This is a genomic window from Polaromonas sp. P4_F9 (assembly GCF_056401235.1).
In genome coordinates, this window is the sequence record NZ_JBFUJT010000012.1 from 110,909 (window position 1) to 157,185 (window position 46,277).

Sequence of the window (46,277 nt, forward strand, 5' to 3'; positions counted from 1 at the left end):
ATTTCTCGGCGCGCCTGAAGCCGCCCAGCTCAACCTATTGGTTCGGCACCGACGAGTTCGGCCGCGACGAGCTCTCGCGCCTGATGGCCGGCGCGTCCAACAGCGTGTGGATCAGCTTCCTCACGGTACTGTTTTCCATCACCATAGGCACGGCCATAGGCGTGCTGACCGGCTTTGTGCGCGGCTGGACCGACCGCATCGTCATGGCCTTCATCAATGCCCTGCTGGCCTTCCCAGGCCTGCTGCTGGCGCTGGCGCTGCTGGCGGTCTTCGGCGCCAACAAGTACGGCATCATCCTGGCGCTGGGCCTGGCCTACACGCCGTCGGTCACGCGCATCGTGCGCGGCACGGTGATGTCGCTGCGCGAAAAGGAGTTCATCGAATCCTCGCGCGTGCTCGGCAATTCGGAGCTCTACACCATGTTCCGCCACGTGCTGCCCAACTGCGTGGCGCCGCTCACGGTGCTCGCAACCTCGATGTTCGGTTGGGTCATCCTCGCGGAAAGCTCGCTGTCCTTCCTGGGCCTGGGCGTGCCCCCGCCGGCGCCGACCTGGGGCAATATGCTGGCCGCGGCCCGGCCCTTCATGGCGCAGGCGACTTACCTTTCCATCTTTCCGGGCCTGTGCATCGCGCTCACGCTGCTGGGCATCAACTTCCTGGGCGACGCGGTGCGCGACCTGCTGGACCCGCGCATGAGGGGTATCGAATGACGCATCTGGTGGATGTCTCCGGCCTGAGCCTATCAATCGGCAAGGGCGGCCGCGAAATCGTTCGCAATGTCTCCTTCACCGTCGCGCCCGGCGAAATCGTCGGCATCGTCGGCGAATCCGGCAGCGGCAAGACCCAGGCGGCCCGGGCCATCATGGGCCTCACGCCGCCGCCGCTGGTGCGCAGCGCGGGCCGCATCCTGTTCGAAGGCGAAGACATGGCGGCGGCCGGCGATGCGCGTTTGCGCGCGCTGCGCGGCGCGCGCATCGGCATGGTGTTCCAGGAGCCCATGACCTCGCTCAACCCGTCGATGACGATTGGCCGCCAGCTCGACGAAGGCCTGGCCCTGCACCGACCCCAACTCACACCGGCCGCGCGCCGCGAGATGGCGCTGGCGATGCTGGCGCGCGTCGGCATCACCGACCCGCAGGCCGCGCTGGCCGCCTGGCCGCATGAATTCTCGGGCGGCATGCGGCAGCGCATGATGCTGGCCTCAGTCATGCTGCTCGAGCCCGCGCTGCTGATCGCCGACGAGCCGACCACGGCGCTGGACGCGCTGGTGCAGCGCGACGTGCTCGAACTCATGGTCGGGCTCACGCGCGAACACAACACGGCCGTGTTGCTGATCAGCCACGACCTGCCCATGGTCGCGCGCTACACCCAGCGCATGATCGTCATGCAGCAGGGCGAAGTCGTCGAGGCCGGCGACACCGCCGCCCTGCTGGCCGGCCCGTCGCAAGCCTACACCCGCAAGCTGCTGGAGGCCATCCCGCGCCGGCAGGCGGCGCGCACGATTGCCGACGGGCAGCCCGTCGTCGAAGTACGCAACCTGGTGTTCGACTATCCGGCCAAGCGCCGGCTGTTTGCCAAGGCCACGACCAAGCGCGTGCTGTACGGCATAGACCTGGTGGTGCGCCCGCGCGAAATCGTCGCGGTGGTGGGCGGCTCCGGTTCGGGCAAGACCACGCTGGGCCGCGCGATTGCCGGCCTGATCAAGCCGACCGAGGGCGATATCCGTTTTCGCGGGCGTTCGATTGCGCGCAGCGACGCGGGCTGGCTGGACTACCGGCTCAATTGCCAGATGGTGTTCCAGGACCCGTATTCCTCGCTGAACCCGCGCATGAGCATAGGCCAGCTGGTCGGCGAAGGGCTGCGGCTGGTGCCTGGCCTTTCCTCGGCCGAACGGCAGTCACGTGTTGCCAAGATGCTCGACGAAGTCGGGCTGGAGCCGAGGCACGCAGCGCGCTATGCGCATGAACTCTCGGGCGGCCAGCGCCAGCGCGTGGCGATTGCCCGGGCGCTGATACGCGAGCCGGCCTTTGTGATCGCCGACGAGCCGGTGTCCGCGCTGGACGTCACCGTGCGCGCCCAGGTGCTGGCGCTGCTGGCCGAGCTGCAGGAGCGGCACGGCTTTGCCTGCCTCTTCATCAGCCACGACCTCGGCGTGGTCGAGCAGGTGGCCGACCGCGTGATCGTGATGCAGGCCGGCCGCATCATCGAGCAAGGCAGCCGCGACGAGGTCTTCGACCGTCCGCAGCATGCCTACACGCGCAAGCTGCTCTCGGCGATTCCCGCGCTGACGCCCACCGGCCAGGGCGGCATGCAGCTCAAGTGGCGTTTTGACGAAGCCGATGCGCCAGCGGGCGCCCTGCAACCTGCCCTGCAACCTGCCTTGTAACCCCCTGTTCAACCTCTTTCCGTTCGATTTCCGATTCTTAAGGAGCTTCCCATGCTTTCGATGCGATTGAAATTTCTGAGCACCGCCGTGCTGGCGGCCTGCACCGCGGCCCAGGCCCAGACGGCGCAAATCGTGGTCGCGCAGCCGGCCGACATCCGCTCGACCAATCCCGGCGTGAACCGCGACAACACCACCGACGGCGTGGTGCTCAACATCGTCGAAGGCCTGGTCGGCTACCACGAGAACGGCACCGTCGGCCCGCTGCTGGCGCGCTCGATTGTCACCAGCCCCGACGGCCTGACCTACATTTTCAAGCTGCGCACCAACGTCAAGTTCCACAATGGCGAGCCCATGACCTCGGCCGACGTGCTGTGGAGCTGGAAGCGCTACACCGACCCCAAAACCGACTGGCGCTGCCTCAGCGAATTCGATGGCCGCTCCGGCATCAAGGTGACGTCGGTGACGGCGCCCGACGCGCAGACAGTGGTGATGCAGCTGGACCGCCCCTCGGCGGTCTTCCTCGACAACCTGGCGCGTACCGATTGCGGCATGACGGCCATTTTGAACAAAAAATCCGTCAAGGAAGACGGCAGCTGGGACAAACCCATAGGCACCGGCCCCTTCAAGTTCGAAGAATGGAAGCGCGGCGAGTATGTGACCCTCAGCGCGTTTGCCGACTACCAGTCGCCACCCGGCACCAAGCCCGACGGCTACCTCGGCCTCAAGAAGCCCCTAGTCGAGCAGGTCAAGTTCCTGACCGTTCCCGACATGTCGACCTCCAAGGCCGGCCTGCAGTCCGGCGCCATCGACGCGGGCCAGATCACCTCGTCCGATGTGCAGGAGCTCAAGGGCAACAAAAATCTCAGCGTGGTGGCGGCCGTTGACGCCGGCAAAAACACATTGCTGATGCAGACCAACGACCCGCTGCTGAAAGACGAAAAAATCCGCCAGGCGATCGCGCTGTCGCTGGACATGAACCAGATCGTCGCGGCCTCGTCCGAAGGCCTGGCCCGCGTCAACAACTCGGCCATCCAGGACACCTCGGCTTACTACACCGCGGCCCAGAAAAAAGGCTACCGCTACGACCCCGCCAAGGCCAGGCAGCTGCTGCGCGAAGCCGGCTACAAGGGCCAGCCCATCGTGATCCAGGCCAACAAGCGCGCCCATGTGCCGAGCTTTTCGGTCGCTGTGATGAGCCAGGCCATGATGCAGGCCGTCGGCATCAACGCACAGATAGAAGTCCTGGAATGGGCGACCCAGCTGGACCGCTACAACAGCGGAAACTACCAGATGAGCTCCTTCACCTATTCCTCGCGCCTGGACCCGGCCCTGAGCTACGAGCAGTTCTCCGGCAAGAAGGAAAAGCAGCCGCGCAAGGTATGGGATGACCCGGCCGCGCAAAAACTGATCGACCAGAGCTTCACCGAAGCCGATCCGAAAAAACGCCAGGTCCTGTTCGACCAGTTGCACACCCTGATGATGGCCAAAACGCCGCTCGTTGTTCTGTACAACGTTACCGATTCATGGGCGGTGCGTAAACGTGTCACCGGATTTTCAGTATGGGAAGGCAAGCCGCTCCTCTGGAATACCCGGATCAGTAAATAGCAAAGAGCAGAGAGAGCAGAGAGCAGCGTCCCGGCCGGGGCCCAGTTTGCCAAAACAGCGGCAGCGGCGCCTTCGGGTCGCGGCGCTGTCGAAATCGGTGACCGCGCCCTTCCGGACGGTTTTCTCCAGCTTCCCCTGCTTCTCCTGCCTCCCCTGCTTTCCTGTATAGCCAGACTGCCTGCCGTTCGCGTGGCACAAACGGACTGGCAGGTCTCCAACCTCACAAGCTTTGCACATGACTACCCTACAGCAATTTCCTTTTGTGTCAGTTTCGGGTGCGCCCCATGCACGCGGGCTGCAATACGGGCAGCAGGCCGCTGACCGCGTGCGCGCCAGTGCGCGTCTTTATGGCCAGACCCTGATAGACCTTGGCTACAGCGATAGTGCCCGCTCGCAGTTGATTGCGTATTTTGCAAAGGAAATAGAAGGCTTCGCCCCTCATTACCTGGACGAGATGCGCGGTATTGCGAAAGGGGCCGGCGTCGACTTCCAGGACATTGTGATGATCAATGCCCGCACCGAAGTACTCGCCAAGGCACGGGCCGAAAAGGTCAAGCAGGCCGACCTGGAGCCCGGCGACGGCTGCACCGGTGCATTGATACTGCCTGAGCGCTCAGCAAGCGGGAACCTGCTTCACGGGCAAAACTGGGATTGGCGCGCCGAGTGCGTGGAAACGTCCGTCGTGCTGCGCGTGCGTAACGACAACGGGCCTGATTTTTTGACCTTTGTGGAGGCCGGCGGCCTTGCCCGCAGCGGCTTCAACAGCGCAGGCGTTTCCATCACGGCCAACTACCTGGAGTCGGATCGCGACTTCCAGCAACTGGGCGTTCCGCTTTCACTGATTCGCCGGAAAGTGCTGGAGCAGGAAATTTTTTCACTGGCGATGAAAGCGGTGGCCACCACGCCGAAATCCTGCTCGAACAACATCATGCTGGGCATGGCAGAGGGCTTCGGCATCGATTTTGAATGCACCACCAATGAGGCGTTTCCTATTTATCCCGGCCCCGACAACCTGATCGTCCATGCCAATCACTGGATGAGCCCGGTCGCCTTAAGCAAACTGGTCGACAAGGGCTTGTCGAATTCGCCGGACAGCCACTACCGGGACTGGCGTGTGCGCAAGTTGCTGAATAAAAAAGAGAAGCTTGGCCGCCAGGATTTGAAAGACGCATTTTTCGACAATTTTGGCGCTCCCTACGCTGTTTGCCGCCCACCGCGGCCTGGCAGCAATGAAAACCTCTCGGCAACGGTTGCCATGGTCATCATGGAACCGGCCGCCAGGGAAATGGATGTGGTCCCCCTGCCGGCCCTTAACCGTGTTTTCACGCGCTACAGCCTGACCGAAGAGCCCAAGGTCTTCGAGTCATAGAACTGAAACGAGAAAGAACGGTGGGCGCGACAGGTAGTAGCCGGATTCCGGATTCACGGCGTTTCAGCTTCGCACAGCTTGAACAAAGGCCCCCCGCAAACCAGACGCCGCATCCGGCTGGGTTCTGATAACTGATAACCGCGGGACCTCAGCCTTCGGAAAACAGCGCCACAATCGTCTGCCGCATCCACCGGTTACCGGGATCAGACTCAAACCGCTTGCTCCAGTGCCGCGACACTGTGAAGCCGCCATGCAGGGCATTCGTGAGCCACAGCCCGTCACTCAGCAGGTAGCTGTTTGAGCACCGGCGCAAAAGTCACAAACACCGATGTGCCTTCGCCCGGCGTCGATTCCACCCAAATCCTCCCGTGATGCCGGGCGATGATGCGCTGGCAGGTTGTCAGCCCAATGCCGGTTCCGCTGAACTCGCTCAGAGTGTGGAAACGTTGAAATGGCTTGAAGAGCAGTTCGGTGTTCCGCGCATCAAAGCCAACACCGTTGTCCTGAACCCGAACAATCACGTCAGCCCCCTCTGCATCCACCAGCAGCCGAATGTGCGCATCGTCGCGCTTGCCGGTGAATTTCCAGGCGTTGCCCAGCAGGTTGGCCAGCAGTGGTAGCACCAGGCCGGCGTCTGCGCGCACATGCAACGATGCGGGCGCTTCAAAGCGCACCTTGCGATGGGGCTCCTGGTGCTGAAGCTCCTCCATGATGTCTTGGGCGATGGGAACGAGGTCCACGTCTACGATGTTCAGCATCGTCGTGGAAACCCGTGACAGGGACAACAGGTCATTGACCAGGCTGGCCATCTGCTTGGCCGAACGTTCGATGCGGGCGGTTAATTTGGCACCGTCCTCGTTCAGCACAGCGGCATACCGCTTCTGAAGAATCTGCGTGAACCCGACCACGGAGACCAGCGGTGACTTCAGGTCGTGCGCGACAGTTCTTGCAAACGCGTCGAGCTCGGCATTGACGCGCACCAGTTCGGCCGTTCGTTCCGCCACCAGCCGCTCCAGCTCAAGCTGGTTCGCCGCACGCTGCGCCTCGTGTTGCTTTGCTGCCGTGACGTCGATGGCCATCACCATGGCGGCCTTGCGCTGCAGGAACTGCACCGTATGCAAGGTGAGGTGAACAAAGACGACCTCGCCGGACTTCTTGCGGTGCCGTACCACACCCATGTCGTGCGGTCCCTCCAAGACGTCCTGCTTGGTTGCGAGCAGGAGCGGCAAGTCTTCTGCCGAGCGTATGTCCCTCAGGTTCATATGCAGGAACTCATCATGCGAATAACCGTAATACCGCGTGGCAGCCTCATTCACGGCCAGGAAACCGAGCGTCTCCTGGTCATACACCCACATCGGCTTTGGGTGTTGCACGAACAGATCGCGCGCATGCAGCTCCATGGCTTCAGCCCGGTTGCGTGCATCGAAGAGCCGCCTGTAGCCCGCGTTGACCAGGAAAATCAGGCCAAGGGAGGTGCTCAGAACATAGAAGATGCCCTTATAGCGCTGGGCCGTCGCCAGCCAGACAGGGCCGACAGAAATGGACGTGACAAAAGTGTCTGAAGCGAAAATCCAGAGAACCCCAAGCGCGGCGTAAAGTACGCCGATTCCCAAGGAAAACCTTGAAACGTTCGGCCTCAGGACTGCTTTGAAGTTTTGACTCATGGCAAACTCTATTGGGTCCTCCTGGCACCTCGCCACAACGGCGAGCTCTTCCTCTTCGTGCTTCGCCTCCGCGGCACGGCACGACGATAGCACGGGACGAAGAGCGCCAACACCGCGACCACCTCAGGAAAGCGATGATTTTCCACCTTTTTGCACCCTACTTTCTCGCCGGGTTTCGCTACGGCGCATGAGCAGCGCTCATGGGCTCTCCCGGGCAGCAGCGCGACTGCAGTTTTACCGCTGGATGGTGTTCAACATTCTGACTGGCAAGGCGACAACCTCCTGCGGGCATTAACGTCGCACCGACCTATGACTTGCGATGCACGGCGGTATACGAGACCAGAGCCCTGGCTAACGAAAAGGGCCACTGGCCCGGCACGCCCTTGGCATTCTTCCAGGGCAACGCGACCACCTTTGCAGTGACTCTCGCTAACGTGCTCGAAGGCGAAGCAGGCTATGGGTCTGGCCGAGGCGACTGCGAAACGGGACTTGACCGCTCGACCATACCTCGATCGCCGAGTGGCACGGCAGGAGCCTTGTGCAGCGCTACCTGATGACGCGAGGCGAGACTCCGATCATGGAGGAGTACGACGAGGTGCGCATCTTCGCTGGCCGCAACGCACGAACGATGCGTCGCATGTTCGCCTGGGAGATTCCGGCGCAGATCCAGCAGTTGCGCGAATAAGAGAGAGGCTGCGCCGGAGCCCTGCCGCAACGCTGAGTCCTTAGATGGCGCGGTTCAGGTCCACGTCCAGGCCTGCCCGCTTCATCTCGCGCGCCAGCAGCAGCCGCCACAAGCCCGTGTCGTCGACCGTGATACGTGTCGCGCCCTTCAAGGCGGCCGGCAATGCACCCTGTTCGGACAGCAGGCAGACGATGCGGCTGCGGCCGAGCACGGCGAGCATGAATCCGATGGCCAGCATGGCTGCCGGTGCGTCGGGGTCGTCGCCCGGCAGAAGCAGCAGGAACGCCACGTTGCGCAGCGCCTCGAGTTGATCGACAGAGACGGCGTCGAGTACCGCCGCCTCCAGTCCCAGTTGCTCCAGGAGTTCGCACGCCTGGCCCGCAGCGTCGTCGCCGCCCCAGCCCAGGACGGCCACGCGTCCGCCGGGCACGGCTTGCTGCGCTGTGATGGAAGAGGAAGCGGAATCGGGATCGGCTTTGGACATGGGCATCATGGTAACAGCGGGAGATGAAGGCGTCTGCGCGGTCGTCGGTACAGGTGACGGTGCCGGAGTGGGCGCAGACACCGGCGCCTGTGCAGGTGGCGGTGATGGTTCCGCCTCCGCAGCCGGAGCCGCCGCCGGCGCACTCGTCGGTACAGGCGACGGTGCCGGGCTGGGCGCAACCACTGGCGCCTGTGCGGGTGGCGGCGGCGGTGGTGGCGGTTCCACCTCTGCAGCCGGAGCCGCCGCCGGCGCGCTCGTCGGTACAGGCGACGGTGCCAGGGTGGGCGCAGACACCGGCGCCTGTGCGGGTGGTGGTGGTGGCGGCGACGGCGGTGGGGGTGGCTCCGCCTCTGCAGCCGGAGCCGCCGCCGGCGCGGCAGCGGCCCGGCCCTCAAGACGCTCCGTCAGGAGCTTCTTGGCCGCATTCAGATGGGCGATGGCCCGATCGATCCCATGCTTGACTTTTTGCTGGCGCTCCTCGACCGAGTAGCGGTCGCCGAAGGTCTTGTCCAGGAAGAAGTCCTGTGTCGCCACGGCGTACTGCCTGTACTCAGGTGTGCCCACGCCGAAGCTGTCGGCAAGGGTAGCGTTGATTTTCTTTTGCAAGGCCTCCATGCCCGAGTCCCAGCCATCCCGTGCGACCGAGACATCGAAGGTCCGCAGCATCTTGACCTGCCGGTTGACCTTCTCGATCGTGTTCTTGATCGAGGCCTTGTCATGGGTGCCTGCGGGTGGCGGTGTGTGTTTGTCGATGGACATGCAGCTTCCTTATGCGGCCAGCCTGCACTTTAACGCGTCCGTGACGCGAACCCGAAGAAGCTCGTGGCGCAGCCTACAAAATCAGCATCGCCCGGAAGTCATTGACATTGGTATTCGTCGGCCCGGTGATGACCAGGTCACCCAGCGGCTCAAAGTAGCCATAGGCATCGTTGCGGTCCAGGTACTGGTTCAGCTTCATGCCCTGTGCCAGCGCCCGTTCCAGGGTGTCGGGTGCGACGAACGCGCCGGCGTTGTCTTCCACACCGTCAATGCCATCGGTGTCGGCGGCCAGCGCATACACGCCCGGTTGCCCCTGCAGCCCCAGCGCCAGCCCCATGCAGAATTCGCCGGCCCGCCCGCCCCTGCCTTTGGGGGTGCCGTCAGGCTGCTTTTTGATGGTGACGGTGGTTTCGCCGCCGCTCAAAATCACGCAAGGTTTCTGGAAAGGCTGGCCCTTGAGCGCCACCGCGCGGGCCAGTGCCGCATGCACCTTGCCGACTTCGCGCGACTCGCCTTCCATTTCATCGCTGAGGATGTAGGCCGTCAGCCCCGCATCCCTGGCAACGGCGGCGGCGGCTTCCAGGCTTTGCTGCGGCGTGGCAATCATGTGGACCTCATGGCCGTTGAAGGCCGCATCGCCGGGCTTGGGCGTTTCGAGCGCGCCCTGCTCCAGCAGACTCATGAGCCCGCCCGGAATCGCGATGCCGTAGCGCGCGAGGATGGCCACAGCCTCGGCGCAGGTGCTGGCATCGGGCACGGTCGGGCCGCTGGCAATGATCGAGGGGTCGTCGCCCGGCACGTCGCTGATGGTGAGCGTGACCACGCGCGCCGGCGCGCAGGCCGCGGCCAGCCGCCCGCCCTTGATGCGCGACAGGTGCTTGCGCACGCAGTTCATCTCGCCAATGTTGGCGCCGCTGTTCAGCAGGTCCTTGTTGATGCGCTGCTTTTCTTCCAGCGTGAGGCCCTCGGCGGGCAAGGTCAAGAGAGACGAGCCGCCACCGGAGATCAGGCACAGCACCAGGTCGTCCGCAGTCAGGCCCTGCGTCATGGCCAGGATGCGCTGCGCAGCCGCCAGGCCCGCCGCATCGGGCACCGGGTGCGCCGCCTCGACCAGTTCGATGCGCTGCTTCAGGCCCGCAGGTCGCGGTGGAATATGGTGGTAGCGCGTGACCACCAGCCCCTCCAGCGGTGCATCAGCAGGCCAGAGGGCCTCGACGGCCTGCACCATGGAGCCCCCGGCCTTGCCGGCGCCCAGGACGATCGTCCGACCCTTGGGCGGCTTGGGCAGCCACGCGGCCGTGTTGTGCAAAGGCAGCGCACGTTGCACTGCCGCGTGGTAGAGATGCTCCAGAAACTGGCGCGGCTGGGAGGCGGGGTTGGGTGCGGTCATTCGGATGTCTCTTGCGGGTTATTGGAAGGCAGTTGATTGAACAGCGCTGCTTTCCGGCACTGCTCGCTGTCCCGCCCAGACCGTCATTGTGCCGCCGTAACTCGCCTGTAACACCGCACCACGGTTAAAAGTGAATTACCCCGCGCCGAGCCATCCCTCCAGCAAAAAGCGCCTTCCGGGGGGGGCCGACGCCAGCGGCCGGCCCGGCCTACTTCTTGCCCAGACCCAGCCGCTGCGCGCCCTCGGTGTACAGGCGCACCTTGTCTTTCATGAAAGCGTCCATCTGATCGGCGCCGACATTGACCAGCTCGAACCCGCTCCTGGCCGCGAGCTCCTTCATTTCAGGGTCGTTGTTCATGGCGGCCCAGAGGTCCGAGAGGCGCTTGCGCGCTTCGGGCGGGGTTGACTTGGGCACACCGATGCCGCGGTAGGCGCCATCGACCCAGTCCACACCGAGCTCCTTGAAGGTGGGCACTTCGGGCATCAGCGGGTGGCGTTTTTCCATGGCCACGGCCAGCGGCCGCAGGCGGGTCTTGTTGCTGATGGCAAACGGCGTGTAGGTCATGGCACCGTCGACCTGGGAACCGATCACCGCCGTGGCCATGTCACCCGTGCCTTTGTAGGGGATGTAGTTGGTCTTGACGCCGAAAGCCGCATTCAGGCGTTCGTGCGCCGCGTGGTTGGCCGAGTTCAGGCCCGAGCCACCCAGGCTGAGCTGGCCGGGCTTGGCCTTGGCCGCACTGAGGAAATCGGCAAAAGTCTTGATCGGGCTGGACTCGGGCACCACGAGGATGTCGGGCGTGTAGTGGAACCAGAACACCGGCGTGATGTCCTGCGTCTTGTACTGCACCTGTCCCTCCAGCGGCTGGAACACGATATGCGGCAGGTTGATGCCAACCACGTTCAGCCCGTCGCCCGGCAACTGGTTCATCTGGCCCCACATCAGCCCGCCCCCCGCACCGGCCTTGTACTGGATGATGGTGTCGATGGCAGGGCATTTTTTCTTCAGCACAACCTGTTGATGCCGTGCCGACAGGTCGGACTCGCCGCCAGGCGGAAAGGCCTGCCAGTACAGCACGTTCTTGTCGAGGCAACCGGGCCCGGCGGTTGCCGGAGCGCCTTGCGCCAGGGCCAGCGGGGCCAGCAAGGCCAGGCCGATTGCACTTAAAAGCTGTTTCATGGTTTGTCTCCTGTTGATTGTTGCCATCTCGTCATCCATCAGGCCAGACTGGCCAGTCAGGTCCTTACCGTCTGGCCTGCCAGGCCAGGCCTGTCACGCCGCCTGGCGCACCGGGGCCGCGGCAAAACGCGCGCAGACGGCGTCGGTGACCTGTGCCATCGTGGCCTTGCCGCCAAGGTCGCCGGTATGCAGCGCCGGGTTGGCGGTGATGGCTTCCACCGCCTCCATCAGCACCCTGGCGGCCTCGGGCTCCCCAAGGTGCTCGAGCATCATCACGCAGGACCAGAAGGTGCCCACCGGGTTGGCAAGGCCCTTGCCCATGATGTCGAAGGCAGAGCCGTGAATCGGCTCGAACATCGACGGATAGCGGCGCTCGGGGTCAATGTTGCCGGTGGGCGCAATGCCCAGGCTGCCGGCCAGTGCGGCGGCCAGGTCGCTCAGGATGTCGGCATGCAGGTTGGTCGCAACAATCGTGTCGAGCGAGGCCGGGCGGTTGATCATGCGCGCCGTCGAGGCATCCACCAGTTCCTTGTCCCATTTGACATCCGGAAACTCTTTGGAGATCTGCAGGGCAATCTCGTCCCACATCACCATGGCATGGCGCTGGGCGTTGGACTTGGTGATCACCGTCAGCAGCTTGCGGGGGCGCGACTGCGCCAGCTTGAAGGCAAAACGCATGATGCGCTCCACACCGGCACGCGTCATCATGGAGACGTCGGTCGCCACTTCGATGGGATGGCCCTGGTGGGCGCGGCCACCAACGCCCGAATACTCGCCCTCGGAATTTTCGCGCACGATGACCCAGTTCAGGTCTTCGGCCTTGCAGCGCTTCAGGGGGCCGTCGATGCCGGGCAGGATGCGCGTGGGGCGCACGTTGGCGTACTGGTCAAAGCCCTGGCAGATCTTCAGGCGCAGGCCCCAGAGCGTGATGTGGTCGGGGATGTGCGGGTCGCCGGCGGAGCCGAACAAAATCGCGTCCATGCCGCGCAGCGCATCCAGGCCGTTGTCCGGCATCATCACGCCGTGTTGGCGGAAATAGTCGCCGCCCCAGTCGAACGAGGTGAAATCGAATTTGAATTTGCTCTGCGTGGCGGCCAGCGCTTGCAGCACGGTCTGGCCGGCCGGCACCACTTCCTTGCCGATGCCGTCACCGGGAATACACGCGATCTTGTAGGTTTTCATGAAATGTCCTGGGCTGTTGTGAGTTGTCCTGCCGACAACTTTAACGATTGCCCAGTGCGTTTAAAACATTTCAGGTTATGTCATTATTTACTTCAAGCTAACAATTGTTGAGCCCTCATGCGCCCTGTTCCAGGCATCAGGGAACAGGTACTCAGGTACTTTCAGTCAGGGTGGCCGCCGAGACGGCAGTTGGCCGTTGTTCGACCCTCTCCTCCGGAGCGCGGCCTCACAACGCCGCCATCATCAGACGGCGGTGATGCCGGCAGATCACTGCCGAATACGACCGGCCTCGGTGACGATGGTCAGTTCCACAAACCTTGAGCCGGACCGCATGCCCGGCTTGAAGCCGACCTTGTAGCCGCCCAGGTCGAGGTCCAGGCCGTCGAGCGCTTTCACCAGCCCGTCGCGGGAGACACGGGTGCCCATGCGCCGCACGGCTTCCACAATCACCGTGCCGGCAATGTAGCCCTCCATCATCGCGTAGCTCACCGGCACTTCCAGGTCAGGGGTGCTGCCCGCCAGGTCGCTGAATTCCTTGTTCAACCGGCCTGAAATCTTGTACGGGTTGGGCGTTACCTGGGTGATAGCCAGGCCCTTGAGCTGGGCCTCGCCCAGGCGCTTGGAGATTTGCTCGATGTCTGCGCCCGAGTGTGCGAACAGGCGCGCCGTGCCGCCGCCTCCCTGGTATTTTTCAATGAAGGCTGCTGCAGCAGAGCCGCTGGCGACGATGATGATCGCCTGCGGCGCCGCGGCAATGAAGGTGTCAATCACCGCATTGGGAACCTTGGCCGTACCGGCCGCGTAAGCGCCCTTGGCCGTGATGTGGGCGCCCTTGCTCTTCATCACGTCTTCCGTCGCGGCAATCAACGGGGCAGCACCGGGGCCATCCTGGTAAAAGAGGCCAATGCGGGTGATACCGACCGTGACGAGATGTTCGGTGATCTTGTTGATCTCATCGCGCAGATTCGCACGGACGCTGTAAAGCAAGGGCGCCTCGGCCCTGATCTCGTTCACGCGGTAGCCCACCAGCGGGATATTTTCCTTTTCGAGCAGGCCGGAACTGACCAGCTCGCCAATCACGTGGTCGCCGAAGTAACCCGCCAGCACGAGCGGGCGGCTCTCGCCGAGCAGCTGCCGGGTGGCGGTCATATTTTCGGCAGGGCTGCCGGAATCGTTCTTGCGGACCAGGCTGAACGTATGGCCGTTCACCCCACCCGCCTTGTTGGCCTTGTTCAGGGCCAGCTGGATGCCGGTTGAATAGGCGCGGGCCTGCGAGCCCTCCAGCCCGGACAAGGGGGCCACCTGCCCGACAACAATCTGGACGGCATGGACTGCCAGCGGCGCGGCCAGGGCAGCGGCAACCGCCAGGTGACGAATCAGGAACTGCAAACGCATCATCATGGGTTTCTCCTCCTCATAGGGTGTGGCACGCCAGGCGGACTGGAGAGGCCGCGGCGACCATCTGTTTCTTGGTTATCAGGCTAATTAGGCTATTGGGCCTAACGGATATCGGCACAGGGCAGTGCCCGGCTACAGCCGTCAGGCAGCAACCGCCACGAATTGAAGCACGGGATCCGGCGATACGGGTACGTGGAATTACGCAGACGCGCCCGCGCAGTGCTGCGCCGACGGTTGCGGATGCGGTGACCGGTCAGCGGATCAAGGCGTCCGGGCACCCGCCTCAAACCACCTCCGGAGCAGCTCGCGCTCCGCGTCGGTCATGCCGGTGGCATTGTTCATGGGCATGGCCTTGCTCACCACAGCCTGCTGGTACACGGCTTGCGCATGCCGGCTGAGCTGCTCCGGCGAATCCAGCCGCACGTTTTTCATCTGCACCTGCTCGCCATGGCACTGGTAGCAGCGCTGGGCCAGCACCTTCTGCACCGCGGCATAACTGCCGGCGCCGTCAGCCCCCGTACCACGTTGGCCAGTCGCTATCGATTCGGTAGCAACCGGATTCATCCAGACGATCGCGCCGATGATCACCGCGACCCCGGTCAGCGCATAAGGCAGCGGGTGGCGGTTGCGGCCCAGCTTGTAGCCATGGCGCAGCACAAAGAACTGCCGGATGGCGGCGCCGGCCAGCATCATCAGGATGAGCACCAGCCAGTTACGCGGATGACTCCAGGTAAAACTGTAGTGGTTGCTCAGCATGGCAAACAGCACCGGCAGCGTGAAGTAGGTGTTGTGCACGCTGCGCTGCTTGCCGCGCAGGCCGTGCACCGGGTCCACCGGCTCACCGGCCTTGATGGCAGCAATCACCTTGCGCTGGCCCGGGATGATCCAGAAAAAGACATTGGCGCTCATGGCCGTGGCCATCATGGCTCCCACCAGCAAGAAAGCCGCGCGCCCGGCAAACCAGTGGCAGGCCAGCCAGGACGCGATGCACACCAGCAGCGCAACCAGCGCCCCGACGATGGCATCCCCATTTTTGCGCTGCCCCCACAGCTGGCAGATGCCGTCGTACAGCATCCAGAACACCACCAGGAAAGACAGCGCCACACCGACAGCCGCACCCGTCGACCAGTTCATCAGGGACTTGTCGATCAGGTAGGTGCCGGCGTTCCAGAGATAGGAGATGGTGAAGAGCGCAAAACCCGACAGCCAGGTGCTGTAGCTTTCCCAGTAAAACCAGTGCAGGTGCGCCGGCAACTGCGGCGGTTGGACCGCGAACTTGACCGGGTGGTAAAAGCCGCCGCCGTGTACCGCCCAGAGCTCGCCGCTGACACCCTGCCGCTTCAGGTCCTCGTCTTCCGGCGGCGTCAGGCTGGAATCGAGAAAGACAAAGTAAAACGAGGAACCGACCCAGGCGATGGCGGTAATGACATGGACCCAGCGCAGCAGCAGGTTGGCCCAGTCGAGAAGGTAGTTTTCCATATCTCTCAACCTATGCAAACCTGCTCACCACTGCGGGCGCTGTAAGCAGAAATTAGGCCGCGAACAAAAGAAACAGACGTTTCCCGGCTCCGCTGCGGCCTGATGGCGCTAGTTTATCGAGTTTGACGGCCGCCGCAAAATTCGTGCGGCACCGCCTCAAGCCGCGTTGACGGTTTGCAACAGCTGGGCCGCCACGGCGACCGCAATCACTTCCGGTTCCTTGCCGCTGATACCGGGCACGCCGATCGGGCAGGTCACCTGCGCCAACTCGGCCGGCGTGAAACCCCTGGCCTCCAGCCGATGGCGAAACACCGCCCATTTGCTTTTGCTGCCGATCAGGCCGATGTAAGGCAGGTCGGCCTTCTCGCGCTGGCGCTTCAGGCAGGCGGCCACTATATCCAGGTCCTCCGCATGGCTGAAACTCATGATGAGCACGCGCGACTGCGGCGCCAGGCCGGGCACGGCCGCCTGCACCGGCCCGGAATACTCGCACACGACGCGTTCCGGCACCTCGTCGGGGAAGACCTCGTCGCGGCTGTCGATCCAGGTGAGCAGAAATGGCAACGGCGCCAGCACCTGCACCAGCGCATGGCCCACATGGCCACCGCCAAACAAGGCCACCGGCACCAGCCTGCCGGCCAGTTCATCGGCCAGGCTTTGCGCCAGCGCGGGCGCATCATGCGCGCCAACCCTCTCGAAACGAAGATGCACCACGCCACCGCAGCATTGGCCCAGCGCCGGCCCCAGCGCAAAACGCACCGGCGCCTCGGCGGCCTCCTTCGCCTCTTCCGCCTCTTTCCCTTGCACGCCCTCGGCCAGCAGTTGCGCACGCGCCCTGGCAATGGCTTCGTATTCCAGGTGACCGCCGCCTATGGTGCCCACCAGGGCGTCGGCGAAAACGGCCATCCAGGTACCGGCCTCGCGCGGAACGGAGCCCTGGGTCGAAACCACCCGCACCAGCACCGCCGGCTCATGGGCCAGCCGTGCCAGAAAAGCGTCGACGGGCCGACTGGTGTTGCTGGAAACCATTGGTGACGAGTTGGCCATGTCAGCTGATTGAATTGTGGGCAAAATAGTTACATCAACAACATGAATTCAACAAGGGGCACAAGGAGCGCTGCAGGCACACGAGGCGACAAGGCACGCCGTACGCGAATACAGGCTGAACCCTTACCTTAGCACCACCTCGCCCGATTCGGGCACAGATGGCGCTTGGCAACACCCCGCTCCCGGGATCAGTCCGGACAAATGGCAACAAGCAACAAACAATAAGCGGACACCCACATCATGAGACACGACACGCCTGACTCCGCACTTCGCCGCCACTGGCTGCTGGCACTCCTCGCCGCCTCGTTGGCTGCACTGCTCAATGCCTGCAAGACCGCCCCCGAAGTGGCTCTCCCCGAGTCCCCGAAGGAGCCCGACAAGCCCGACAAGCCGGTGGTCGGCCCTGTCGCCGCCCCGAAAGGCTCAGCCCGAACGTCTTCGGCCAGCTCGCCGCGCGCCTACCGGGAAGACGGCGCCACCCATATTTATGGCCTCAATGCCGACCGTATTTACAAGGGGAAAATGCCGCCGCTGCTCTACGCCATCGGGGTCTTGAACGTGGAGATAGACCGCGCCGGCCGCGTGACCCGCCTGGACTGGATGCGCGCGCCGCGCCATGCCCCGGAGGTAGTTGCAGAAATTGAACGCACCATCAAGGAAGCCTCACCCTTTCCCGCGCCCACGCGGCTGGGCAAGGTGGTTTATACCGACACCTGGCTGTGGCACAAGAGTGGCAAGTTTCAGCTGGATACGCTGACCGAAGGGCAGAACTAGAGCCCCCACGCTTGCTCACTGCGTGTAGCCGCTGCCCCCCCCGAGGAGGCCGCCCGCCTGCGGCCCGGCAAAGCCGGTTCCGCGGCTCAGGCTGGGTTGAAGATCCCTCTTTGTCGCTCTTTCATATCCGGTAGTCCTGGCTTGTCGAAGGATGGCCCCAGGGCGCTCCAAGCGCGATGCGCAGCGAGCCGTCCAATACCAGCAGGGGCCGCGGGACTGGCTTTGCCAGACCGCAGGCGCAGCGGCCCCCTCGGGGGGGCAGGGAGCTACACGAAGTGAGCGACCGTGGGGGTCACTCTATTTTGAGGTTTTGCGTTTTCACGACGTTGCGCCAGGCGCGATAGTCGGCTTCGATGAAGTGGCCCAGCAGCGCGGGCGAGCCGGGTGCGGGCTCGACGGCATCGGCCTTGAAGCGGGCGAGCACGTCAGGCAAGGCCACTACCTTGTTGATGGCAGCATTCAGGGCATTGACGACGGCAGCAGGCGTGCCCGTGGGCGCCATCAACGCGAAATAGTTCACCACATCGATGCCGGGCATGCCGGCCTCGGTCATGCTGGGCACATCGGGCAGCGCGCTGGAGCGCTTGGCGCTCGTCACGGCCAGGGGCTTGATGCTGCCGTTCCTGATGAAGGGCAACAGGGCGGGAATGGTGCCGGTGACCAGCTGGATCTGCCCGCCAATCATGTCCATGGTGGCGGGTGCCACGCCGCGGTAAGGAATATGCGTGATGAAGGTGCCGGTGCGCGCCTTCAGCAGTTCCAGCACCAGGTGGTTGACGCCCCCCGCACCGGCGGAACCGTAGTTGAGTGCGCCGGGGTTCTGCCTGGCCAGTTTGACCAGCTCTTTCATGTTGTTGACCGGCAACTGGGCGTTGGCCGCCCAGACCAGCGGGCCGCTGGCGATCATGCCGACCGGCGTGAACTGGCGCAGCGGGTCGTAGTTGGCGCTGGGCAGCGATGCAGCCACCGTGGTGAACGGCGAGGCCACCAGCAGCAGGGTGTAGCCATCGGCCGGAGCCTGGGCCACATACTGCGTGCCAATCGCGCCCGAAGCGCCGGCCTTGTTGTCCACCACAAAGGTGGCGTTCATGACTTCGCCGAGCTTTTGCGCCACCAGGCGCGCCATGGCGTCGGTGCCGGCGCCCGGCGCAAAGGGCACCACGATCTTGACGGCGCGGTCGGGATAGGTAGAAGTAGAAATAGAAGGGCCTTGCGCCCGTGCGGCGGGAAGCACCAGACTGGCGGCAGTCCCTGCAGATAACAGCAGGGCTTGGCGGCGGCTCAGGGCGCCCGTGGACGTGTCGTTCATGTAGAACCAAAAAAAGTGGCAACCGGCGGATTGTCGCCGCCTCCCATGACTGCTGCGTGACAGGGCCGCGACAGCCGCCGTGCGGCTTCAGCTTCCGCGGTAGGTCGAATAACTCCAGGGGCTGACCAGCAGGGGCACGTGGTAATGCTGGCGGGTATCGGCCACGCCGAAATCCAGCGTGACCTGGTCCAAAAAGGGCGGCTCCGGCAGCAACACGCCCTTCGCCCTGAAATAAGCCGCCACATCGAACACCAGCCGGTAAGTGCCTGCTTGCAGCGTGGCGCTGTCGTAGAGCAGCCCGCCCGGGTGGCGGCCATCGTCATCAAGGGTGAAGCTTTTCACCAGCGTGACCTGGTCGCCACGGGTGGTGAACAGTGCGACCCGCATGCCGCCCGCCGGCGTGCCGTGCATGGTGTCCAGTACATGTGTGCTCAGGCCCATGGCGTTCCTTCAGGGTTCAGGGTGGGTGAAAAATGCGAAATGGTTCACCAAAATTGTATACAGTTTTTGGATTTAGGGCTATGATGTCTGCATGGAATCATCCACCACCCATGCCATCGTCGAAGCCCTGACCAAGGCCATTGTGGAGCACCGGCTGCACCCGGGCACCAAACTGGCTGAACAAAAACTGGCCGATCATTTCGGCGTGTCGCGCACGCTGGTGCGGCAGGCGCTGTTCCAGCTGTCGCAAAACCGCCTGATCCGCCTGGAGCCCGCCCGCGGCGCCTTTGTGGCCGCACCCTCGGTGCCCGAAGCCCGGCAGGTATTTGCGGTGCGGCGCATGCTGGAGGCGGAAATGACCCGTGCCTTTGTGCGCGATGTCACGCCCGCCAAGATCAAGGCGCTCAGGGACCACGTCAACCAGGAGAAATCGGCCGTTGAGCGCAACGATGTGCCGGGCCGCACCGAACTGCTGGGCGACTTTCATGTGCGCATGGCCGAACTCATGGGCAACGAAGTGCTGGCTCAAATACTCGGCGAGCTGATCTCGCGCTGTGCACTCATCACCCTGATGTACCAGACCGCCAGTGCCGCCGAACACTCGAACGACGAGCACGCCGAAATCGTCAAGGCCCTGGCGGCCAAAGACGAAGCGCTTGCCGTGCGCCTGATGACCGAACATTTGCTGCATGTCGAAGAAAACCTCGCCTTTGACCGCAAGGTTCCCACCAACGATATTTCGATGGCACTGTCATGAACACAACACACGCACTGACAAACTTGACGGTAACCCAATTTTCCGACGGGCCGCCCCCAGGAAAATTAGCCCCCTCGGGGGGCCGCGTAGTACGCGAAGCGACAAGCGTGGGGGCACTATGAATTACGATTCCACTGCACCCTATCCCCGTGATTTGGTCGGTTATGGCCGCAATCCGCCGCATGCCCAATGGCCAGACCAGGCGCGCATCGCCGTGCAGTTTGTACTGAACTACGAAGAAGGCGGTGAAAACGCCGTGCTGCATGGCGATGCAGGCTCCGAACAGTTCCTCTCCGAAATGTTCAACCCGGCCAGCTTCGCCGACCGCCACCTGAGCATGGAAGGCATTTACGAATATGGCTCGCGTGTGGGCGTGTGGCGCATCCTGCGCGAATTTGAAAAGCGCAAGCTGCCGCTGACCGTGTTTGGCGTCGGCATGGCGCTGCAGCGCCACCCTGAACTGACCTCAGCCTTCGTTGAGCTGGGCCATGAGATCGCCTGCCACGGCTGGCGGTGGATCAGCTACCAGAATGTCGACGAAGCCACCGAGCGCGAGCACATGCGCCTGGGGCTGGAGGCCATCGAACAACTCACCGGCACCCGCCCCTTGGGCTGGTACACCGGGCGCGACAGCCCGCGCACGCGGCGCCTGGTGGCCGATGACGGCCGGCTGGCTTACGACAGCGACTACTACGGCGACGACCTGCCCTTCTGGATGAAGGTCGCGCGCACCGATGGCACGGTGGTGCCGCGCCTGGTGGTGCCCTACACGCTGGACACCAACGACATGCGCTTTTCGTTGCCGCAGGGGTTTTCCCAGGGCGACGATTTCTTCACCTACCTGAAGGACAGCTTTGACGCGCTGTACGCCGAAGGCGACGAGGCCCCGAAGATGCTGAGCATCGGCATGCACTGCCGGCTGCTCGGGCGGCCGGGGCGCATCGTCGCGTTGCAGCGCTTTCTGGACCATGTGCAGCAGCACGACCGCGTCTGGGTGTGCCGGCGCATTGATATTGCCCGGCACTGGCAGCAGACCCATCCGTATCCAGCATGAAAGGGAACCCCGCCATGGCCATCACTATCACCCTGGAACAAGTCAACCGTGCCTCCCGCGCCGAAGCGATGGAACTGCTGGACGGCCTGTATGAGCACTCGCCGTGGGTCGCCGAAAAGGCGCTCAACGAACGCCCTTTCCACTCACTGGCACATCTGAAACACGCGATGGCCCGCGTGCTGCACGACGCCGGCAAGAACGCGCAGATCCGCCTCATCCAGGCCCACCCTGAACTGGCCGGCAAGGCCATGGTCAGCCAGAGCCTCACGGCCGAGTCAGCCCATGAGCAGGACAAGGCAGGCCTCACGCAATGCACGCCGCAGGAGTTTGAAACCCTGCAGCACCTCAACACCGACTACAACGCCAAATTCGGCTTCCCCTTCATCCTCGCGGTGCGCGGCCCACGCGGCAACGGGCTGAGCAAGCGGCAGATCATCGAGACCTTTGCGCGGCGCCTGCAAAACCACCCCGACTTCGAATTGCAGGAATGCCTGCGCAACATCCACCGCGTGGTTGAACTCCGGCTCAATGACAAGTTCGCGGCCGAGCCGGCGCTGGGCAACGACGTCTGGGACTGGCATGAGCAACTGGCCCAATACAGCGACCCGGGCTACGCCGAAAAAGGCCAGTTGACGGTGACCTACCTCACCGACGCACACCGCGCCTGCGCGCAGTTCATCAGCAAGACCATGCGGGACTGCGGCTTTGACGAGGTGGGCATCGATGCCGTGGGCAATGTGGTTGGCCTCTACAAAGCCGCCACCCCCAACGCCAAAACCCTGCTCACGGGCAGCCACTACGACACCGTGCGCAACGGCGGCAAGTATGACGGCCGGCTCGGCATTTTTGTGCCCATGGCCTGCGTGCGCGAACTGCACCGCCTGGGCCGGCGACTTCCCTTCAACCTGGAAGTGGTCGGCTTTGCGGAAGAAGAGGGCCAGCGCTACAAGGCCACCTTCCTGGGGTCGGGCGCGCTGATCGGCGACTTCAAGCCCGAGTGGCTGGACCAGAAGGATGCCGATGGCATCACCATGCGTGAAGCCATGCAGCACGCCGGGCTCCAGCCCGCGGACATCGCGAAGATCAAGCGGCAGGCAAACAACTACCTCGGCTTTGTCGAAGTCCATATCGAGCAGGGACCGGTGCTCAATGAGCTGGACCTTCCGCTGGGCATCGTCACCTCGATCAACGGCAGTGTGCGTTACCTCTGCGAAATCATCGGCATGGCCAGCCACGCCGGCACCACACCCATGAACCGCCGCCGCGACGCAGCCAGCGCCGTGGCCGAGCTCGCGCTCTATGTGGAGAAGCGGGCCGCCCAGGACGGCGATTCGGTCGGCACCGTCGGCATGCTGCAGGTGCCGAACGGCTCCATCAATGTGGTGCCGGGCCGCTGCCTGTTTTCGCTCGACATGCGCGCGCCCGTGGATGCGCAGCGCGATGCATTGGTCGCCGACGTACTGGCGCAACTCAAAACCATTTGCGAGCGCCGCGGCGTGCACTACACGCTGGAGCTGACCGAGCGCGCGGCCGCCGCGCCCAGCGCGCCCGAATGGCAGCGGCGATGGGAGGCTGCCGTGGAACCCCTGGGCGTTCCGCTGTACCGCATGCCCAGCGGCGCCGGCCACGACGCCATGAAACTGCACAAGGTGATGCCGCAGGCCATGCTGTTTGTGCGCGGCGAGAATTCCGGCATCAGCCACAACCCGCTGGAGAGCACCACCAGCGACGACATTCAGCTCGCCACGGCCGCCTTCCAGCGCCTGCTGGCCAACCTGGCTTTGGAAACCCCATGACCACCACCAATATCAACACCGACATCAATACCAACAACACCGCCTACAAGCAGCTTGACCGCTGGATCGACGAGCACTTCGACGAGGAAGTGCGCTTCTTGCAGGAGCTGATACGCGTACCCACCGACACGCCGCCGGGCAACAACGCGCCGCATGCCGAGCGCACTGCCGAGCTGCTGCAGGCTTTCGGCTTTGAGGCTGAAAAGCACCCCGTTCCCGAAGCTGATGTACGAGCCTACGGACTCGAATCCATCACCAACCTGATCGTGCGCCGCCCGTATTCGAAACCCGGCGAAGGACGCACGATCGCGCTCAATGCCCACGGCGATGTGGTGCCACCCGGCGAGGGTTGGACCAAGGATCCTTATGGCGGCGAGATCGAAGACGGCAAGATCTACGGCCGCGCGGCCGCTGTCAGCAAATGCGATTTCGCCAGCTTCACCTTTGCCGTCCGGGCACTCGAAGCACTGGGCGCGCCGCTCAAAGGCGGTGTCGAGCTGCACTTCACCTACGACGAAGAATTTGGCGGCGAGATGGGACCGGGCTGGCTGCTGCGCCAGCGCCTGACCAAGCCCGACCTGATGATCGCGGCGGGCTTCTCGTATGAAGTCGTGACCGCCCACAACGGCTGCCTGCAGATGGAAGTCACCGTGCACGGCAAGATGGCCCATGCGGCCGTTCCCGACACCGGCGTCGACGCGCTGCAGGGCGCGGTGCATATCCTCAATGCGCTGTATGCGCAAAACGCGCTGTACCGCAAGGTCACCTCCGGAGTCGCGGGCATCAAACATCCCTATCTGAATGTCGGCCGCATCGAGGGCGGGACCAACACCAATGTCGTGCCCGGCAAGGTGATGTTCAAGCTGGACCGGCGCATGATCCCGGAAGAAAACCCGGTCGAAGTCGAAGCCACGATCCGCCAGGTGATTGCCGATGCCGCCGCCGGCTGCGCGGGCATCACCGTGGACATCAAGCGGCGGCTGCTGGCCAACTCGATGAAACCGCTGGCGGGCAACAAGCCCCTGGTGGACGCCATCCAGAAGCATGGCGAGGCGCTGTTTGGCCAGAAAATCCCGGCCATGGGCACGCCGCTGTACACCGACGTGCGGCTCTATGCCGAAGCCGGCATTCCCGGCGTGATCTACGGCGCCGGGCCGCGCACCGTGCTTGAATCGCACGCCAAGCGCGCAGACGAGCGCCTGGAGCTGGAAGACCTGCGCCGCGCCACCAAGGTGATAGCCCGTACGCTGGTGGACTTGCTGGCCTGAGCTAGCCGGCAAAACTCAGGTAAACCCGGCTTGTGCCGCCCGTGCTCCATGCGAAAGCCACTATTGAGTGCGGCCCCTGCGAATCGGTGCGCGGTGCGTGCGCAAGGGCGTCACTGACGCCTGAAAGTGAGCCGTCACAGGCGTAATATTAACTTCGTGCGCATGAACCGGGAAAGCCGGCGCTCGACCGCATGAACACCAGGAAAGCAGCGCTGGTCGCCAGTCTTCCAGCCATCAGAAAACCAGGAGACACACCATGACCACTCCTCTTTCTCCGGCTGAAGAAGCGCTGCGCGACGCCGCGCGCGACTACCACCGCAGCCCGGTGCACGGCAAGATATCCATCACGCCGACCAAGCCGCTGTCCAACCAGCGGGACCTGTCCCTGGCGTATTCGCCCGGCGTGGCCTACCCCTGCCTTGACATCGAGGCCGACCCCTCGCTCGCGGCCGAGTACACCTCGCGCGGCAACCTCGTGGGGGTGATCACCAATGGCACGGCCGTCCTGGGACTGGGCGACATCGGCCCGCTGGCAGCCAAGCCGGTGATGGAGGGCAAAGGCTGCCTGTTCAAGAAATTCGCCGGCATCGACGTGTTTGACATCGAGCTGGCCGAGCGCGACCCCGACAGGCTGATTGACATCATCGCCGCCATGGAGCCCACGCTGGGCGGCATCAACCTCGAGGACATCAAGGCACCGGAGTGTTTCTACATCGAGACGAAACTGCGCGAGCGCATGAACATTCCGGTGTTCCATGACGACCAGCACGGCACTGCCATCATCTCGTCGGCCGCCATGCTCAACGGCCTGGAGCTGGTGGGCAAGCGGATTGAAGACGTCAAGGTCGCGGTTTCAGGTGCGGGCGCGGCCGCACTGGCCTGCCTGGACGTGATGGTGGGTCTGGGGGTGCGCCGCGAAAACGTCTATGTCTGCGACTCCAAAGGCGTGATCTACGACGGCCGCCCCGGCGGTTTTGACGAATCCAAGAAACGTTTTGCCCAGGAAACGGCGCTGCGCACGCTGGCCGACGCGGTCTACGGCGCGGACGTGTTTCTGGGGTGCTCGGCGCCCGGCGTGCTGACGCAGGACATGGTCAAGACGATGGCCGCCAGCCCGATCATTCTGGCGCTGGCCAACCCCGAACCGGAAATCCGGCCCGAGCTGGCCAAGGCGGCGCGGCCGGACTGCATCATTGCCACGGGCCGTTCGGACTACCCGAACCAGGTCAACAATGTCCTGTGCTTCCCCTACATCTTTCGCGGCGCGCTCGATTGCGGCGCCACCAAGATCACCGAGGAAATGAAGCTCGCCTGCGTGCGGCAGATTGCCGACCTGACCAAGGCGGACATCAGCGAGGAAGTCGCCCGGGCCTATATCGGGCAGGAGCTGGTGTTTGGCCCCGACTACATCATTCCCAAGCCTTTTGACTCGCGCCTGATTCTCAGGATCGCACCGGCGGTGGCGCAGGCCGCGCAGGACTCGGGTGTGGCGACCCGGCCCATCACGGACATGGCCGCTTACCGGCAGCAGCTGTCGCGTTTCGTGTACTCGACCGGCATGCTCATGCAACCGGTGTTCAATGCGGCGCGCGCCATTCCGGACCCGCACAAACGCGTGGCCTTCGCCGAAGGGGAGGACGAGCGCGTGCTGCGTGCCGCGCAACTGGTGCTCGACGAAGGCCTGGCCCGGCCCATCCTCATCGGCCGTCCCGCCGTGATCGAGACCCGCATCGCCAAGGCCGGACTGCGGCTGCGGCTCGGCCACGATGTGGAATGCGTCAATCCCGAGGACGACCCGCGCTTTCGCCATTACTGGGAAACCTATCACCGGATCATGGGTCGCCACGGCGTGACGCCCGACGCCGCCAAGGCGGCAGTGCGCCGCTCCACCACCACCATCGCCGCGCTGATGGTCAAACTCGGCGACGCCGATGTCATGCTGTGCGGCATGGTGGGCCGCTACGACGGACATCTTGAGCATGTGCGCGACATCATCGGGCTCAAAAAGGGTGCGTCCGGGTTTGCGGCGCTCAATGCACTGATGCTGGACAAACGCACCCTGTTCATCGCCGATACCTTTGTCAACGAAGACCCGAGTGCCGAGCAGCTGGCCAGCATTGCGCTGATGGCAGTCGACGAGGTGCGGCGCTTCGGCATCCCGCCCAAGGTGGCCTTTCTGTCGCACTCCAACTATGGCTCGTCCAACCGCGCGTCGGCGCGCAAGATGCGGCTGGCCCACGAGCTGTTCGCCAGGATGGCGCCCGACGTGGAGTCCGATGGCGAGCTGCAAGGCGATGCGGCGCTGTCGGAAGAGGTGCGGCGGGCGTCCCTGATGGAAAGCAATCTGAGCGGAGAGGCCAACATCCTGATTTGCCCGAATCTGGATTCCGCCAACATCCTCTTCAACGTGCTCAAGATGACGGGCGGCCAGGGTGTCACCGTCGGCCCCATTCTGCTCGGCACGGCCGCCTCGGCGCACATCCTGACCACCTCGGCCACCGTGCGGCGCGTGGTGAACATGACGGCACTGGCCGTGGCCAGCGCGGCGGCCCGGCGCTGACACGCCCCCCGTCACCGCTCCTGGAGCCGTGACAGGCACCATCCAGGGTTTCCGGGGCTCGCCTGCATCCGTGCGCTGCGAAAGTCGACGTTTACCGACGCACGCTGCGCGATCTGCCAGGTTGACGGTCAGGGGCTTTCGGCCCTCCCCCCTCAAAACTCCCGCTGCGGCGGGAGTTTTTCTTTTCCGGGGCGCTCTGTCTGCACCGCCCGGGTGAGCCGGTGAAATGGGCGAGATGGATGAGCCGGTGAAACGGGCGAATCAGTTTTTACTTTCCCGGCAGGGATGACTCGGGATAACCCTGAAATGTTATTTCCGCACTTTGCCTACATTACTTGTATGCAAGACTTGTGAGCAATAGGCCTTGCTGTTCAGAAACCCCTTTCGGAGACTGCCATGCCCAAGTTTTTCCGCTCCCTGTTCGGTCAGGTGCTGCTCGCCCTGATCGTCGGTGTGATCCTCGGTTTTGTCTGGCCAGACACGGCCGTGCAACTCAAGCCGCTCGGCGACGGCTTCATCAAGCTGATCAAGATGCTGATTCCGCTGATCGTGTTTTGCGTGGTGGTGCACGGCATCGCTGGCACCGGCGACCTCAAGCGGGTCGGCCGGGTCGGCGTCAAGTCGCTGATCTACTTTGAGGTGGTCACCACCGTCGCCCTGGCGCTGGGCCTGCTGCTGGCCTTTGTGTTCCAGCCCGGCGTGGGCATGAATGTCGACCCCAAGACGCTCGACGCCAGCGCCATGAGCGCCTATGCCACCAACGCGAGCAAGCTGACCGGCGGCGGCACGGTCGACTTCCTGATGAAGCTGATCCCGACCACGGCGGTGAGCGCCTTCGCCAACGGCGACGTGCTGCAGGTGCTGCTGTTCGCCGTGTTGTTCGGCTGCGCGCTGGCCATGCTGGGCGAGCGCGGAAAGCATGTCAGCGGTTTCATCGAAGATCTCTCCCATGTGCTGTTCAAGACCATGGGCATCATCATCAAGCTGGCGCCCCTGGGCGTGCTGGGTGCCATTGCCTTCACCGTGGGCAAGTACGGCATCGGCTCGCTCAAGCAGCTGGGCATGCTGGTGGTGCTGTTCTATGGCGCGGTGACCATCTTCGTGGTCGCCGTGCTCGGCGCCATCATGCACCTGTCGGGCTTCAACCTGTTCAGGCTGCTGCGCTACCTGCGTGAGGAACTGATGGTGGTGTTTGCCACCACCTCGTCCGACAGCGTGCTGCCGCAGATCATGGCCAAGCTCAAGCACATGGGCATACGCGACTCCACGGTCGGCCTGGTCATCCCCACCGGCTATTCGTTCAATCTCGACGCGTTCTCGATCTACATCACGCTGGCGGCCGTCTTCATTGCCCAGGCCACCAACACACCGATCTCGATGACCGACCTGCTGACCATCCTGGCCATCTCGCTGGTCACCTCCAAGGGCGCCCACGGTGTGCCAGGCTCGGCGATCGTGGTGCTGGCCGCCACCCTGCAGGCGATTCCGGCCATTCCCGCCATCGGCCTGGTGCTCGTGCTGTCGGTGGACTGGTTCATGGGCATCGCCCGCGCCCTGGGCAACCTGATCGGCAACTGCGTGGCCACGGTTGCGGTGGCCGCCTGGGAGGGTGACATCGACCGCGAGCGCGCCCATGCCGTGCTCAATGGCGAGCCGCACGCGGTGTTCGACATAGAGGACGAGGAGCCAGCGCCCGTGCCGGTGGCCGTGCCAGTTCGTTAGTCCGTTAAAGTCCCATGCCATGAGCAGCCAGAACCAGATTTCCCAGCAGGTGGTCGAATCCATCCTCGCGCAAAAGCTCGCGCCCGGTGAGCGCCTGGGCGAGCAGGAGCTCGCCGAGCTGTTCGGTGTGAGCCGCACGCTGGTGCGTGAAGCACTGATGCAGCTGCAGGCACGCGGCTTCGTGGAAGTGCGCACACGCAAGGGCTGGTATGTGGTGGAGCCCTCGGTCGAGGAGGCACGCGATGCGTTTTCGGCCCGCCGCATCATCGAGACCGGTATCCTGCGCGAAGCAGGCCGGCCGCTGCAATCGGTGGTGCGCAAGCTGCGCCAGCACATTGCCCAGGAGAAACAGGCGATCGAAGACGCCGACGCCGCCACCCGCTCTTTCCTGCTGGCCGACTTCCATGTCTGCCTGGCCGAATGCCTGGGGCAACGGCTGCTGTGCGATGTGCTGCGCGACCTGACCGCGCGCACCACGCTGGCAGCCTCGCTGTACCAGTCCAAGCACGACGCGGGGCAGTCCTGCGCCGAACATGCCGGGATCGTGGCCGCGCTCGAAAAAGGCCAGCTGGAGCTGGCCCGGCAGCGCATGCTGGACCACATTGGCAGCGTCGAAGCGGCGCTGGGCTCGTCGGCGCCGGACGCCTCCAGCAGTGACAGGCTGCGCGCGGCGCTCTCGCCGGTAGGGCGGCCCACCTTGCGCCGGGTGGGCTGACGCGCCCTGCCATCAAGACCGGCTATGCGCCGCTGTTAACCCCTATACGGTTCAGTGAGCACACTGCGTGCAGTGCCGCTCATCTCCTTCCCCCGCTGGGGGAAGGCCGGGATGGGGGCTCACGGCGTAGGCGTCGGGCCGCCGCCGTGCTTGTCTGGTCGCCGCTGGCCCCCACCCCAACCCTCCCCCGGAAGGGGAGGGAGCTTTACGGGGTCTTGGCTGAACTGTATTGAACCTATCGGGGCCAGAGGCAATACGGCTCAGTGAGCACCTCGCATGCAGGGCCGATCATCTCCTTCCCCCGCCGGGGGAAGGCGGGCTCACGGGCGTGGGCGTTGGGCCATCGCGCTTGGCTGGTCGCCGCTGCCCCCACCCCAACCCTCCCCCAACGGGGGAGGGAGCTTCACGGGTCCTTGACTGAACCGTGCTGCCACGCTAACCAACTAACCGGGTAGCTGCCCGCCGGCCCTCACAGAAACCGCTCCAGCAGGCGGCGCGAGGCGCGGTCCAGCGCCGCCATGTCGGGCACGCTGTACTGCACGCCCTGGCTGCCCGAGATGAGCAAGGCCGTGCGCCCCAGCCGGCGTATGTCTTCCTCGCCCTTGAGCACAAAAGACGTGTCGCCCCGGTCGGTCTCCACCGTCCAGATGCTGGGTGTGGCAAAGGTCGACACGCTTTTCAGGCGCCGTATCTCGGGCACAAAGTCGCGCAGGGCCAGTTCTTCCTGCAGCAGCGTGCGCAGTGCGGGCGGCAGCGCCTGCAACTGCTCCACCCAGGCGAGTTCGTGGCCCTCGGTGCTGACCAGCGAGATGCCTTCATCGGGCGCAGCCAGCGGGAACGCCCGCACGGGCACCACGCCGGCATGCTGCTCGCCGTTGGCACCAATGAACAGCAGCCGGCCGGAGGGCTGGCGCACTAGCTGGAAAGCCGGTGAAGCTGCAGATGATGTCGAGGGTGTCGAGGGTGTCGAGGGGGAATTTGTCATGCTCAGGTTCTCACTCATGGGTTGCCCGCATGTTGTGCGGTATGGGCCAGCTGCGAGGTGGCCAGGGCTATCCGGCTCTCCTCGCCGTCCTGGCCGTCCTCCTCGCTGTCCACCTGACGCGCCTGCGCTTCATACAGCCGCCAGTAAGCACCCTGCTTCGCCATCAGCTCATCGTGCGGGCCGACTTCCACCACCTGGCCGCGGTCCATCACCACCAGCCGGTCGGCCTTGCGCAGCGTCGAGAGTCGGTGGGCAATGGCAATCGTCGTGCGGCCCTGCACCAGGTTGTCCAGCGCGCGCTGGATTTCCTTTTCGGTCTCGGTGTCGACCGACGAGGTGGCCTCGTCCAGGATCAGGATGCGCGGGTTGATCAGCAGGGCGCGCGCAATCGAGATGCGCTGGCGCTCCCCGCCCGACAGGCCCTGGCCGCGCTCGCCCACCAGCGAGTCATAGCCCTGGGCCAGGCGCAGGATGAACTCATGCGCATGGGCGGCGCGCGCGGCCGCCACGATCTCGGCGCGCGTGGCGCCGGGTTTGCCGTAGGCGATGTTCTCGGCAATCGTGCCGAAAAAGAGGAAGGGCTCCTGCAGCACCAGGCCGATGTGGCGGCGGTAGTCGGCCACGCCAAAGCGCCGGATGTCGGTACCGTCTACTTGAATAGCGCCGTCGCTCACATCGTAAAAACGGCAAATCAGGTTGACCAGTGTGCTTTTGCCCGAACCGCTGTGGCCGACCAGGCCGATCATCTCGCCCGGCTCGATCTGCAGGTCCAGGCCGCGAATGACGGACCGGTTGCCATAGCGAAAACCCAGGCCCTTCATCTCGATGCGCCCCTGCAGCGCGCCTATCTTGACCGGGTTCGCCGTCTCCGGCACGTTGGAGACATGGTCCAGGATGTCGAAAATCCGCTTGGCGCCGGCCGCCGCCTTTTGCGTCACCGACACGATGCGGCTCATGGAATCCAGCCGGGTGTAAAAGCGCCCGATGTAGGCAATGAAGGCCGTCAGCACCCCGACCGTGATCTGCTGCTTCGACACCAGCCAGATGCCGAAAGCCCATACCACGAGCAGGCCGATCTCGGTCAGCAGTGACACCGTGGGCGTGAACAGCGACCAGGTCTTGTTGAGCTTGTCGTTGACCACCAGGTTGTGCTGGTTGACCTCCCGAAAGCGCTGGGCTTCGCGTTTTTCCTGGGCGAAAGCCTTGACCACACGGATGCCGGGGATCGTGTCGGCCAGCACGTTGGTCACGTCGGACCAGACCCGGTCGATCTTTTCAAAACCGGTGCGCAGCTTGTCCCGCACCACATGGATCATCCAGCCGATAAACGGCAGCGGCAGCAGGGTCACCAGCGCCAGCCACGGATTGATTGAGAACAAAATGACCGCGGTCATGAGGATCATCAGCACATCGGTGGCAAAGTCCAGCGCATGCAGCGACAGGAACACACAGATACGGTCGGTTTCGGAGCCTATGCGGGACATCAGGTCGCCGGTGCGCTTGCCACCAAAATAGTCGAGGGACAGCTCCAGCAGGTGGTCAAACGTGGCGGTACGCAGGTCGGCGCCAATGCGCTCGGACACCAGCGCCAGCAAATAGGTGCGTGCCCAGTTCAGCGCCCAGCCCAGCAACGCCGCGCCCAGCAGCCCGGCGAGCAGGGCAATGACCTTCCAGGGCTCGATCTGCTGGCCGTTCTGGAACGGGATCAGGATGTCATCCATCAGCGGAATGGTCAGGTAGGGCGGCACCAGCGTAGCCGCCGTGGAGGCCAGTGTCAGCAGAAAACCGGCCAGCAGCTGGTGGCGGTAAGGGTGGGCAAAACGCCACAGGCGCAGCAACACCCAGGTGGACGGCGGCGTGTGCAGTTCGCGGGCGCAGGCCGGGCATTCCTCGCTGTCCGGCGGCAGCGGCAAATCGCATTCGGGGCACAGGGCGGCTTCGTCGGCCACGCCGGCCGCACCCGCCACATCGGCCGTCATGGCGCCTTGCTGGGCAAACAGCCGCGCCAGGCGCAGCGCCTGCATATTGGCCCCCAGGGTAAACCGCCAGCTCGCGAGCCGGCTGTGGGTATCGTGCAGCTCCAGGGTGCCCACGCCGGCATGGTCGAAATGGCGCAATTGCAAGCCCTGCCCGGGCGCACCCGCCGCGTCCGGGAGGGACCAGGCGTGCCAGTCGCCCTGCGGGCTGCAGGCCAGCAGGCGGCGGTCGGTCAGGGCGAGCAGGCCCTGGGCAAAACGAAGTTGCGGGTCCAGGTCAACCGTCAGGGTCGCCAGAACGTTTTCTTTGGTTGCAAGTTGTGAACGAAGCCCTGTCAGCGCAGGGTCGGTATGGCTGGAGTCGTCCACCGGATGGTTATGTTGCATTGTGTTGTGAATTTCCTGGAGTCCGGCATCTGGCGCGGCTGGGTGTTCGGATTCGCGCGGATTGGCCCCGAAGCAGGGATTTTCGCCGAATGCGGGCCGTCGCATCGATGTTTACCCATTTCCGGACCGAAAATGGCGAATGCCTGCAAAATCAGCACTTTGCCAACTGCCGCCCGCTGCAATTAAAACCAGCAAATAAATAACGAAAATAACGAGACACAGGCAGGACCCTGAGACCCTCAAAGGCCTCCAACTGAAATCTATCGGCACAACATGGGCATCCTGCATGGGCAGGACCGAAAACCCGGTAACGTGCCGACAATTTTGCAAAACATGAGCAAACAGGACGACATCAAGCTACTGCGCATCAACTACCTGCGCGGCCCGAATATCTGGACCTACCGGCCCGTTCTTGAAGTATGGCTGGACCTGGGGGGCCTGGAAGACTGCCCCTCCAACCTGCTGCCCGGCTTCAATGACCGGCTGGTCGCCCTGCTGCCCGCCCTGCTCGAACACCACTGCGGTGTCGGCGAGCGCGGCGGCTTCATCCAGCGCCTGCGGGAAGGCACCTGGGCGGGCCACGTGCTGGAACATGTGGTGATCGAGCTGCTGAACCTGGCCGACATGCCAACCGGCTTTGGCCAGACACGCAGCACCTCCCGGCGCGGCGTGTACCGCATGGTGTTCCGGGCGCGCGACGAACAGGTGGCCCGCACGGCGCTCGCCGAAGGCCACCGGCTGCTGATGGCCGCCATCAATGACGAAGCCTTCGGGCCGGCCGACGTACAGCTTGCCGTGGAGAAAATCCGCGCCAAGGTGGATAACTGCTACCTCGGCCCCAGCACGGCGTCCATTGTGGCGGCCGCCACCGACCGCCGCATTCCGCACATCCGCCTGAACGACGGCAACCTGGTCCAGCTGGGCTACGGCGCCAGCCAGCGCCGCATCTGGACCGCCGAAACCGACCTCACCAGCGCCATCGCCGAAGGGATTGCCCACGACAAGGACCTGACCAAAAGCCTGCTGGCCACCTGCGGCGTTCCCGTGCCGGAAGGCGAAATAGTCAGCACCGTGGAGCAGGCCTGGGAAGCCGCCCAGGACATCGGCCTGCCGGTGGTCGTCAAGCCCTCCGACGGCAACCATGGCCGCGGCGTCTCGCTGGACCTCAACACCCAGGAAGAAGTGGAAGCGGCTTTCCGCGTGGCCGAGCCGCATGGCAGCGAGGTGATGGTGGAGCGCTTCATACGTGGCCATGAACACCGCCTGCTGGTGGTGGGCGGCCGCGTCGTGGCGGCAGCGCGCGGCGAAACCGCCACCGTGACCGGCGACGGCAGCTCGACCGTGATGCAACTGGTGGACGCCCAGCTCAACACCGACCCGCGGCGCGGCCTGGAAGAAGACTTTCCCCTCAGCCGCATCGAAACCGACAAGGACGAAGCCATTGTGCTGGACCTGCAGCGCCAGGGCCTGACGCCCCTCGCCATTCCGGCTGCCGGCCGGCAGGTGCTGATCCAGCGCAACGGCAATGTCGCCATCGACTGCACCGACGAGGTCCATCCCGAGGTCGACCACATCGTGTCGCTCGCCGCGCGCGTCGTCGGCCTGGACATCGCCGGCGTCGATGTGGTGGCGCAGGACATCTCGCGTCCGCTGCACGCGCAGGGCGGCGCCATTGTCGAGGTCAATGCCGGGCCCGGGCTGCTGATGCACCTCAAGCCCGCCGAGGGTTCGCCACGGCCCGTGGGCCGCGCCATTTGCGACCACCTGTTTCCCGACACACCCGACCACGCGCCACAGGACGGCCTGAACAGCAGCCCCTGCGGCCGCATTCCCATCGTTGGCATTGCCGGCTCCGAGGGCACCCAGCGCATTGCGCGCCTGGTGGCTTGGCTGCTGCACCTGTCTGGTCGCTACACCGGCCTGGCCTGCCGCGATGGCCTGTTCCTGGACCAGCGCTGCGTCGATGCCTCCGACAGCGCGCACTGGGAAGCCGGCCAGCGCCTGCTGATCAATCGCACGGTGCAGGCCGCCGTGTTTGAAAACGGCGCCGAGACCATCTTGCGCAGCGGCCTGGCTTACGACCGCTGCCAGGTGGGCGTGGTCACCGACCTCGGCGGTGCCGCCGGCCTGGCCGAATTCGACATCACCGAAGACGAGCAGATGTTCCGGGTCATGCGCACGCAGGTCGACGTGGTGCTGTCCGGCGGTGCGGCGGTCCTCAACGCCGCCCATCAACGCATCGCGGACATGCATGACCTGTGCGATGGCGAAGTCATTTTCTACAGTGCCGACCCCAAGGCGTCCGCCGTCGCCGCGCACTGCGCCAAAGGCGGCCGCGCCCTGTGTGTGCGGCAAGACCAGATCGTGCTGACCACCGGCGCCACCGAAGCCTTTTTGCCCGGCCTGGGCAAGCTGTCGGCCTGGCGCGCGCGGCGCGACCTCGGTGAAAGCACGCTGCTGGCCGCCGTTGGGGCGGCCTGGGCGCTGGGCATTCCGCTCAATTTGATCGGCGCAGGCCTGGAAGCCTTTGAAACCACCCCTAAAACTGCCGGGAGTGCAGAGTAATGGAAGTGTCCCGTATCCGGGCCCTGCGCGGGCCCAACCTCTGGAGCCGGCACACGGCACTGGAAGCCGTCGTGGCCTGCACGGCGGCCGAACGTTCCGTAGACGACCTGCCCGGCCTTGAGCCGCGCGTGCGTGCGCTCTTTCCCGGCATCGGCGCGCTGCGCCAGACCGGCCACGGCGGCCCGGTCTCGCTGGCGCATGTGCTGGAAGCCTCTGCGCTGGCGCTGCAGGCGGCAGCCGGTTGCCCGGTCACCTTCAGCCAGACGGCCGTCACGGTGGAACCCGGCACCTACCAGGTCGTTGTCGAATACAGCGAAGAGGCCGTGGGCCGGCTGGCTCTGGAACTGGCGCAGGCCCTGATTCACGCAGCCCTGCGCGACGCCGCTTTTGACCTCGACGCGGCCATCGCGCAACTGCGCGACCTGGACGAAGACGAGCGCCTGGGGCCCAGCACCGGCGCGATTGTCGATGCGGCCGTGGCGCGCGGCATTCCCTACCGGCGACTCACCAAGGGCAGCATGGTGCAGTTCGGCTGGGGCTCCAAACAGCGCCGCATCCAGGCGGCCGAAATCGACGCCACCAGCGCGGTGGCCGAGTCGATTGCCCAGGACAAGGACCTCACCAAAAAGCTGCTGCGTGCGGCCGGCGTGCCGGTGCCGCTGGGCCGGCCGGTCAGCGACGTGGAAGACGCCTGGGCCGTGGCCCGGCAGATTGGCCTGCCCGTCGCGGTGAAGCCGCAAGACGGCAACCAGGGCAAGGGCGTTACCGTCAACATCAGCAGCCGGGAACAACTGGAAAGCGCCTACCGCGCAGCGGCCGAGTACGGCGAGGTCATGGTCGAAACATTTTTGCCCGGCAGCGACTTCCGCCTGCTGGTGGTCGGCGACAAGCTGGTCGCCGCCTCGCGGCGCGATCCGCCGCAGGTGGTCGGCGACGGCCTGCACACCGTGCGCGAACTGGTCGACATCGTCAACCAGGACCCTCGGCGCGGCGAAGGCCATGCCACCTCGCTGACCAAAATCCGCTTTGACGACATCGCCGTGGGCCGGCTCGAGGCCCAGGATCTCACGCCCGAATCGATTCCCGCCAAGGGACGCCGCGTCATCCTGCGCAACAACGCCAATCTGAGCACTGGCGGCACCGCGACCGATGTCACGGACGATGTGCACCCCGCAGTGGCGGCACGCGCCGTGGCTGCGGCGAAGATGGTGGGCCTGCATATTTGCGGCGTCGACGTGGTCTGCGAAAGCATGCTGCGCCCGCTCGAATCGCAAAGCGGCGGCGTGGTCGAGGTCAATGCCGCGCCCGGCCTGCGCATGCACCTCTCGCCCTCTTATGGCAAGGGCCGCGCCGTGGGCGTGGCCATGATCAACGAGCTGTTCCCGGCCGGCGGAAATGATGTGAATAACGGCCGCATCCCCGTGATTGCCGTAACCGGCACCAACGGCAAAACCACCACCACGCGCCTGATTGCCCACCTGATGACGGCGCACGGCCTGCGCACCGGCATGACCAACACCGACGGTGTCTGGGTCAATGGCCGGCAGACCGACAGCGGTGACTGCAGCGGCCCCAAGAGCGCCCGCAATGTGCTGATGCATCCCGACGTGGACGCCGCCGTCTTTGAAGTCGCCCGCGGCGGTGTGCTGCGTGAAGGCCTGGGCTTTGACCGCTGCGAAGTGGCCGTCGTCACCAACATCGGCAGCGGCGACCACCTGGGGCTCAACTACATCACCACGGTGGAAGACCTGGCGGTGCTCAAGCGCGTGATTGTGCAGAACGTCGCGTCCACCGGCTATGCGGTGCTCAATGCGGCGGATCCCATCGTGGCCGACATGACTGCCACCTGCCCCGGCAAGGTGATTTATTTCGCAGCAGACCGCCACCACCCGCTCATGGCCACGCACCGCGCGCAGGGCAAGCGCACCGTGTACGTGGACGGCCCGATGCTGGTGGCCGCCGAAGGCGCGTGGGTCGAACGCATTCCGCTGACCGGCATTCCCGTGACGCGCGGCGGCAGCATCGGCTTTCAGGTCGAGAACGCCATGGCTGCGGTAGCCGCAGCCTGGGCGACGGGCCTGAACTGGGACACCATCAAAAGCGGGCTGGCCAGTTTCGTGAACGATGCGCACAACGCACCGGGCCGCTTCAATGTGATGGACTACCGCGGTGCCACGGTCATTGCCGACTACGGCCACAACCCGGACGCCATGCGCGCGCTGGTGGCGGCGGTAGACGCCATGCCCGCCGCATCCGGGCAACGCCGCAGCGTGGTGATCAGCGGCGCCGGCGACCGGCGCGACAGCGACATCCGCGACCAGACCGTGATCCTGGGCGCCGCGTTTGACGACGTCATCCTTTACCAGGACGCCGCCCAGCGCGGCCGCGCCGATGGCGAAGTGATGGGGCTGCTGCGCGAAGGCCTGGAAGGATTGCACAAGGCCAGCCGCACCAGCCGCATCGACGAAATCCGCGGCGAATTCCTGGCCATTGACACGGCACTGGCGCGCCTGCAACCCGGTGACCTGTGCCTGGTGCTGGTGGACCAGGTGCAGGAAGCGCTGGACCACCTGGCGCTGCGGGTGAAGGAAGCCAAAGACCACAAAGACCAGTTGGTGGCATCCTGAAGCACATTCCGGCTTGCCCGCGCCGACCACAGAACAGGCAATAGCGCAGGCAGCCGGAATCAATGACCAGCCACGATCAACAACGGCCGAAGCCCATCAAAAACACGGGCTGACAGCTATAAACTTCATAGCGAACCAGCGTGGCAGGCACGCTAAACTCGGCCCATGACCTGGAACGCGACGCTCGCACTCGACTACACACGGCAAGCCGGCAAGACGGTTGCCCACTTTCGCCACAGCGGGCCGCTGCGTATCTTGCAAAGCCTCTATCCCGAGGGCGATGCCATTTGCCACAACGTGATCGTGCACCCGCCCGGCGGGCTGGTGGGCGGCGACACCCTCGACCTGCAATTCAGCGCCGGCGCCGGCGCACACGGCCTGGTCACCACACCCGGCGCCACGCGCTTTTACCGCTCCACCGGAGAGCCCGCGCTGCAGCGCACCCATCTGACGCTCGAGGCCGGCGCGCGCATGGAGTGGCTGCCGCTGGAGGCGATTTGCTACAGCGGCTGCCTCGCTGAAAACCACCTGACCATGACGCTGGCCCCCGGGGCCGAGTTGATCGGCTGGGACGTCACCGCACTCGGCCTGCCCGCTGCCAGCCTGCCCTTTGAACACGGCAGCTTTTGCCAGCACATTGAAGTGCCTGGCGTGTGGCTGGAGCGGGCGCGCATGCAGGCCAGCGACACCCTGCTGATGAGCAGCCCGCTCGGCATGGCGGGCCACCGCTGCATGGCCTCGCTCTTTTTTGTGGCCGGCAGCAAGCTCGACCGCAACCGCCGCCAGCAGGCGCTGGATACCGCGCGCCAGATCCTCGAAGCGCACCCGCTGTCGGCTACGGCGGGCGCCACCAGTCCCGATGGGCAGGTGGTGGTGGTCAGGGTGCTGGCGCCGGTGGTGGAGCCTGCCATGGCACTGCTGCGGCAGGTGTGGCTGGCCTGGCGCAGTCATTTCTGGCAGCAGGCCGCCTCCAGCCCGCGCATCTGGTCGATGTAAAAACCGGATTCCCACAGGCGCGGCCTTCAGCATCTTTTCCCCTCTGTTCCTGCGGTGCTTGAGCCAGGCAGGAAAACCCTTGAAAGACCTGTCCTACAGAGGAATTCGGCGTGGGACGCGGTCTTGCTGGTGATTTCCTTTCATCCCATACAGAGCCGCTGCGCCAAACTACATGAACCGAAATGGAACAAGGAGTTTGACCATGCACTTATCAATGCCTATCCGCCACGACCATCACGTCCGGCTTAACCGCTTTGGCAAAGGCGTGGCTTATTTCGGACTGGCTGTACTGCTGGCCATGACTGCCGCCACCGCTCAGATCGCCTCCGCGCAAATTGCATCCGGCACGACCGGTATTGATGCAACCGGTGACGCAAAAAGCGAAATGGCTGCCTGTAACAGCGGTAAAACCCAGCAAGACAAGGCCACCTGCATCACCGAGGTGAAAAATGCCAACGCAGCCAAGCGCGCAGGCAAGCTTGAAAACGGTGACGGCCAGTTTTCCGCCAACGCCCTGAAGCGGTGTGAAGTCTTTAAAGGTGACGACCAGATTGCCTGCAAGGAGCGCATTGCGGGCAGCGGCAAAGCCCAGGGCAGTGTCGCCGGTGGTGGCGTGCTGCGCGAAGCAGAAATAACAGTGCCTGCTACGCAATAAAGTTACCCAGGTTGCCACTCGCTCCGCCGGGGTTTGATGAATTCACCGGATGGGGTAGAAGCAAAGTGGGCCGCTCGATGCGGCCCACTTCTTTTTGGGCGGAGACTTTCCACGCCGTTCTCACCCTGTTCTCTACCCCAGCGAACGGCTGAACTGAACGGTATTGAAGCTAGGGCCTGACCAGCCCGTCGGCCTTGAACATGGCCTTGATGCCGCGCACGGCCTGGCGGATGCGGGCCTCGTTTTCGATCAGCGCAAAGCGCACATGGTCGTCGCCATGGTCGCCAAAGCCGATGCCGGGCGACACGCACACCCTGGCTTTTTCAAGCAACTGCCTGGCAAACTCCAGCGAACCGAGCTTGCGATAGGCCTCCGGGATGCGGGCCCAGATGTACATCGAGGCCTTGGGGCAGTCCACCTGCCAACCCGCTTCGATCAAGCCCTTGTAGAGCACATCGCGCCGGCTCTGGTACTGCGCGGCGATCTCTTTCACGCAACTCTGGTCGCCCTCCAGCGCGGCTATTGCAGCCACCTGCAGCGGCGTGAAGGTGCCGTAGTCGTGGTAGCTCTTGATGCGGGCCAGCGCGGCCACCAGGTCGGGATTGCCCACCATGAAGCCGACGCGCCAGCCCGCCATGTTGTAGCTCTTGGACAGTGTGAAGAACTCGACCGCAATGTCCTTGGCGCCCGGCACCTGCATGATGGACGGCGCCTTCCAGCCATCGAACACGATGTCGGCATAGGCCAGATCGTGCACCACAAAAATGTCGTGCTTGCGCGCCAGCGCAATCACCTTCTCGAAGAACTCCAGCTCCACGCACTGCGCCGTGGGGTTGGACGGAAAACCCAGCACCATCATCTTGGGCTTGGGGTAGCTGCCGCGAATCGCCTTCTCCAGCTCGGCGAAGAAATCCGTGTCGGGCGTCAGCGGCACGGAGCGGATGTCGGCCCCCGCGATCACCGCGCCGTAGATGTGGATCGGGTAGCTCGGATCGGGCACCAGCACGGTATCGCCACGGTCCAGTGTGGCCAGCATCAGGTGCGCCAGGCCTTCCTTGGAGCCGATGGTGACGATGGCCTCGGTGTCGGGGTCTATCGCCACCTGGTAGCGGCTCTGGTACCAGTGCGCGATGGCGCGGCGCAGGCGCGGAATGCCCTTGCTGGCCGAGTAGCCATGGGTGTCGGGCCGCTGCGCGACCTCGGTGAGCTTGGCCACGATGTGTGCCGGCGTGGCGCCATCGGGATTGCCCATGCTCATGTCGATGATGTCTTCGCCACGCCGGCGCGCCGCGAGCTTGAGCTCGGCCGTGATGTTGAAGACGTAGGGAGGAAGCCGGTCAATGCGCGCAAAGCGGCGCTTGCCTGAAGAGGAAGCGGACATAAAAAACTTTCACGTAAGCGCCCGGAACCGTCCGAGCGACGTGGCCGGCAATGAGGCCGGCCCACCGCCATCGTAACCGAGGGCGATGCCGGTCAACTGGTAGGAACCGAGCTCATCGGGCCCCCATAAGAAACCGCGATGAATCCACCTTGGCCGTTGCAGCAACTTTGTCGTGTTGGCGGTCATTGTGGAGAGTGCAACTGCGTGGTGTCACCCCCGAGCGGTCAGTCATGAATTGTTCTTCGCATAAGCCCAGCACAGCAAAAAAGGAGCCATTCAGAACCAACCCCCACTTTCCGGGAGGGCTATTGCATGGGCAGATAATTTGAGAGGGCCGCGGGAGCACTATGCTCGCACCCCGCCAAATGCGCGAGGCGTCAGCAGGCGTAGCATTCCATGCGTTCGGTATTGGGTGTTGAAGAGTCGCCCGCCTTGTGCGGCGGGTAAGGAGTGTCACCATGGCCGTGCTGGTTACCGCGAAACCTCCAGGCAAGCCAAGACCGCGCATAAGGCTGTCGCGCAATGGACCATACCTTGTCACCGTCGATGACCTGACAAACTCAAAGGGAGAGCGGCTCGAAGGGTGGCACGGCGTCGCGTTGTGTCGTTGCGGCGCGTCGAAGAGGAAGCCGTTTTGTGACAGCTCCCATATTCGGATCGGGTTTTCGGACGAGCGGCACCCGGACCGCACGCCTGATGGAGTCGTGGACTACCCGGGCGCCGCCATTGTTGTGAGCTTCAACCGTCTTCAGTGCTCGGCGTCGGAGCGGTGCGCCAAAACGCTTCCGCTGGTCTTCCGCGATGGCGAAAAACCCTGGATCCAGCCGGATCGGGCAGACGCGGACACCATCATCGAGGTCGTTCGACACTGCCCGTCAGGCGCGCTTCGATACACACGGCACGGCCAACCCGGACCAACTGACGTGGCTGCTCCGAGCATTCATATCGCACGAAACGGCCCCTATGAGGTTCAGGGGTTTGATCTTGACACCGAGAACTGGAGCGAAGGCGCCTCGCGTGAGCGCTTTACCCTCTGCCGCTGCGGCGGATCGAAGAACAAGCCATTCTGCGACGGTACGCACCGGAGCATCAACTTTCAGGACGACAGCAACTGAATCAGCGGATGGGCGGCTTGTTTTCGTCCGACCCAACACGGGTGAGGCCGGCGTGTCAGGCAGCGTTGCCCCAACCGTCAGCCTGACCCTTTTCAGGGACCTCGCGGGGAGTATCATGATTCAATAGCAAACACGCGAGAACTTCCATGAATACGATTCTCAAGACCGCAGTAGCGCTTACCTCAGTGTTCATTCTGCTGGGCCACGCCGAGGCCGCCTCAGAGGAACCTGCCGAGTCAACCACGAGCACTGCGCCTGGCGTAGTTGACAAGGTGGGAAATGCGGTCGCGCGGGGCGCAAAAGCCGCTGCCAGCGGCGTCGAGCGTGGGGTGAAGGCTGCAGCTGGCGGGGTCGAGCGCGGAGCGAAGGCCGCTGCCAGCGGCATCGAACGTGGAGCCAAGGCAACGGCCCGCGGAGTCGAGCATGGCGCGAAGGCAACTGCAAGCGCGGCTAGCCGCGTTGCCGGCAAGGTGGGCGGTTCACCCGCCTCCTCACCGGCATCCTCACCCGCGACCGACAAATAACGGAACGGTCGCGCGAGTTCAGTCGCACTGACGCCCAACCCGTCGATCAGTTGGGTGCCTGCAATGCAGCGAGGCTGTGTGAAAACCCCTTGAACCTTGCATGAAATTTGCTGTCACATATCGAACCGTACGGAGGGTTGGATATGGCGAGATTCATTGTGGGAGCGGATCGGCAACAAGTCACGCTGCTACCGGAGTGCTTGGACGACTTCATCACTGAAGACAACACCGTTCGGGTGGTTGATGCGTTCATAGGTGAGTTGGATATGGTGGCCCTGGGTTTCGAGGGAGCAACCCCGGCTGCAACGGGTCGACCTTCGTACCACCCATCGGTGCTGTTGAAACTCTACCTCTACGGTTACCTCAACCGCATCCAGTCCAGTCGCCGCCTGGAGCGCGAATGTCAGCGAAATGTGGAACTGATGTGGCTGACTGGGCGCTTGGCCCCTGACTTCAAGACCATTGCGGACTTCCGTCGTGATAACGGCAAAGGTATCCGCAATGTGTGTCGGCGCTTTGTGCTGTTATGCCGTGAGCTGAAGTTATTTAGCGAAGCGGTGGTGGCCATCGATGGCAGCAAGTTCAAGGCCGTCAACAACCGGGAGCGCAACTACACGCCCGGAAAGATCGAGCGGCGTGAACGCGAACTCGAAGAAAGCATCCAGCGCTACCTGGACGCACTGGAAACAGCCGACCGCACCCAACCCACAGAGATGCAGGCCAAGACGGAGCGCTTACAAGGAAAGATCCAGAAAATGCGCCAACGCATGCAAGACCTGCAGGCTGTCAAGGCACAGCTAGAAACCCTACCGGATCGACAACTCTCCCAGACCGACCCGGACGCACGGGCCATGACCACCTACAGCGCGAAGGGCACAGCCATGGTGGGCTACAACATACAAACAGCGGTAGACACCAAGAACCACTTGATCGTGGCGCATGAAGTTACGAACAACGGCAGCGACAGGTCACAGCTGAGTCAGATCGCACTGGCTGCACGCGAAGCCATGGGCAAGCGAAAATTGAAAGCTATCGCTGACAGCGGGTATTACAGTGGCACGGAGCTCAAGGCTTGCGAGGATGCAGGGATCGCAGCAATTGTTCCCAAGCCCATGACGTCAGGCGCCAAAGCCGAGGGGCGTTTCGATAAATCAGACTTCATCTACATCGCCCGCGATGACGAGTACCAATGCCCTGCAGGGCAGCGTGCCATCCACCGCTTTACAAGCGACGAGAGGGGAATGCAGATTCGTACCTACTGGAGCAGCTCGTGTATTGGATGCGCAATCAAGGCGCAATGCACTCCCAGTGACTACCGGCGCATAAGGCGCTGGGAGCATGAGGCGGTGATGGACAAGGTGCAGCAGCGCCTGGATCGTATGCCAAAGGCCATGACGGTGCGCAAGAGCACTATTGAACATGTCTTTGGAACGCTCAAGCACTGGATGGGCTGGACGCACTTCCTCACGCGGGGCATGCACAACGTGGCAACGGAAATGAGCTTGAGCGTGCTGGCTTACAACCTCAAACGTGTCATCCGCATTCTTGGCTTTGCGAAGACGATGAAGGCAATGCAACTGGTGGGTGCATAGACACCTATTTAGATCGCAGATCTGCCAATGCTGGCCGTCAAACGACCCATAGGGTTCCCGTATAGGGCCTGCGGTACAAATTAATTAAGAAAATCTGACGCACCCGAGAAATCGTGGAGCGCGCGATGATGATACGGGTTGTCGATGCTTTATCACACAGCCTCCAGCGGCAGTGGTCTTTCCTCCCTCAAATGGAGGGATGTTCAAACCACAACGTTTGGTCGAGAATCGCTATAAATGCGGAACGAGCCATTTCTTACAATTTGCCGGGTTTGTCGCTATTTTTAATGGCACAAACTATCCAAGTGAGACAAGCCTAACTGCCAGTTTTATAGTGAAAGTCGCCACGTTATACCGCTGCACCTTCCGGTCTACATTCGTTAAGGAGCAACGGTAACTTCAGAGGAGAACGCAATGCGAACGACTCATTGGCTGATGACCGCAATACTTGGACTGCTGCTTTCGGGCTGTGCGGGTGTCAATACCACCCCGACACCGGAAGTGCGACAGGCATTGGCTCCAACCGGCAAGCTTCGCGTTGGACTCCAGCAGAGCAATCCCTTGAACATGACGCGGGACCCCGTGTCGGGTGAGATGAAGGGGCTGGGATTTGACCTCGGAAAAGAGTTGGCCCGACGCATAGGGGTTCCGTTCGAGCCGGTTCTGTACCCATCGATCGGAGCCCTTCTCGACGGTGGGAAATCCGGGGCTTGGGACGTGTCCCATTTCGGGTTTAGTCCTGAGCGGGCGAAGGAGTTTGATTTTGCCGCCGTGCACCTGGAAGTCGAATTCGGCTACCTCGTCCCCGGCGGTTCTTCCATCTCGACAATGGCTGATGTGGATCGCCCCGGGATTCGAGTTGCCGTGCAGGAGAAGTCCGGCCCGGATGTCTTTTTCACTCGCGCACTGAAAAATGCAGTGTTGGTCCGAGCACCAAGCAACCCTGGCGCATTGGAGGCGCTGAAATCCGGGAGAGCAGACGTAATGGGCAGCATCAAGCCAATCCTGTTCGAGATGTCGAATCAATTGCCCGGTTCTCAGGTTCTCGACGGTCGGCCCGGCATCGATCCGCACGCCATGGCGATGCCGAAGGGACGGGATGTCGGCATCACGTACTTGCACCAGTTCATTGAAGACGCGAAGTCCGAGCATTTGGTTAAGGCCGCGGTCGAAAGAGCCGGGTTACGCGGCGTGGTGGTCACCCCGCATAAATGATGCTCTCTAACCACGGCTTGGACAGCGACGCCCGTAAAGCGGGCGCGCGTCAAACCGGCCGTTAAACGGCGGTTATCGGTCGACCCGAATCTCTGGAGTCAGTCTCAACCAGGCATTCAGCAATGCGCGTTGGGCCGTCAGGTATCGGCCGGTCCACGACGTTGCGACATTGCGATCAAAGAAGCTGTGGGTTCATGCCTTGGCGCTCATATCGCCACCAACTGCCGCACACCGTTGGCTTCCATGTCCTTGCCCTGGCCGCGCGCGATGAATTCGCCGCGCTCCATCACCAGGTAGTCATCAGCCAGCTCCTGCGCAAAGTCGTAGTACTGCTCCACCAGCAGAATCGCCATGTCTCCCCGGTCGGCCAGCATGCGGATCACGCGGCCGATGTCCTTGATGATGCTGGGCTGTATGCCCTCGGTCGGCTCGTCCAGGATCAGCAGCTTGGGCTTGGCGGCCAGCGCGCGCGCAATGGCGAGCTGCTGCTGCTGCCCGCCCGAGAGGTCGCCGCCGCGGCGGTTCAGCATCTGCTTGAGCACCGGAAACAACTCATACAGTTCTGCAGGAATCGGTGTGCCGGCGCTTTTGTAAGCCAGGCCCATGCGCAGGTTTTCTTCCACCGTCAGGCGCGCAAAGATTTCACGTCCCTGGGGGACGAAGCCTATGCCGGCCCTGGCGCGTTCATACGGTGTCGCACCCTGGATCTTCTTGCCATCGAATTCGATGGTGCCGGTCTTGATGGGCACCAGGCCCATGAGCGACTTGAGCAGCGTGGTCTTGCCTACGCCGTTGCGGCCCAGTAGCACCGTGACCTTGCCGAGATGGGAGTCCATGCTCACATCGCGCAGGATGTGGGAGCCGCCGTAGTATTGGTTGATGTTTTTGACTGTCAGCATGGGACTACTCCGAAGTTTGTGGGCCTTTGCTGAGGGTGGAGGCCGGGACTCGCCCCGGCGGGCGACTCACTTTCTCTTGCGTCGCCAAGAGAAAAGTAAGCAAAGAGAAGGCGACCCGCAGTCTGGGTCCTTGCGCTTCGCTTCAGGCAACCTGCGCTGCTCGACTCCGGCGGGGGTCCGCAGAACTCGCTACGTTGCACTTCGCTCAAACAACTGCGGCCCTGATCCCGCCTCCATCTGCGCTGCTCGGCCCAGCCAGGACGGGGTTGACAAAAATTCAAAAACCACCGAACACACCGATGCCTCACTCCCTCCCCCGCTGGGGGAGGGTTGGGG

35 protein-coding genes (1 of these 35 cut by a window edge) are annotated in these 46,277 nt (G+C 63.8%); 21 read left to right on the top strand and 14 right to left on the bottom strand.

Going from position 1 to position 46,277, the window contains the following annotated elements:
- From AC1DUB_RS12735 to AC1DUB_RS12750, 4 genes are all read left to right on the top strand, one after another.
- Positions 1-710, top strand: the 3' portion of a protein-coding gene (locus AC1DUB_RS12735) for an ABC transporter permease (protein WP_477729788.1). 112 nt of this gene lie to the left of the window's left edge; only the last 710 of its 822 coding nucleotides appear in the window; the start codon falls outside the window, past its left edge; its stop codon occupies positions 708-710.
- Positions 707-2,386: an ABC transporter ATP-binding protein gene (locus tag AC1DUB_RS12740; protein WP_477729789.1), complete on the top strand. Its 1,680-nt coding sequence runs from the start codon at positions 707-709 to the stop codon at positions 2,384-2,386. The genes AC1DUB_RS12735 and AC1DUB_RS12740 overlap by 4 nt, the downstream gene beginning before the upstream one ends.
- Before the next feature lie 51 nt (positions 2,387-2,437).
- Complete coding sequence (locus AC1DUB_RS12745) at positions 2,438-3,991, top strand: ABC transporter substrate-binding protein (RefSeq protein ID WP_477729790.1); 1,554 nt, start codon at positions 2,438-2,440, stop codon at positions 3,989-3,991.
- 235 nt (positions 3,992-4,226) lie between these two features.
- Entirely contained in the window at positions 4,227-5,360 is a 1,134-nt protein-coding gene (locus AC1DUB_RS12750) for a C45 family autoproteolytic acyltransferase/hydolase (RefSeq protein ID WP_477729791.1), read from the top strand.
- Positions 5,361-5,638: 278 nt separating this feature from the next.
- On the opposite strand, the gene AC1DUB_RS12755 is transcribed toward AC1DUB_RS12750, so the two are convergent.
- Entirely contained in the window at positions 5,639-7,024 is a 1,386-nt protein-coding gene (locus tag AC1DUB_RS12755) for a sensor histidine kinase (protein WP_477729792.1), read from the bottom strand.
- Between the two features lie 538 nt (positions 7,025-7,562).
- Here AC1DUB_RS12755 and AC1DUB_RS12760 point away from each other — a divergent pair.
- Complete coding sequence (locus tag AC1DUB_RS12760; RefSeq protein WP_477729793.1) at positions 7,563-7,709, top strand: hypothetical protein; 147 nt, start codon at positions 7,563-7,565, stop codon at positions 7,707-7,709.
- A gap of 40 nt (positions 7,710-7,749) precedes the next feature.
- Here AC1DUB_RS12760 and AC1DUB_RS12765 read toward each other — a convergent pair whose 3' ends face one another.
- The 7 genes from AC1DUB_RS12765 to xdhC form a co-directional block, all read right to left on the bottom strand.
- Positions 7,750-8,952: a hypothetical protein gene (locus AC1DUB_RS12765; protein WP_477729794.1), complete on the bottom strand. Its 1,203-nt coding sequence runs from the start codon at positions 8,950-8,952 to the stop codon at positions 7,750-7,752.
- A gap of 73 nt (positions 8,953-9,025) precedes the next feature.
- Entirely contained in the window at positions 9,026-10,342 is a 1,317-nt protein-coding gene (locus AC1DUB_RS12770) for a glycerate kinase type-2 family protein (RefSeq protein ID WP_477729795.1), read from the bottom strand.
- A gap of 208 nt (positions 10,343-10,550) precedes the next feature.
- Positions 10,551-11,522 (bottom strand): tripartite tricarboxylate transporter substrate binding protein, encoded by a 972-nt coding sequence (locus AC1DUB_RS12775; protein WP_477729796.1) that lies wholly within the window; start codon positions 11,520-11,522, stop codon positions 10,551-10,553.
- 93 nt (positions 11,523-11,615) lie between these two features.
- Complete coding sequence (locus tag AC1DUB_RS12780) at positions 11,616-12,704, bottom strand: tartrate dehydrogenase (RefSeq protein ID WP_477729797.1); 1,089 nt, start codon at positions 12,702-12,704, stop codon at positions 11,616-11,618.
- Positions 12,705-12,971: 267 nt separating this feature from the next.
- Complete coding sequence (locus AC1DUB_RS12785) at positions 12,972-14,102, bottom strand: ABC transporter substrate-binding protein (protein WP_477729821.1); 1,131 nt, start codon at positions 14,100-14,102, stop codon at positions 12,972-12,974.
- 261 nt (positions 14,103-14,363) lie between these two features.
- Positions 14,364-15,581 (bottom strand): urate hydroxylase PuuD, encoded by a 1,218-nt coding sequence (locus tag AC1DUB_RS12790; RefSeq protein WP_477729798.1) that lies wholly within the window; start codon positions 15,579-15,581, stop codon positions 14,364-14,366.
- A 156-nt stretch (positions 15,582-15,737) separates the two neighbouring features.
- Positions 15,738-16,610, bottom strand: a complete 873-nt coding sequence (gene xdhC / locus AC1DUB_RS12795) for a xanthine dehydrogenase accessory protein XdhC (protein WP_477729822.1) — start codon at positions 16,608-16,610, stop codon at positions 15,738-15,740.
- Between the two features lie 258 nt (positions 16,611-16,868).
- Between xdhC and AC1DUB_RS12800 the strand changes: the two genes are divergently transcribed.
- Positions 16,869-17,402, top strand: a complete 534-nt coding sequence (locus AC1DUB_RS12800) for a hypothetical protein (protein ID WP_477729799.1) — start codon at positions 16,869-16,871, stop codon at positions 17,400-17,402.
- A gap of 292 nt (positions 17,403-17,694) precedes the next feature.
- On the opposite strand, the gene AC1DUB_RS12805 is transcribed toward AC1DUB_RS12800, so the two are convergent.
- Together AC1DUB_RS12805 and uraH are read right to left on the bottom strand one after the other, a co-directional pair.
- The gene (locus AC1DUB_RS12805) at positions 17,695-18,711 is read right to left on the bottom strand and encodes a tripartite tricarboxylate transporter substrate binding protein (RefSeq protein WP_477729800.1); all 1,017 of its coding nucleotides are present in this window, start codon (positions 18,709-18,711) and stop codon (positions 17,695-17,697) included.
- Between the two features lie 87 nt (positions 18,712-18,798).
- On the bottom strand, positions 18,799-19,152 hold the full coding sequence (uraH, locus tag AC1DUB_RS12810) for a hydroxyisourate hydrolase (RefSeq protein ID WP_477729801.1): 354 nt from the start codon (positions 19,150-19,152) through the stop codon (positions 18,799-18,801).
- Positions 19,153-19,243: 91 nt separating this feature from the next.
- On the opposite strand from uraH, the gene AC1DUB_RS12815 reads away from it, so the two are divergent.
- From AC1DUB_RS12815 to AC1DUB_RS12845, 7 genes are all read left to right on the top strand, one after another.
- Positions 19,244-19,909, top strand: coding sequence for a GntR family transcriptional regulator (locus AC1DUB_RS12815; RefSeq protein ID WP_477717978.1), 666 nt, complete (start codon positions 19,244-19,246; stop codon positions 19,907-19,909).
- 118 nt (positions 19,910-20,027) lie between these two features.
- Positions 20,028-20,963 (top strand): allantoinase PuuE, encoded by a 936-nt coding sequence (puuE, locus tag AC1DUB_RS12820; protein ID WP_477729802.1) that lies wholly within the window; start codon positions 20,028-20,030, stop codon positions 20,961-20,963.
- Between the two features lie 20 nt (positions 20,964-20,983).
- Positions 20,984-22,759, top strand: coding sequence for a 2-oxo-4-hydroxy-4-carboxy-5-ureidoimidazoline decarboxylase (gene uraD, locus AC1DUB_RS12825; RefSeq protein ID WP_477729823.1), 1,776 nt, complete (start codon positions 20,984-20,986; stop codon positions 22,757-22,759).
- Positions 22,756-24,027 (top strand): M20 family metallopeptidase, encoded by a 1,272-nt coding sequence (locus AC1DUB_RS12830; protein WP_477729803.1) that lies wholly within the window; start codon positions 22,756-22,758, stop codon positions 24,025-24,027. The genes uraD and AC1DUB_RS12830 overlap by 4 nt, the downstream gene beginning before the upstream one ends.
- A gap of 256 nt (positions 24,028-24,283) precedes the next feature.
- The gene (locus AC1DUB_RS12835; RefSeq protein ID WP_477729804.1) at positions 24,284-26,587 is read left to right on the top strand and encodes an NADP-dependent malic enzyme; all 2,304 of its coding nucleotides are present in this window, start codon (positions 24,284-24,286) and stop codon (positions 26,585-26,587) included.
- A gap of 396 nt (positions 26,588-26,983) precedes the next feature.
- Positions 26,984-28,309 (top strand): C4-dicarboxylate transporter DctA, encoded by a 1,326-nt coding sequence (locus AC1DUB_RS12840; protein WP_477729805.1) that lies wholly within the window; start codon positions 26,984-26,986, stop codon positions 28,307-28,309.
- A 19-nt stretch (positions 28,310-28,328) separates the two neighbouring features.
- On the top strand, positions 28,329-29,024 hold the full coding sequence (locus AC1DUB_RS12845) for a GntR family transcriptional regulator (RefSeq protein ID WP_477717984.1): 696 nt from the start codon (positions 28,329-28,331) through the stop codon (positions 29,022-29,024).
- 469 nt (positions 29,025-29,493) lie between these two features.
- On the opposite strand, the gene AC1DUB_RS12850 is transcribed toward AC1DUB_RS12845, so the two are convergent.
- Both AC1DUB_RS12850 and AC1DUB_RS12855 read right to left on the bottom strand, forming a co-directional pair.
- Positions 29,494-30,009: a cyanophycin metabolism-associated DUF1854 family protein gene (locus tag AC1DUB_RS12850; RefSeq protein ID WP_477729806.1), complete on the bottom strand. Its 516-nt coding sequence runs from the start codon at positions 30,007-30,009 to the stop codon at positions 29,494-29,496.
- Between the two features lie 14 nt (positions 30,010-30,023).
- A complete protein-coding gene (locus AC1DUB_RS12855; protein ID WP_477729807.1) occupies positions 30,024-32,372 on the bottom strand; it encodes a cyanophycin metabolism-associated ABC transporter in 2,349 nt (782 codons plus the stop codon).
- 333 nt (positions 32,373-32,705) lie between these two features.
- On the opposite strand from AC1DUB_RS12855, the gene AC1DUB_RS12860 reads away from it, so the two are divergent.
- From AC1DUB_RS12860 to AC1DUB_RS12875, 4 genes are all read left to right on the top strand, one after another.
- Positions 32,706-34,937 carry a cyanophycin synthetase gene (locus tag AC1DUB_RS12860; protein WP_477729808.1) on the top strand — a complete coding sequence of 744 codons (2,232 nt, stop codon included), beginning with the start codon at positions 32,706-32,708 and terminating at the stop codon, positions 34,935-34,937.
- Positions 34,937-37,564: a cyanophycin synthetase gene (gene cphA / locus AC1DUB_RS12865; RefSeq protein WP_477729809.1), complete on the top strand. Its 2,628-nt coding sequence runs from the start codon at positions 34,937-34,939 to the stop codon at positions 37,562-37,564. The genes AC1DUB_RS12860 and cphA overlap by 1 nt, the downstream gene beginning before the upstream one ends.
- Positions 37,565-37,729: 165 nt before the next feature.
- Positions 37,730-38,560: an urease accessory protein UreD gene (locus tag AC1DUB_RS12870; protein WP_477729810.1), complete on the top strand. Its 831-nt coding sequence runs from the start codon at positions 37,730-37,732 to the stop codon at positions 38,558-38,560.
- Between the two features lie 298 nt (positions 38,561-38,858).
- A complete protein-coding gene (locus AC1DUB_RS12875) occupies positions 38,859-39,215 on the top strand; it encodes a hypothetical protein (RefSeq protein ID WP_477729811.1) in 357 nt (118 codons plus the stop codon).
- A 169-nt stretch (positions 39,216-39,384) separates the two neighbouring features.
- On the opposite strand, the gene alaC is transcribed toward AC1DUB_RS12875, so the two are convergent.
- A complete protein-coding gene (alaC, locus tag AC1DUB_RS12880) occupies positions 39,385-40,596 on the bottom strand; it encodes an alanine transaminase (protein ID WP_477729812.1) in 1,212 nt (403 codons plus the stop codon).
- A gap of 458 nt (positions 40,597-41,054) precedes the next feature.
- Here alaC and AC1DUB_RS12885 point away from each other — a divergent pair, with 458 nt between their 5' ends.
- The 4 genes from AC1DUB_RS12885 to AC1DUB_RS12900 all read left to right on the top strand — a co-directional run bounded on the left by AC1DUB_RS12885 (position 41,055) and on the right by AC1DUB_RS12900 (position 45,042).
- Positions 41,055-41,711 carry a CDGSH iron-sulfur domain-containing protein gene (locus AC1DUB_RS12885; protein WP_477729813.1) on the top strand — a complete coding sequence of 219 codons (657 nt, stop codon included), beginning with the start codon at positions 41,055-41,057 and terminating at the stop codon, positions 41,709-41,711.
- Between the two features lie 146 nt (positions 41,712-41,857).
- Entirely contained in the window at positions 41,858-42,235 is a 378-nt protein-coding gene (locus AC1DUB_RS12890; RefSeq protein WP_477729814.1) for a hypothetical protein, read from the top strand.
- Between the two features lie 143 nt (positions 42,236-42,378).
- The gene (locus AC1DUB_RS12895) at positions 42,379-43,827 is read left to right on the top strand and encodes an IS1182 family transposase (protein ID WP_477729815.1); all 1,449 of its coding nucleotides are present in this window, start codon (positions 42,379-42,381) and stop codon (positions 43,825-43,827) included.
- A gap of 414 nt (positions 43,828-44,241) precedes the next feature.
- Positions 44,242-45,042 (top strand): transporter substrate-binding domain-containing protein, encoded by an 801-nt coding sequence (locus tag AC1DUB_RS12900; protein ID WP_477729816.1) that lies wholly within the window; start codon positions 44,242-44,244, stop codon positions 45,040-45,042.
- Between the two features lie 206 nt (positions 45,043-45,248).
- Here AC1DUB_RS12900 and urtE read toward each other — a convergent pair whose 3' ends face one another.
- Positions 45,249-45,941: an urea ABC transporter ATP-binding subunit UrtE gene (urtE, locus tag AC1DUB_RS12905; RefSeq protein ID WP_477729817.1), complete on the bottom strand. Its 693-nt coding sequence runs from the start codon at positions 45,939-45,941 to the stop codon at positions 45,249-45,251.
- Positions 45,942-46,277 lie beyond the last annotated feature (336 nt).

Bases quoted from the DNA above. Each gene is read 5' to 3' on its own strand.
- AC1DUB_RS12740 (WP_477729789.1), top strand. From the start codon at position 707: ATGACGCATCTGGTGGATGTCTCCGGCCTGAGCCTATCAATCGGCAAG.
- AC1DUB_RS12745 (WP_477729790.1), top strand. From the start codon at position 2,438: ATGCTTTCGATGCGATTGAAATTTCTGAGCACCGCCGTGCTGGCGGCC.
- AC1DUB_RS12750 (WP_477729791.1), top strand. From the start codon at position 4,227: ATGACTACCCTACAGCAATTTCCTTTTGTGTCAGTTTCGGGTGCGCCC.
- AC1DUB_RS12755 (WP_477729792.1), bottom strand. From the start codon at position 7,024: ATGAGTCAAAACTTCAAAGCAGTCCTGAGGCCGAACGTTTCAAGGTTT.
- AC1DUB_RS12765 (WP_477729794.1), bottom strand. From the start codon at position 8,952: ATGTCCATCGACAAACACACACCGCCACCCGCAGGCACCCATGACAAG.
- AC1DUB_RS12770 (WP_477729795.1), bottom strand. From the start codon at position 10,342: ATGACCGCACCCAACCCCGCCTCCCAGCCGCGCCAGTTTCTGGAGCAT.
- AC1DUB_RS12775 (WP_477729796.1), bottom strand. From the start codon at position 11,522: ATGAAACAGCTTTTAAGTGCAATCGGCCTGGCCTTGCTGGCCCCGCTG.
- AC1DUB_RS12780 (WP_477729797.1), bottom strand. From the start codon at position 12,704: ATGAAAACCTACAAGATCGCGTGTATTCCCGGTGACGGCATCGGCAAG.
- AC1DUB_RS12785 (WP_477729821.1), bottom strand. From the start codon at position 14,102: ATGATGCGTTTGCAGTTCCTGATTCGTCACCTGGCGGTTGCCGCTGCC.
- AC1DUB_RS12790 (WP_477729798.1), bottom strand. From the start codon at position 15,581: ATGGAAAACTACCTTCTCGACTGGGCCAACCTGCTGCTGCGCTGGGTC.
- xdhC (WP_477729822.1), bottom strand. From the start codon at position 16,610: ATGGTTTCCAGCAACACCAGTCGGCCCGTCGACGCTTTTCTGGCACGG.
- AC1DUB_RS12800 (WP_477729799.1), top strand. From the start codon at position 16,869: ATGAGACACGACACGCCTGACTCCGCACTTCGCCGCCACTGGCTGCTG.
- AC1DUB_RS12805 (WP_477729800.1), bottom strand. From the start codon at position 18,711: ATGAACGACACGTCCACGGGCGCCCTGAGCCGCCGCCAAGCCCTGCTG.
- uraH (WP_477729801.1), bottom strand. From the start codon at position 19,152: ATGGGCCTGAGCACACATGTACTGGACACCATGCACGGCACGCCGGCG.
- AC1DUB_RS12815 (WP_477717978.1), top strand. From the start codon at position 19,244: ATGGAATCATCCACCACCCATGCCATCGTCGAAGCCCTGACCAAGGCC.
- puuE (WP_477729802.1), top strand. From the start codon at position 20,028: ATGAATTACGATTCCACTGCACCCTATCCCCGTGATTTGGTCGGTTAT.
- AC1DUB_RS12830 (WP_477729803.1), top strand. From the start codon at position 22,756: ATGACCACCACCAATATCAACACCGACATCAATACCAACAACACCGCC.
- AC1DUB_RS12835 (WP_477729804.1), top strand. From the start codon at position 24,284: ATGACCACTCCTCTTTCTCCGGCTGAAGAAGCGCTGCGCGACGCCGCG.
- AC1DUB_RS12840 (WP_477729805.1), top strand. From the start codon at position 26,984: ATGCCCAAGTTTTTCCGCTCCCTGTTCGGTCAGGTGCTGCTCGCCCTG.
- AC1DUB_RS12845 (WP_477717984.1), top strand. From the start codon at position 28,329: ATGAGCAGCCAGAACCAGATTTCCCAGCAGGTGGTCGAATCCATCCTC.
- AC1DUB_RS12850 (WP_477729806.1), bottom strand. From the start codon at position 30,009: ATGACAAATTCCCCCTCGACACCCTCGACACCCTCGACATCATCTGCA.
- AC1DUB_RS12855 (WP_477729807.1), bottom strand. From the start codon at position 32,372: ATGCAACATAACCATCCGGTGGACGACTCCAGCCATACCGACCCTGCG.
- AC1DUB_RS12860 (WP_477729808.1), top strand. From the start codon at position 32,706: ATGAGCAAACAGGACGACATCAAGCTACTGCGCATCAACTACCTGCGC.
- cphA (WP_477729809.1), top strand. From the start codon at position 34,937: ATGGAAGTGTCCCGTATCCGGGCCCTGCGCGGGCCCAACCTCTGGAGC.
- AC1DUB_RS12870 (WP_477729810.1), top strand. From the start codon at position 37,730: ATGACCTGGAACGCGACGCTCGCACTCGACTACACACGGCAAGCCGGC.
- AC1DUB_RS12875 (WP_477729811.1), top strand. From the start codon at position 38,859: ATGACTGCCGCCACCGCTCAGATCGCCTCCGCGCAAATTGCATCCGGC.
- alaC (WP_477729812.1), bottom strand. From the start codon at position 40,596: ATGTCCGCTTCCTCTTCAGGCAAGCGCCGCTTTGCGCGCATTGACCGG.
- AC1DUB_RS12885 (WP_477729813.1), top strand. From the start codon at position 41,055: ATGGCCGTGCTGGTTACCGCGAAACCTCCAGGCAAGCCAAGACCGCGC.
- AC1DUB_RS12890 (WP_477729814.1), top strand. From the start codon at position 41,858: ATGAATACGATTCTCAAGACCGCAGTAGCGCTTACCTCAGTGTTCATT.
- AC1DUB_RS12895 (WP_477729815.1), top strand. From the start codon at position 42,379: ATGGCGAGATTCATTGTGGGAGCGGATCGGCAACAAGTCACGCTGCTA.
- AC1DUB_RS12900 (WP_477729816.1), top strand. From the start codon at position 44,242: ATGCGAACGACTCATTGGCTGATGACCGCAATACTTGGACTGCTGCTT.
- urtE (WP_477729817.1), bottom strand. From the start codon at position 45,941: ATGCTGACAGTCAAAAACATCAACCAATACTACGGCGGCTCCCACATC.